Raw genomic sequence first — 56261 nt, 5'->3', positions numbered from 1 at the left:
GATCCGCTTTCATTTGTCGTATCATCTGTTCCTTGATATAGTTACTGATCACCGCAATATAAGAGTCATCTTTGAACAAGCTGGGCAGCGTAATTAAAATCTGCTTTTGCTTGTCGATCGTATCGAATTTTAATGTTGTTGAGGACGATCCTACCGTATTTACAACGTATCTGCTGATGGATAGTATTTTCTCATTATTTGTTTTCACTTGGTATCCGCTATCTATACCTAAATGACCGCCACCATTCTTTTCTAAACTGTCCATTTGAGCCTTGAAATCGGCATATAGCTTTTTATTTTCTTCAAGATATTTTTGATTCAAACCATTTTCTAATGATTTATTTTCCAAATTAGCAACAGCAGGTACTTTTAAATCTGCATGATAATTTTTATCCTCTATTTTAAATTCTCTAAAAGTAAACACCTTCACAATATTTGCGACAACGGGCACTTTTGAAAAAGCATTTGCTATCGTTGGACTACTATTAATCCCTATTACAAATACAATAGCCGCCGCTCCTGTTCCAGCAAGACATTTCAAAAGCCTCTTTCTTCTTTTTCTTTGATTTAATGCTTTTTTCACGACAAAATCTAGTTCATTAGGGATAGGTATATCCATATATTGCTTTTTTAATTGCTCCAACTTTTTATCCACCCTACTTTACCTCCTCAACGGATTCAGCATTCATTTTGACACGCAGTAGTCGAAGAGCCTGATATAACCTGGTTTTTATGGTGTTTACATTTTCATCCAACACATCTGCAACTTCTTCTATTTTCAAATCTTCAAAATATCTAAGCACGATGACACTTCGATATTTGATGGGTAAATCATCCAATGCTCTTTCTAAATCAATATTGTTATAAACATCATTTATTCCTGGGCTATAGGACTCCAGTGTTTCTTGGTCTACAATATAAACCTTCTTTTGTTTCCTCAAGAAATCTAAAGAAGTATTCACAACAATTCTATAAAACCAACTCTTAATCGCTTTAGGGTTTTTAATTGTTTGTATGGATGATATAGCCCTATGAATAGAGTCTTGAACGATATCCAGAGCATCCTCAGAATTTTTTACGTAGCTATAAGCTAATCGATAAATATTTTCCTTATTTTCTGTTATATACCGAATGAGTGAGTTTTCTATTTGTTTCATTAAACTAAAAACTCCTTTTTCATACGTATCCATTATTTATTGTCTTACATTGTATAGACGAATGAAACAGCCTAAAAAGTTTTTAAACAAAGCAACCATTTATATAGAAGCAGCGAGAAGTCTTCTTGATTCAGGAGTTGGCAGCGCTTACAAATGCAATGCTTACCACTTCAATTGGTGTCTTTTCTAACACATGAAGACGGATCGTTTCCCCGAGAATCCGTACCTGATATCCTGTTATGAGAATGAAATAGATAATCAGCGCGATACTGAGAATGGTACCGATAAATCTCCCAGCAATGATTTGATTGTACTGATAGAAAGTCTGTCCAGGAAACTGCTGGCTCAATTTGGCGGCAACATATCCGAAGAACAGGGAAAGAAAGCCACCCAGAAGTACCGAGATCCAGGCATCAGATGTTCCGCTCTTATCGACAACGATGCGTGGTAAAACAAGAATACTTACCCCAATAGTAAAATGAGCCACGGTTAAAGCTGTCTGCGTTGGTGTGATTCGATCTTTCGGGTGAAGAATCATGGCAGGGCTCCTTGTATTGCGTCTTCGTTCCTCTTGTTCTGAATTTACGCTTTTGCGTTAATATCTACAGGTCTTTTTCTAAAACGTTTATCCCAGTCTTTTTTATTTTTTCCTACATATGAGAGAAACATGTAAGACGTATAGAATTTTTAATTCCAGAAAGAATGTCCGGTAGTACGCAAAATGTAGACAAGCCAGGTTAATTAAGGCTGGCTTATTCATTTATTGAATCGGGAATTTCGATTCGGGGGATTTCCAATAATTAAACGACTTCTTTGAATTTAACTTTTTTCACGTTTACATGCGTGGCATTATCGGATATTTAGTTGACAAGTCGTTGTTTATTTGTAATTATTATAAAAAGATAATGATTGTGGAGGTGTTATATATGACGATTTATAATTTTACTGTAAAAGACATTACCGGAAAAGAGATTAAACTGGAACAATATAAAAATAAGGTAGTAATGATTGTGAATACAGCAAGCAAGTGTCGCTTTACCACCCAATATAATGATTTGCAGAAATTGTATGATCGTTATCATTATCGTGGATTTGAAATTTTAGGTTTTCCTTGCAATCAGTTCGCAGAGCAAGAACCGGGCACTAATGAGGAAATTCAAGCATTTTGTCAACTTAACTATGGTGTGAAATTTCCGCTGTTTGAGAAAATAAAGGTACGAGGGCCTCAAGCACACCCGCTGTTTACATATTTAACAGAGCAAGCACCGTTTATGGGATTTGACTTTACTCAGATAAGCGCAAAATTGCTTCATACGTTCTTGCAGGAAAAATTTCCTGAATTTTTAATTGGTGACTCTATCAAGTGGAACTTTACAAAATTCCTGATAGATAAAAATGGCTATGTCGTGAAAAGATTTGAACCAACTGTGGAATCGATAGATATAGAAAAGGAAATTGAAGCTTTATTATAAAGTTAATTTTATATACATTTGTTTTAGGTATTGAAATGACAAATATTGATGATGAAACGGACTGCGGACGCTAACGACCCAAGAATTCCACGCTTTCAAGCGTGTGGAGTGTCAGTTGTTAGAGATAAATTCCATGTTTTGGCCGTTTCTTATCCGGGTATAAAATAAGATAGGGAGTGAATTGTCCATATGAGCAAATACCCGGAAAAATGTAAAAAATTGTATGATAAGAAACGGCAGACAAGGCTTAACCGGACGCTCAGCGAATTGCGCAAGGAATTGGAGAAGCCGATTTGGAAAGATATTATTAAGAAAAGTGGCAAGTGAAAAAGCACCGGAACATCCGGTGCTTTTATTGTGCGTTCCAAAGCAGGCAACGCAAGCGCGTTATGACGCCGGGCGGCGTTCGCGGAACAGCAGGCTAATGCAGTACAGCCCTGCCAAACCAATGAGAGAATACACAATACGGCTTACAACAGAACCTTCACCGTTAAACAAACCTGCTACCAAGTCCCATTGGAAGAGACCTACAAGCAGCCAGTTGAGAGCTCCGATGATAACAAGAATAAGGGCCAAACGATCCATGATGCATTCATCTCCTTTCTAAGCCTGTACTTTCAGTATGTCCATTTTTTTCGTCGATAATCAGAAAGGAGAACATATCCATAAGACATTCTTATTTTTTGTTTAAGCGCGGAGCGATGACGCGATCGAAAAAGCGCGGAAACAGGTGAAAAAGAATAACGCCGATGCGCATATAACGCGGGATTATCGCTTCTGCTTTGCGGTTATGTATGGTGCGTAGAACGCTTTTTGCCACAGTTTCCGGGGGTAGCATAAACGCTTCTACACTGCGCCGGTATTCTCCGCTTTGGTCGGCGCGTTCAAAAAACGGGGTTTGCACCGGACCGGGGTTGACTAGCGAAATCGAAACACCGCTCCCCTTCAGCTCTTGGCGTAGGCTTTCCGTAAAGCCAACGACGGCGAATTTACTGGCAGTGTAGCCGCTTGACTTCGGCGTGGCTAATTTTCCGGCTACGGAAGCTACATTAATAATATGTCCCGATTTTTGTCCGAGCATATGGGGAAGCACCGCTTTTGTGCAGCGCACTGTTCCCAGATAATTCACGTCCATCATGTTTGCTATGTCTTCGAGCTTTGCCTCCGAAAATGGAGCAAAAATGCCGAAGCCTGCGTTGTTGACCCAGATGTCAATCTTTCCGTATCTGCATATGATTTTCTGAACAATATCGACAATCTGCCTATCCTTAGTTACATCAAGCCTATAATAGCCGACATCGGGCGCGCTATGCTGAAGGTTGTCTGCCAGGGCGCGCAACGTATCTACGGAGCGGGCCAGCAGCACGGGCGTCATTCCGGATTCAGCGGCCAGGATGGCGGTTGCTTTTCCGATGCCGCTGGAAGCTCCGGTAATGACGATTACTTTTTTGTTTTTTGTCGTCATTTTTCACATTACCTCCTGTTCATAGTTTTGACGGTAAAGTGCTAATTCCTGCTTGTCAGCTAAGTGAAAAAAGTCAGTACTGGAAATTTGACAATATGTGTCACATTTCGTTTATGGACGAATAGACTATAGAAGACTACCTTTGCGGGGAGGGCTTTTCATGGAATTTGCGAAGCAATCGGTGGTTATCACCGGGGGAGCTGGCGGTCTGGGCAAGAAAGCGGCACAGCTGTTCGGTGAGCAGGGAGCGTACGTTATTATCGCAGATATTAATAGCGAACAAGGTGAACAAGTCGCCGCGGAGTTGGGGAAAACGGGCATGAATATTGACTTTGTTCAGGTGAACGTCGCCGATGAGACATCAGTGCAAGCATTGATGGAAGCGGTTAAACAAAAAGCGGGCAGGCTCGATATTCTTATCAATAACGCGGGAATTACACAGGACAGCATGTTGCATACATTGACAAAAGAAAAATGGGAGCAAGTCATTGCCATTAACTTGACTGGAGTATATTTATGCACAAAAGCAGCGGTGCCGCTTATGCTTGAGAACGGCTACGGGCGCATTATTAATACTTCATCCGTGGTTGGCCTATATGGTAATATTGGGCAGACGAATTACGCGGCAACAAAAGCGGGTATCATCGGGTTAACCAAGACATGGGCGAAGGAGTTAGGCGGAAAAGGCATTACGGTAAATGCAGTAGCGCCTGGATTTATTAGAACGCCAATGACAGAAGCTGTGCCTGGGAAAATCTTAGAAATGATGCGGGCGAAAGTACCGGTGCAGCGCCTGGGCGAACCGGAAGATATCGCGCGTGCCTATATGTTTCTAGCGTCGCCTCACTCTTCCTATATTAACGGAGCTGTGCTTTCTGTGGACGGAGGAGTTGTTCTATAATTTTCTCTTTTCAAAATCTCCTCCATCTTCTACTATGTATATATTATTACAAAGTTAGATGGAGGGGAATTTATATGAACAGCAAATTGGCAAAAGGGTACGGCGCGAAGCAAGAAATGATTAACAAATTTGTGGATAAGCATGCGGCATGGACAGTAGAAGTGCGGCGCTACCTCCATCAATATCCGGAATTGTCGCATCAAGAATCAAAAACGGCGCGGTACATTCGCGAACAGCTTGAAAGCATGGGGTTAGCCGTGCGGTCTTATACAGGCAAAGATGTCGTCACCTACATAGAGGGAACAGCGCCTGGCAAAACGGTAGCATTGCGTGCTGATATTGATGCGCTCCCGATTCAGGAAGAGACGGGACTTCCATATGCATCGAAAAATCCGGGCATTATGCATGCGTGCGGGCATGACGGTCATACCGCGATTTTATTGGGAGCGGCGCGCGCATTAACGGAAGCGAAGCTATTGTTTGCTGGCCGGATTAAACTTATTTTTCAGCATGCTGAAGAAGTGGTACCTGGCGGAGCATCCGAATTGGTGGAAGCCGGCGTTTTGGAAGATGTAGATGCTATTTTTGGTTTGCATTTGTGGCAAAATTTAGAGGTTGGTCTTTTAGGTACCTGCTCTGGCCCGATCATGGCTGGTTCCGATTCCTTTACGATAAAAATTCAGGGGAAAGGCGGACATGGTTCGATGCCGCATCTGACGGTTGATCCGATTGTCATTGCGGCTCATCTTGTCACACAGATACAGACGGTAGTGAGCCGTTCTCTTGATCCATTATATCCAGCGGTCGTGAGTGTAGGGCAGATTCATGCCGGCGACACGTACAACATAATTCCGGACACTGCGCAACTGCAAGGAACGGTACGCTATTTCCACCCGGATGTACAGAAAGAAATTCCAGCGATCTTAGAGCGCTTGGCGAACGGCGTGTGTGCGTCATTTGGCGCGACGGCAACGTTTGAATATGTGGAAGGTGATCCTTCTGTTGTTAATGACTCGCGAATGAATAATATCGTAGAACAGGTGGGATGTACAGTGCTGGGGAAAGAAAATGTGCGACCAGCTGTTCCGAGCATGGCAGGAGAAGACTTCTCTTATTATCTGCGGCAGGTGCCTGGCGCGTATTTTTTCCTGGGTATCCAAGGAGACGAGGCGGCGTATGGCCACCATCACCCTCGCTTTACTATTGATGAGCGGATGCTTTCTGTCGGAAGCAAACTTTTGGCAGGTATCGCTCTTATGTATTTAGACCAGCAAGCGAAGTAGGCGCAGATAAGTTGGAAGAAACATGAACGCATGCGTGGAAGCGGAAGGGCACACCCTATGTAATAGGGAAGGGCTGTTCGCTTTCACGCGCCGGCTCTCCCTTGATTTAGCAAAAGGGGGGGTTTTTATGCCACAAGGTGTAAAATGCAGCGTTTCAAACTGTACGTACTGGGGACAGGGAAATAATTGTGTGGCTGAAGCCATTATGGTTGATATTGACCGTCACGCAGATACGAATTATAAGGAAGAAATTGGGGAAATTGGGATTTCTTCAGATCGACAAGAAGTAGCCCAATATTCCAGCGAGACGTGCTGTCATACGTTTAAGCCGAAACAAAAAGCATAATAAGCCCGAATATTCCAGCGAAAGAGATGAGAATGGGCATGAAAAGAACAAAACGCCGTGATAACATCATTTTGTTCCCGTTTCGGGAAGAAGTAGCCAGTGAATTTCATGTGCCGGCTCCGTCGCGCCGCATAATTAAACGGCGGAGAAGTCGGCAAGGAGATTTGGAAGCGGGCGAACGGAAGAAAGCAGGTGGAACAGGACTGGGCGTTCTGGGACTTATTATGAGTCTGCTTGCTTTTTTTATGATGCCAGTTGCGCTTGGGATATCCGGTTTTATCGTCGGATACATTGCCGCAATGCGTGGTTCTGGAATTGGAAGATGGGCGATGGGACTCGCTGTTGTTGCTGTCGTTTTGCCTTTGTTTTTGCGTGTATTTTACTAATGTATTGATCAGATCAGCCGGATTCTTAATCCGGCTTTTTGTCGCTTAAGAAATACGGCCGTTGCCTACCCGATGCCTACCATAAGGAAAAGAGGAAGTAAAGAATACGTCTCTTCCTTCTCCGCGCCTTTTGACTTTCCAATTATTATAATATTGAAACTTTATGCGTTTTCCTGCGTATGGACATAATAAGAAAAATTTCTTGACTTAACCGTAAGGAGGCAATCAATCATTGGCGGAGACAAAAAAGAAAAGGCGCGGATGGGGTGCGCTGGGGGGACTGATTGGATTTCTTGCGCTCTTAGGCAGCAAACTGAAATTTTTGCTTCCCTTATTAAAAATGGGCAAGTTCGGAACAACCATCTGGACAATGGCGCTGTCAGTCGGGGCTTATATGCTGATTTACCCGTGGACATTTGCGATCGGGCTTGTTATTATGCTGTTTATTCATGAAATGGGACATGTATGGGCGGCCAAACGCAAAAAACTACCCGTTTCCGTCCCTGCTTTTATTCCGTTTTTGGGGGCGTTGATTACGATGAAAAAGCAGCCAAAAGACGCGGAAACGGAAGCGTACGTGGCACTTGGTGGTCCGCTTCTGGGTACGATTGGTGCGGCAGCTGCGTTGTTTCTGGGGATTGTTACCGGTTATCCGGTGCTTTATGCTATTGCAATGATCGGTTTTTTTCTTAACTTAATTAATCTGCTTCCGATTCATCCGCTCGATGGAGGGAGAATTGTAACCGCGATTTCCCGTTGGCTTTGGGCGTTTGGGCTAATTGGCGGACTTATTATCATTTTGTATTTGAAAGCGATTATTTTCCTATTGTTCTGGGCACTATTCGCTTGGGAGTTGTACGATAAATATATACGTAAGAGGAAAAAGGAGCGAAACGGCTCCCGGTTGCGGAAAGAGTATGTATTTTTATGGATTCCGGTACAGCAATTTGATGAGAAAGGGTTATTTATTCCGGCAGCCGAGCATTGCCGTTCTCTGCCATTTACACATGTAGGAGATATGGCGGCAAAGCGGGATATGCTGAAGATTGACTATCCGGGAATTGAAGAAACGAAAACGTTTGAATATACGTCCGGGCTGGTGCATAATGCGCAGCTTGTGAAAACAGAAATCGCAAATGACCAGGTGAAGATGACAGTTGAGCTTACGGTGGAACCTTATAAAGAGGAGCAGGGCTTGATTCGGGATGACAAATATTATGAAGTGTCGCCGCGCACTCGCTGGATATACGGTCTCGCTTACTTTGGGCTGGCGATTGTGCTCGGTCTTTTGATGGTGTATACATCGGTAAAGATTCCGCAAATTCCGCTCGCAGGATAAATGCCAAAAAGGGCCGAAACTTTTCCGCTGCATGAGTTTCGGCCTTTTATTTATGCGTTAGCCGTTGTATACTTCGGTGAGAAATACATCGGTATCCAAGCGTTCGAATCCTTGAATGGGTTGTTCCTGAAGTGCTTTTAATTCACGTTGCAGTCGAGCGATTTCTGCTTCCATTTTTTTTAGTTTTTCTACTTTCACCATTACAGTCATATTAATCTCTCCTTTATTTAAATATTCAGAAAAAATATTGAATTTTTCTGCAATCTTTTGTTGAAAATTATGAAAAAGAAGACTATGAATTTTTAATTTATTGAAAAATATAATAGCAAGCAAGGTTTCATTTGTAAATAGGTTTTTTAAATGTAATCGTTTGCAAAAAAGAAAAATAAAGAATGCACAGGGAGAAGGGATAGATTCGTCAATAACTATATTTTCTAAACAAAAATAAATGTGCTATGATAAAATTCGAGCTTTTTTCTATATGTGCGGGTAATACTATGAGAAAAGGTAAGAAGGGGAAATTATGATCTATTTTGATAATAGCGCAACAACTCTTCCTCATCCGGACGTTGTAAAAGCGTTTGGCGATGTGGCAAGCCAATTTTTCGGCAATCCGTCTTCGCTCCATCATCTCGGCGGAAAGTCGGCGCAATTGCTCGATCAAGCGCGCAAAGTCGCTGCGGATTGTCTCGGTGTTCAGCCGGGGGAAATTGTATTTACATCCGGTGGTACTGAGAGCAATAATGCCGCGTTGAAAGGTGTAGCGATTCAGCATCGTTCGCGCGGTAAACATATTATTACAAGCAGCATAGAACACGCTTCGGTGTACGAAACATGTAAACAGTTAGAGGAATTAGGATATTCAGTAACATATTTGCCGACAGATGATAAAGGGCGTGTGCGGCCGGAGGATGTACAGCGCGCGCTCTCTGATGATACGATTCTTGTCTCGGTAATGTATGTGAACAGCGAACTAGGTACGGTGCAACCGATCGAGGAAATCGGTCGAATTTTGTCCGCGTATCCGAAAACATATTTTCATGTGGATGCGGTACAGGGGTTTGGTAAGTTGCCGCTTATGCCAGGAAAATGGGGCATTGACCTGTTGTCGCTGTCCGCGCACAAATTTCATGGGGTGCGCGGTTGCGGTCTTCTGTATGTTCGACGCGGCGTGATGCTGTCTCCGCTTATTATCGGAGGCGGACAGGAAGGAGGACTTCGTTCCGGCACAGAAAATGTACCAGGTATCGTCGCAATGGCTAAAGCGATGCGCATGCAACATGAGAGGCTCCAGGAAAACCATGAACATATGAAAAAGCTGCGTGCCCGCTTGATCGATGGCCTTCTGCCGCTTGAGTACTGCAAATTGAATGGCCCAGGCAAGGACGATGCTTATGCGGCACCGCATATTGTGAATGTCTCGTTTCCGGGCATAAAGGCGGAGGTTGTATTGCACGCACTTGAGAAGGAAGAAATTTATGTATCAACCCGTTCCGCTTGTTCTTCTAAGAACAGTAAACCGTCCCGAGTATTACTTGCGGCCGGGATTGACGAGGAGCGAGCACGCAGCGCATTGCGCATAAGCTTCTCGCCTGATAATACGGAAGCGGAAGTGGACGTGTTCATACGGGCGATCCAAAAAATTGTGCCAAATTTAGCAAAGATAATGAGGGTGTGAAGCATGCAGTATGAACATATTTTAATCCGTTATGGCGAGCTAGCGCTCAAAAAGCGTAACCGTGGCGATTTTGAAGCGCAGCTTGTCCGCAACATTAAAAAAAGCTTACAGGCTCACCCGAACGTACAGGTTGAGCGGGTGTACGGTCGGCTATATCTCGCATTAAACGGTGAACCGTATGAGCAGGTAGCAGAAAAGTTGAAGAAAGTATTTGGAATTTATTCGTTTAGCCCGACTCGCTTTCTTAAGACGTTCGAACTCGAAACGATCCAGCAAGCGGCACTGGAAGTGTTGAGAGACGTAGAACCAGTCCCGCGTACGTTTAAAGTAACGGTGAAGCGGCCAAACAAGCAGTTTCCGTATCGTTCCCAGGAGATGAACCATTTGGTGGGTAGTTACATCCTGCGCAATACGGAGAATATAAAAGTGGACGTGCACCATCCGGAAGTCGAACTCGTTGTGGAAATTCGTATCGAGGGGGTGTTTATTTCTTGTCGCACCATCCGCGGTATGGGTGGGCTGCCGACTGGAAGCAGTGGAAAAGCGATGTTGATGCTTTCTGGTGGTATTGATAGTCCAGTAGCGGGCTGGATGACCATGAAGCGCGGCGTACGCATTGAAGGCGTGCATTTTCACAGCTATCCATTCACTTCGGAACGGGCCAAGCAAAAGGTGATCGATCTGGCACGAATTTTATCGCAGTACAGCGGCGGAATGAAATTGCATATCGTGCCGTTTACGGAGATTCAAACCCAGATTCGTCAGCACTGCCCGGAGCATTATATGATTACGATTATGCGCCGCTTTATGATGCGCATTACGGAACGGTTGGCGCAGAAGCACGGAGCGCTGGCGATTGCGACTGGAGAAAGCCTGGGCCAAGTCGCTTCGCAGACGATGGAGAGTATGTATACGATTAATAGCGCGATCCATACGCCGGTTATTCGTCCGTTGATAGCGATGGATAAGGAAGAGATCATGGCAATTTCGAGACGAATTGGAACATATGAAACATCGATTTTGCCCTATGAAGATTGCTGTACGATTTTTGTGCCCAAATCTCCGGTGACGAAACCAAAACCGGAGCAGGCGGAAAAATTTGAGCGTGCGTTGGATGTGGAACGTCTCATTGAAGAAGCGGTTAACGGGGTAGAAACGATATGGATTGAATTTGGAGACGAAAAAGTAGAGCATCAAAATTTCTTCTAGAATTAGAATAACAGGGAAAATCATCTGAATTTCTTTGTCTCTTATATGCAAAAAAAGAGCAGAAATAACCTGCTCTTTTTTTGCGTTGCCTTTTTTATTTTGATCTTTGTTCCAGCCAGTCTCCGATCGTCGGATAAGTCTTGTTGATCGCCTGACGGCCGAAGCAAACGGAGACGTGACCGGTAGGCATTACCACATACGTTTTGTCTTTGCTTGAAATAACGGGCATTAAAGCTTCAATCTGGTGTGGAAGTGCGATATGATCGCGTTCGGCGGCAATGTTTAGCACGTTTGCCTTAATATTGCTCAAATCGACTCTGCGTCCCCGGATATACAATTCGCCTTTTAGCAGTTTATTATGTTGATAGAATTCACGAATCCATTGGCGGAACGCTTCACCAGGAAATGGTATTCCGTCATTTACCCATTTTTGCATTAATTTCCATCCGGTAACGAAATTATCATTTTCCGCCCGGTCAACGAGATTTACATATGGCCCATAGAAGTTTACGATTGGTTTCAACATTTTATTTCCAAAGTCGATCATCTCCGGTGGAATGATACCCAGTGTATCGACCATTTTATCCAGATTGAAATATTTTTCATCGAGCCAGTGCGTAAATAAGCCAGCGTCAGCGAAGTCAAACGGACTCGTCATAAAGATAATGTTGCGGATCGGCAGATCAGGGTGGAGTGAAGCGAAAATAGACGTCATCGTGCCGCCCATGCAGTAACCGAGTAAGGAAATTTCGTCAGCTCCAGATGTTTTCAGCACTTTACGGACAGCGCGCGGAATGTAGTCCATGATGTAGTCGTCCAGCTTCATGTTACGATCTTCCAGCGCGGGTGTGCCCCAATCGATAAGATAGATGTCGAAGCCGCGATTTACCAAGTATTCGATAAGGCTGTTACCAGGGGATAAATCAAGAATATATGGCTTATTGATCAGTGCATAAATCATCAGTAACGGCACGCGGTGTTTTTTGGGTATGGCCGGCTGATAGCGGTATAGCTTTGCTTTGTTTTTTGTCCAGATAATTTCCTTTGGAGTCAGACCTACTTCCGGTTCAGCTTCTGTCGTCAGTACTTCCGTCGCTTTTTTAAAGCGGCGGTACGTGCGCTTTATCTCCTGGGGCATGGAGTCCAGCAAATCTTCCCAACTTTTTTTTGTTACTGGAGTTGCCATGTTTCCTCTTCCCTCCAACCTTCGAAATATTGGTGAAATATTTTGTCTTTTTATGTAACTACATGTAAAGACCGCCGTTAATGTTTAATTGTTGTCCTGTGATATATTCCCCGTCTTGGCACAAGTAAATAACGCCGCGCGCGATTTCCTCTGGAAGACCGAAACGTCGCACAGGGATTTTAGCCACGATTTGTGCACGGATTTCGTCCGGAATGGCCTGCACCATTTCGGTGTCGATAAATCCGGGGCAGATGGCGTTCACGGTGGTACCTGTTTTTGCCAGCTCAAGCGCGAGCGATTTGGTAAAGCCAATCATGCCAGCTTTAGCCGCAGAGTAGTTTGTTTGACCAAATCCACCGGCCTGGCCAATGATAGAGGAGATGTTAATAATACGTCCCGCGTCAGATTCTAAGATGTGAGAGAGAGCAGCCGTTGTCATATTGTAGACGCTGTTAAGATTGACTTGAATGACTTTATTCCAATCTTCATCGGTGATTTTGCGGAAGGTACGATCACGGGTGATCCCGGCATTATTTATCAGAATATCGAGCTTTCCATATTTGGTGATGGTTTCTTCCACAAGAACACGTGCTTGCACCGTATCGGATACATCAGCTTGTGCGGCAAACGCTTTGCCACCGACTTGCTCGATTTCTTTTACGGTTGTGTCCGCAGCTTCCCTGTTGCTGCTGTAGTTAATCACAACTTTGACGCCATGCGCCGCCAATTCTTTGGCAATCGCTGCGCCGATCCCACGGGAGCCACCTGTCACAATCGCTACTCTACCGTTTAAGTTCACCATAAATGAAACACCCCTTAGCTGACGTCATATTTATTAAAGAAAATAATAGATTAAGCACATTCAAAGAGCAGTCCTATCAAGAAGAGGGCGGACAGAACGTTTACTCTTTTTTCTGCTCCGTTTTTTCTTTGGATGTTGTTTCTTTGCTCGCTTCGACTTTCGTAACAGAAAGGGATGGTGACTTTGCTTGTTTTTGCAGCAGATCCATTACCTGGTTTAGTTTTTTATCAAGGTTTTTCATTTCATTTTTTACCTGAGTAATTTCCCGAGCCATATTGAGACTATTAAGCTGGTGCGATAACTCTTCCTCAATGATTTCTTCTAGGTTGTCAATTTTTGCTTCGAGATTGACGATAAGGGAAGCAAGATTGGAAATGTCTTCCCGGGAAGGCATGTTAGCCTGCGCCAGGTATTTCTCTGTGGATTGTTTTACCATGTTTTGATATTGAAGGTACATGTTGAGAAACTGTCCCATAAATTCGGAGAAGTCTTCTTTGCGCATGGATTCATCAAAAATTTTGCTCCATTGTGATTCAGTTTTGTCATACAAGTCTTTCCACATCGCAAAAAGATCGAACGGGATTTGATTACTCACTTGCTCATCTCCTCTTTGGAATTAAATTTTTCCACCTCACTATATGTATGTAAAGGAGGAATTTTTATGTATGAAAAATACATTTCATGTAAAAGTATAGTAAAGGTGGTAATGAAACTCAAATGAAAACATTCGATAAATTATGATATTTTTTTAAAGATTTTATGAAGGTTTTATGAACTGAAAGGAAAAATTTCATTTTATAGTTTAGGTTCTATGACCTATTCTATTAGTCATGATAAAAACTTTATGAAAAAATTAACGGAAACGTTTGACAAAAATTTCTTATAGGTGTAAATTACATATAAGAGATATTTACAGATTTGTAGGTGATGCACATGTCTGCGAGTGATGAAAAAGCTCGTTCTGGAGCCCAAATCAAAGAAGAAAAGCCGATTAGTAGTGCGCCCAAGAATTTAATGGTTCCGTTCCTTCTGTTAAGCCTGCGCGGTTGGAACGTGCACGGCTATGAACTGATTCAGCAACTGATTAAATTTGGCTTTCCCTCCATTGATCAGGGAAACGTGTATCGGACGTTGCGGCAGCTGGAGAAAGAAAAAATGGTGAAATCCGAATGGGACACGTCAGCAGGAGGACCAGCTAAACGGGTATATTCGCTGACGGATGCTGGTGAACAGTATTTAAAATCGTGGGCCGCTTCGCTGGAGCAATACCAGACCATGCTGGATCGTTTCTTTGATATGTACACCCAATTCTTCATGTTGGCCCCTAAAGAGAAAAACAAGGCGGAAAAAGAAGAGAAAAAGTAATAACGGCGGTACTGCAGCATGCTGCACTTACCATATACACTTTTCTTTTACTCATTTCTTTAAGGAGGAATTGAGATGGCAGTCAACAAAAAAGCAGAAAAAGAGCCTGTTGCAGTGCAGGCGGCTAACCAGGGCGGCGCAAGCATGATTGATACGATGTGGGATGGCTGGATGAACGGCGTAAAGATGGTATATGCCTACCAGCGCGAGATGGAAAATTTGATGCTGCAGACGCTTGAGCGCCAAAAGGAAATTTGGGAGAAGACAACAGAGAACCTTGAAAAGGTGGAAGAGGAAATGAAGAAATTCCTCGAAGATGCAAAAGTAAGCTACCAGAATAACATGAAAAATGTTGGCGGTGAACAATTGGGCAAAACGTTTGAAGAATGGGCGCAGCGTCTTGATGAAATCGCAAAGCGTATTCAGCAGCTCACGTGGACACCGGGAAAAGCCAGTCTGAATGTCGTGAACAAATCGCAGGAGCAGTTGGAGGTTTCCTTCAAAAACTTGCTTGCTCAGCAACAAAAAACGCGTGATGAAGTGCAGGCATTAATGGATAATTTCTTGCAACAGGTAAAAATGACCCAAAAAGGCTTGCTAGAATCTTTAGAGGCAAACAAAAATAATACCATTAACATGTTTAAATAATATTTTCTCTTCCCCCCGTTGTTCGGGGGATTTTCCTTGTTTTTTTGTCGAAAGATGTCAAAATAAAAAGAAATACGTAAAGAAAGAGGAAAAGAAAATGGATGTATATGAAAAAGCAAAGCATGTAGTAGAAAGAGCATACGAGGATATTAACATTGGGGACAAGGCGGAAATAAGCAAAACAATTACGAACGAGGATATTGTGGCTTTTGCGGAGTTGACCGGCGATGTAAATCCGATTCATTTGGATGAGGAGTTTGCCAAGAAGACGTTTTTTAAGGAAAGAATTGCGCATGGAATGTTGACGGCTAGCTTTATTTCCACCATATTGGGCACGCAATTGCCGGGGACAAATACTATCTATTTATCACAGAATGTAAAATTTAAAGCGCCTGTCAAAATTGGTGATACCGTTCGTGTGATTGCTGAAGTGGTTGAGAAAAGGGATGACAAAAAGATTATCAAACTGCATACTACTTTGGTGAACCAAAACGGCATCACCGTTGTCGAAGGTGAAGCTGTTGTCATGAAAATGAAGTAGAACAATGAGAAAAAATGAAAGAACCCGGAACAAATAGCCGGGTTCTTTTGCTGGAACAAAAATTACTCTGTTTCACCGCGTGCTTGTGCAAGTAGCAAAGTGATTTCATAGACGCTAGGAAATTCCCAATCTTTCCAGTCAATCGCTTCCATTGCTTTCCTCTCCTTTCTTGCAGTTCGGGTTATATCAACGTATACTCAATGAGTGAACAATGAGAGATGAGTAGTAAAGACTTTTTTCAGGTAAGTGTAATTTTCACCTATTTTCTACTAGTCTACCCGAAATGGGTTGCGATTATTCCGCATTTCATATGTTGATTTTTTATACATAATATGACCTGTACTTGAGTAAAAGGAGGTGGAGAGCGTATGCCTCTTTTGTTATACCATCGGGGAGAGGCATGTTGCTCTTTATGATGAAGAAAGTAAAACTGGCCGAGGAAATGGTCGAGGTGGGACGCCGCTTGTACCAGAGTGGATTCGTGGCCGCTAATGATGGAAATATTAGTGTCCGGGTCAATGAGAAGCACGTGCTTATTACGCCAAGCGGTGTGAGCAAAGGGTTTATGAGCGCGAGTTCGATGCTTCTTGTAAACCTTGAAGGTGAGGTAATTGAAGGAGAAGGGCGTCCGTCTACGGAAAGCGCAATGCATTTTGATATTTACAAACATAGACCAGATGTGCAGGCGGTTGTACATGCTCATCCGCCGACGGCAACGGGATTTGCGGTAGCTGGCATTCCGCTTGACCAGTTGGCGATGCCTGAGCTGATTGTCACAATGGGGACAATTCCGCTTGCACCGTACGGCATGCCAGGTACAGATGAACTTCCGTCCACGCTTCGTCCATATTATCAGGAGCACGACGCCATTCTTTTATCCAACCATGGCGCTGTTACCATGGGACGAACGCTTACGGAAGCGCTTTTTAAAATGGAATCGGTGGAGATGTGTGCCAAGATTTTATTTACTGCGCGCATGCTTGGGCGCGTAAGGGAATTATCTGACGAACAGGTAGATAAGCTTGTAGATTCTCGTTCGTTTTATGGGTTAAAAGGCGCCCATCCGGGCAAAAAAATCATTGAACAACGCCGTAAGAAAGGGGAACAATCATGACAAAAACGTATCAACCTCTCCGGTCTGTACGCTGGGAAGATGATGAACTTGTACTTTTGGATCAAACAAAATTGCCGGAACAAACGGAGTTCCTGACGCTAAAAGATGTCAAGCAGGTTTGGGATGCTATCGAGCGCCTGAAAGTCCGCGGCGCCCCGGCTATCGGCATTACCGCCGCATATGGTGTGTACGTGGCCGTGCGCCATTTCCCGGCCGCGACAGCGGAAGAGTTGCTCGCTGAAGTAAAGAAACAGGCCGATTATCTAGCTACTTCGCGCCCGACTGCTGTTAACCTATTCTGGGCGCTAAATCGTATGGTCAAGATAGCGGAAATAGCGACAGCGCAGGGACAATCCCCGGAAGCAATGAAACGGATGCTGCTTGTGGAGGCGCAGGCGATTCAAGCGGAAGATGAAGCGGTGTGCCGCGCGATTGGCGAACATGCGTTGACATTGTTTTCAGATGGCATAGGCGTGTTAACACATTGCAACGCCGGAGGGCTGGCGACTGCCAAATACGGCACGGCTACAGCTCCGATGTATTTGGCACATGAAAAAGGCTGGAAGATAAAAGTTTTTGCCGACGAAACGCGGCCGGTGCTACAGGGAGCGCGTTTGACAGCGTACGAGCTACAGCAAGCCGGCATTGATGTGACGCTGATTTGTGACAATATGGCAGCTAAAGTTATGGCTAACGGATGGGTGCAGGCGGTTATCGTCGGTACGGATCGTGTAGCAGCTAACGGCGATGTAGCGAACAAAATTGGCACCTACGGACTTGCCGTTCTGGCGCGCGCTCACAATATTCCGTTCTATGTGGCTGCGCCGCTGTCATCGATTGATTTAAATACACCGACTGGAAAAGAGATACCGATTGAAGAGCGGGAAGCGGATGAGATTATCCGTGGTATGGGACGCCAAATCGCTCCGAATGATATTAAAGTATATAATCCGGCGTTTGATGTGACCCCGCATGAGCTTGTTACGGCTATTATTACGGAGAAAGGTATTGTACGCGCACCTTATAAAGAAAATTTACGAGCTTTGTTTGAAAAATAAGTAGCGAAAACATTAATAAAATATATCTGTTAAAGCGATACGCCTCTTCTAGTTTTGCAAGAATATAATAACGCATAGCAGAAGAGGCGTATTTGTTTGCAGAAGTTTAAAAAACTAGCGGCGTCAAGTGAAAATAACCGACAAATACCGAACGGTTAGCATAAACCATGGCTTTTGTGGTAGGCTTAGTGTAGAAAAAAAAGGAAAATATGGATATGAAGAAGCAGCGTCGCCACCAAACGTTGTTTATTTCTTTTGCCGCCGGCGGCCCGAATCAGTACACCGGCAAAAGTATGCGGAAAGCGCATAAAGGTATGAATATTAAACATGAGCATTTCATGGCGATCGTTAACCATTTGGCTGCTGCTTTGAAAGAGTTTAATGTGTCTGAAGAAGATATTCAAGCCATCGCTGAAAAATTAATGCTGATGGAAAAAGAAATTGTCGAAGCGTAGAAATTTTATCGTAAAAAGGCTCTTCACCATAAGTTAAGCGCACTTTGTGTGGTGAAGAGCCTTGTTTCTTATTTTCGCCTTCTTTTAGCGTTTATCCTTTTATAAGTTTGCCGAATGTCCCCGTTTTTTTCCTATCCGCTGATCGACAAACCCTTTGACGTTAGCGACAGCTAAATATAAACTCATTGCTAATAGTGCAAGTTCGAATTCATAACCGCTGTTTGTACCATCACCAAGCAGCCCGAATGGCAGTTTTGCTTTTATGATCGCTCCTGCCATAACAATCGTGAAAAGCATGCCAATATAAGGGACGCCTAAACCAATAATGAGAAATATTCCGCCTATCACTTCAATAAAAGCGACAATGTAAGCAAGCATCCCCGGTAGTCCAATGCTTGCGAACCATTGTGCGATTCCGTCTAACCCCGATTGGAATTTCATCATGCCATGAGCAAGAAAAATAATCCCTAAAATGACTTGAATCAATAAATTCGCAACTTGTTGCCGATTGCTCATATATAACTCCTTTCGTTTTTGGTTATATAAAAAAAAGTTTTCTTTTGATAAACTAATGATATAAATACGATAGGTTTTTGTCAAATAAAATTAAAATTAATATAAGTTACTAAAGTCTGTTAAGATAAAAGTATATAAATATAACTTGATACATGGATATCCTTTGGTGGTTTCAGGGAAGAATCAGGTAACCCCATCATAATAAATGTCAAAACATCAAAAGTAATGGATATAAGGAGTAATAGCAGATGAATATTGGTGCAACGATTCGTGAAATACGTCAAAGAAAAGGGATTACGATTGCACAATTATGCGAAGGAACCGGGCTATCAAAAGGGTTTATGAGCCAAGTCGAAAATAATAAAGCCTCCCCTTCCATTGAAACATTAGCCACCATTGCCAAGTTTTTAAATGTTCCGCTTCCTTACCTGCTACTTGAAAAGGAAAATCGGATGAAGGTGGTTCGGCACAACGAACGAGAACGTAGCATATACGGAAAAGACGGGTTAGTTATTGAACATGTTGCTGAGGAAGGAGGATTACGTTTGTCGCTTGTCGAGATTCCGGTCGGATTTCCAAAAGAGAATGAGCCGAATGCTCATGAAGGGGAAGAGTGCCATCTTGTATTGCGCGGAAAATTGGAAGTGCAGCATGGAGAAGATGTTGCCGTTGTAGAAGAAGGGGACTCTTTTTCTTGGTGTGCTTGTGTACCGCATATTGTTCGGAATATTGGGGATGAATCAGCATTGCTTCTTATTTCAAACTATATTGAAAATCGAAGAAGGATTTATTAAACGCTTTGATATGAAGGTAATCCTGTTTCCTATTTTCCTCCTCTTTTATTTGTGATGATCCTTTTCCTTCTTGATATAATCTGCCAGAAAGCGTGGAAAAGTATAAGTACCGAGATGTATAATTTCAGGGAGAAGAAGAAAGCAGGAGATTTGGTATGATTCATAATCGTTACTATCGTATTTTTGTTATTGTATCGATGACAGTGCGCTTTTTTCTTCAGGTGTGGTGGTTTCAACGCACACACCGGAACGGGGAGCGAGCGGATATTCAGGAGCGGTGGGAAGCGCTCGTTGCAAAGCAGGCTCGTGAGTATAAACGGACGGCGCTTCGCCTTGGCGGATTGCTAATTAAAATGGGGCAATTTTTAAGCACGCGCGCCGATATTATGCCACGCGCGTTTACCGTAGAACTGGCGGATTTGACAGACCGCGTGCCCCCGGTGCCGTGGGAGAAAAGCCGGGCGATTATTGAAAAGGAGCTCAATCAGCCGATTGATCACCTGTTTGCTAATCTGTCAGCAAAGCCGGTTGCTTCTGCTTCGATCGGTGAAGTGTACGAAGGGTATTTAAAAAATGGAAAGCGAGTGGCGATCAAAGTACAACGCGCTGGCATCGAAAAAATTATCGATGCCGATTTAGCGGCTGCCAGAGTCGTTGTTCGTCTGGCAAAGCGATTTACCCGCCTTGGAAAAACAATGGATTTGGACGCATTGTACCGCGAATTGGAGCGCACTGTTTCCCGCGAATTGGATTTTCGTAAAGAACACGCCTATGCCAAACGCTTTGCCCAAATGTATGAAAGGGACGATAAAGTGCAGGTGCCTCACTATTACGAAGAATGGATAACGAGGCGGATTCTTGTGATGGAATGGGTGGAAGGAGCGAAAGTTACCGATCACGCATTTTTGGAAGCGCATCGAATTGATCGTGATGATATCGTGCAGCGCTTGACAAACATGTTTTTGCAACAGGTGCTTATTCACGGCTTTTTTCATGCTGATTTGCATCCGGGAAACATTTTTATCCGACCTGACGGCACGATTGTATTGCTTGATTTCGGAATGGTAGGGGAAATTAGGCAGGAATCGCGCAAGCATATTCAAACTCTGATTCAGGCTGTGGTGCTTAAGGATTACGATTTGATGGTACAGGCGCTTGATGCTTTGCATTTTTTGGCACCACATGCTGACAAAGAACAGGTGAAGCTCGCCTTGCAACATGGACTTGAAATGTATTTTAACCGGGTGTTTGAGGTCTTGGATGACGAATTACTGGAAGAAATTCAGCTTAAGATTCAGGAATTTGTGCGGTTACAACCGGTTCAGCTTCCTGCGGAATATGCGTTTCTTGGACGAGCATTCAGCACAATTGTCGGCGTGCTCACGACGATTAAGCCGGATATTGACTTTATAGAAGTGGGGCGTCCGGTCGTTTCGGAATGGCTTAATCAACAGGAGATGTGGCTGGATAACCGTCGTCTGCTCGGCCAATTACTCCGGGATGTTGCCCGGGAAATGGTCGCTTTACCTCGTCAGATAAACCGTTGGATTGATTCGTCGATAGAAAAAGAGTATCGGGAACGAAAGCAGGCAGACATCGCGTGCTGGCTTGAACATTACAGAACGAAGCAGAGGGCGACACTTGTTTTTACGATCGTTGCGTGGGGAAGCGGCTTGACGTTATGGTTGGCCGCTCATACGCTGGAATCATATTTTTGCTTTGGAGTTACAGCATTGGCGCTGCAGCAGTGGATTTCAGCGTATCGTAAAGTCAGAAATTTATTGAAAGAGCATTCCGGAGAAGGATGGAATCGGAGAATAAATTAGGAAAAGCTTGGTTGACTTTTTCGCAAGGAAGCACACCGCCAGGAGGGGGGATTGGAAACGAATCTGTTTCGTAAGCAAAAAAGGCAACCAAGCTTATGGGAAGAAGATAGGGATTGGAGGAGTTTCAGGGTGAAAAATGGTACTCATCTTTAATTATTTTGTAAGTCACGTTTTAATACTGTTGCTTCGACTGTAGCGCCTTTCTCTTTAACCGCGCGTTCTCCCCATTTTTCATATAGTTTATCCACTATTTTTACCGTTCCCCAACCAAGTATCATGCCAGCAATTACATCGATGACCCAGTGAATTTCAAGGTACATGGTTGAAAAAATAATAAGCGAGCAATACGTTACCATAAGCCGGCGGAAGATTTTTCCCTTTTCCCTTAAGGCGAGAAGCAAGATGGCAAATGAAACGGACGTATGCATGCTTGGGAAACAATTCAGTGACCAGACGGCTGCTTGCTCCGGCGTGAAGTTGCGTGCCATTCCATCGGGATGACCGAGCACGTACCACACCTCTTGAAGAAGCACGGTTGTGTAAAATGGCACAATAATCGGAAGCTGGAACGTATGGCTGGAGAGCACATAGCGAAGCATTTTCCCTGTATCTCTTGTCAGAAAACTACGGATGACAGCTACCCATAATGCCAGCGAGAAACCGTATCCGTATACCCAACGCAGGAAGATGGTCAACCACTCCGGCTGGTAGATGCGGACGAAAGACGCATCATTAAAAGGAATGCTACGAAACAAGTGGTTCCAATTGAAAATATGTTTAATGTTTTTCATTTCCCATGAAGCGAGTTTATACCAGATATACGGTGCATAGCGATATATGTAATAAAGAATAAACAGCAGAAGAACGCCTTTGGGCAGGAAAGCGAGCCAGTTAATTGGCTTTTGGTCTTTCTTGAAATCGAGCAGTAACAATCCTAAGAAGATCCAGTTGAAAATAATCCAATTTTCTACAGTTGAGATATTCCAGACGATGATCCCTGCCAATACCAGCCAGATAACAAGCAAAATGCGCCGCGCAACAGGCATGCGCGTGATGCGGTGAAGCAACCCCTCTGTATGTTGTAGCATAGTTACACCTCTTAATTTTTAATATTCTATTTACAAAACGTTAATATTCAACTCATTATACTGAAAAAGATTGAAAGCTCGCTACTTGTTTTATTGGAAATGATAAAGTTGGAAAATAATAAATATGTAAAGTAAAATAACATTACTTTACATAAATATGCTTTCAAGCTATGAATTTATGAAAAAATACGAAAAAAAGAGAAAAAAGCTATGTAAACGGTAAGAATAAAAGATAATTAATGTTATATTTAATGACATAAGTTGCACAAGACAGGTGGTTTTGTATAATATTATGTAATAAAAACTAACATTAGGGGGCTGGGAACATGAATGCAGGAACACTGTTAAACTGGGTTGATGCATCATACGTATTTCTAGCGGCAATTTTAGTCATTTCCATGCAAATGGGGTTTGCGCTTTTAGAAGCAGGTTCTACCAGAATGAAAAATGCTGGTCATATTGCCGGGAAGCAAATTATTAGCTTTGCAATCGCGGGTTTATTCTTTTGGTTTGCTGGATTTGCTGTTACATTCGGGGAAGGCAATGGTTTTATCGGATGGAGTGGATGGATGCTTCAAACGGGAGCGAAAGGCGAGGACAAAGTGTTTGCCTCCCTTTCGTGGGCGGATATTCCGTTGGCGCTGAAGTTTTTATTCCAAATGGCATTTGCTGCGGTATCTCTGGCGATTGCCTGGGGCGGGTTTGCGGAACGGGCTAAATTTTCCGTTTATCTTGTATTTGGTATTTTGTTCACGACGATTATTTACCCGGTAATCGGTCACTGGGTATGGGGAGGCGGCTGGTTAAGCGAAATGGGCATGCAAGATTTCGCAGGGTCTACGGTTGTGCATTTGCAAGGCGCGCTGGCAGCGCTGGTAGCTACATTGTTGCTCGGTCCGCGAATTGGCAAATACACAAAAGATGGAAAACCGAATCTTCTTCCGGGACATAACCAGGTGTATTCCGTATTGGGTGTTATTATTCTCTGGATTGGCTGGTTCGGCTTTAATGCTGGCTCGACCATGTCGGTAAAAGACGGGTTCTTCGGGTATATTGCGCTGACAACTAACCTTGCGACAGCCGCGGGAGCCATTGCGGCCATGCTCATAGCGCGAGCGGTATTGGGGAAAGCGGATATTCCGAGCATGTTGAACGGTGTGTTAGCGGCGCTGGTGGCTATTACCGCGGCATGCGCGTTCGTGGAACCATGGGCGGCGGTCATTATCGGCGCGATAGCCAGCGTCCTGACGTTTTTTACATCTCTTTATTTCGAACGTAAAGGGGTGGATGATCCGGTATTTGCTTTTTCTGTGCATGGTGTGGCGGGCATCTGGGGCACGCTTTCCACCGGCTTCTTCGCGTCTCCTCGTCTTGTCGAGTACACCGGAATTGGTCAGGCTGGATTATTCTATGGCGGCAGCTTTCACCAATTTTATGTGCAAATAATCGGTGTGCTAGGCGCGGCTGTATACGTTGCGCTTATAAGCTTTATTATTCTTTATGCACTGAAAGCTACGATAGGATTGCGCGTAACGCCGGAAGAAGAGATAGTCGGTCTGGATTTGAGCGAACACGGTGCCTACGGATACCCGGAACATTTGGAATCAGCTGAAAAGCCAGCATATATCGCTGAAATAAATCCGAAAACCTTGTCACGTACGCTTGATATGAGATTACAGCAACGTGCGGAATGATATAAGAAAGGAAAAGCACACTACGATGACGCGGAGGCTAGACATTAGGAAGCAATGAATGAAAAAATAGAGACAGGGTGTGGAAACACAGAAAGTGTTTCCACACCCTGTTTTTACAATCAATAGTATAAAACGCGTGTTTTATTATGAACGGTATGTTGCAAACGCGATAATGCCTTCCTCATCATCCAATTCGAGTTCTAGGCTGGCTGCGAACGGATCGCGATTCAGTTCATGATGCAAATAGAAACGGATCGCTTCAATCATGTTTGCTTGAATCAGGATTTGTGTATGGCCGTTTTCAGTAGCGGAAGCAGAAAAACCATACTCATCATCCCACATGAGTTCAATGCTTACATCGTGCGGGCTGATCTGTTTCTTGTCCGCAATATAAAGGCAAAGCGCGTTTACGATCTCCTGCTCGGATAGCTTTAATTTCTCCATATATGAGCTTCCTTCTCTTTTTGTTTGTTTTTAAAGTGTACGTAGATTTTGCGGATCAGTACAATGACCATAACCACGAACAGCACGTTGATTAGCAGGCCGAGAATGGCGCCTAATCCGCCCAAGTTTCCGAGCAATCCGCCGAGCAGGAAGCCCGCCAAACCGCCAAACAGAAGCCCTTTCATAAATCCGCCGCTTTTTTGCGGAGTTGGCGCTTTTGTCGGTGCCGTATTTTTCGCCGGGCTGTTTACGTTATTAGAATTAGGTTTAGAAATATTGGAGTTTTGATCCTGTTTCGGCTGGAAGTTTTTCGTACCCGAGTTATACGATTTCTTTCCTTTTGCGCTGGCGTAATCAGCGTTTATAAAAGTGCCTGCACTAAAAACTAACGCGACAGCCATAAACAACATAAGAAACTTTTTCATTGTATTATCCCCCTCTCTAAAAGATCCATAATGATTACATATACTCTATACGGGATGGCCGCAAAAAGGTTTCAAAAATTTTTGCGCGGAAAATATTCGTTCCAGCGACGATTGACAAGCTGGGTAATATCTTCACGCGGCACGAGTTCGTCTGGATAGAATGGCTTCATGCGAGCATCGATAATAATAGGCCCTTCAAATTGCACTTTATTGTGGCTAAGCTTTGTTTTTGCGTATACGTCATGCGCCGGGTCAAAACGGGTAAATGTTGTCCATAGAAACGTCGTCTGGTCTATGATTTCATCCACATCGTCAACAAGGAAGACAAGCGGCCAGTCATGTAGTTTATGCTGCGCATGTTCTACCAGCTTGGCGGGCAGCTGTTCATCCGCGTCGAAGCTGGCACCTGATACGACAAGACACCCTCCGCAGTAAGCCTTGGCTTTGTTGATCCCGGGCAATGGCTCCCCACGGTATTCTCGCTGGAGTTCGCGGATAGGTTCGCCGATGCCGAGCATGATCGCCTTGCTGCCGTGATTGAATTTACGGCCTGTATAATCAAGCGTATCCATGGACGTGTCGTGTACAATTAACAGATCGCGCTGCGGATTGAAACGCGAGAGAATCGTCTCCAAGAATTGCGGGAAGTTTTGCAGATTACACGGTACGTCAGTCAGCATCAAAAACTTTGTCAGCGTCAACTGGCCTTCGCCCATGATGCGGAACGCGTGAGCCATCGCTTCCCGGTAGTAGCTTTCACGCACAATGGCCCCGGCTAGGGAGTGAAAGCCTGTTTCTCCGTATGTCCACAGATCTTTGACGCCTGGCATAACGACTGGAAAAATCGGTGACAGCAGACGCTGCAAATATTCGCCAATGAAGTAGTCTTCTTGGCGCGGTTTGCCGACTACTGTCGCCGGATAGATCGCGTCTTTGCGGCGGTACATTTTTTTTATATTGAACACAGGGAAATCATGTGTCCACGAGTAATAGCCATAGTGGTCGCCAAACGGCCCTTCCGGATGGCGCACGTGCGGCGGCACTTCACCGCAGAATGCGAACTCTGCTTGAGCGATTAGTTTATGCGCATGGTGGTCGATTTGTGTGACGTCCAGCTTGTCGCCCATCAGGAAGGAGGTGAAAATTAATTCCGGTAGCATTTCCGGCAGTGGCGCAATCGCCGTGACGATGAGCGCTGGTGGTCCACCGAGAAAAACAGTTACAGGTAAAGCCTGATTGCGGATTTCCGCTTCATGATGGTGAAACCCTCCGCCTTTATGGATTTGCCAGTGCATACCAGTTTGGTTTTTTTTCTGTACTTGCATGCGGTACATGCCGAGGTTGTGCTCTTTTGTTTCCGGGTGTTCGGTATAAACGAGCGGTAACGTAAAGAACGGCCCACCGTCGAGTTGCCAGCCTGTAAGCACGGGAAGTTTGTGTAGATCTACTTCTTTTTCTTCGACTTCCAGCACCGGGGCTTTGCTGTTGGGAACCGTGCGTAACCCGGTTTTGGCCACATCAAGCAACGGAGCCCGGTATTGCCAAAGCACACTCAGTTTCGGCGGAAATAGCTTATCCATTGCACCAATTAATTGTTTCACTAAATTTTCCGGACGTGGTCCGAATGCAAGTTCTACGCGTCGCTCCGTTCCGAACAGGTTCGTGATGACGGGAAATGAGCTGCCTTTCGGGTTGGTGAACAGCAACGCGGGTCCACCTTCAGCGATAATGCGCCGGTGAATTTCCGGAAGTTCCAGATACGGGTCAACCGGCGTGGAAATTTCCACGATGTCTTTTTCCCTTCGCAGCATTTCGATAAAACTTCGTAAATTGCTGTGCATATCATGCGTTCTCCTTGCCTTAAATTGTTCTTCTTTGCCTATTGTACATGGTTTACGTGTCTACTGCACATGAATTTATGCAAAAAGCGATTCTTTATGAAAATGCGTCGGAAAATCTATGATATGATGAGATAAAGAATAAAAGGGGAGGGAGCGGGAGCATTGATGAAACCGAAAATCGTTGTAACAAGGAAAATTCCGCAACAGGCATTGGAGCTTCTGGAGCGCACGGCGTCTTTGTATGTTTGGGAAAAAGAAGACAAGGTAATGCCGCGCGAATTGCTACTTAAAGAAATAAAAGATGCCCACGGCTTGTATTCTATGCTGGCCGATCGGATTGATACAGAAGTAATGGATGCCGCTCCGCATCTGCGGGTCATCAGCACGATGGCGGTGGGTTATGATAATATCGACATTGCCGAAGCGACGAAGCGCGGCATACGTGTTGGACATACGCCGGACGTGCTTACGGAAGCGACGGCGGATTTAGCTTTTGCCTTATTGATGGCTACCGCGCGCCGCTTGGGTGAAGGAATGGCTTGCATTAAAGAAGGGAAATGGAAGAATTGGTCGCCGATGTTTATGGCAGGGCAGGAGGTGTATGGTTCGACCCTTGGCATTATCGGAATGGGCCGCATTGGGGAAGGGGTCGCCCGTCGTGCCAAGGCGTTTGATATGCGTATTTTGTACCACAACCGGACACGGCGCCTGGAAGCAGAAGAAAAGCTCGGCGCCGTATATTGTTCGCTGGAGGAATTGCTGGATAAATCCGACCATGTGGTATTGCTAACGCCAGCCACAAAAGAAACGTACTATATGATGGGGGCAGCACAGTTTGCTCGCATGAAACGGACGGCTACATTTATTAACGTATCCCGCGGCACGAACGTGGACGAGGACGCGCTTTATCGGGCGCTGGTTAATAAAGAAATTTGGGCAGCAGGGCTTGATGTGTTTGAAAAAGAACCAATTCCTCCTTCGCATCCCTTACTTTCGCTCGATAATGTCGTAGCATTGCCTCATATTGGAAGTGCAACTGTACAGACACGTCTCCGCATGGCGATGGTAGCGGCGGAAAATGTGCTTCTAGGCGTAAAAGGCGAACGGTTAAGATATACGGCGAATCCCGATGTCTATGCATCATTATTATAAAGAAAAGATTCTGGATGGTGAAATATATGGCATACAAACTAGCTGCAATTGACATCGACGGAACGCTACTTACAGACGACTACCGGATTACAGAAAAAAACAAAAAGGCGTTGCGAGCAGCGGAAGAGGAAGGAGTACAAATTGTGCTTTGTTCCGGGCGCGCGCCTGTCAGCGTGCTTCCGATTCTTGAAGAAATCGGCATTCACGGTTATTTTATTTGTCATAACGGCGCGGTTACTACACACTCCAAAACGAAAGAAATTCTGCAGGAAAACGGTTTTTCTATGCAATCATTGAGAGGTGTGGTGGAGTACTGTCGCAGGGAAAATATTCACATGGACTTTTGCACCGCATTTGATATGTATACGGAAAGCATGGAGCGCGAAGACGTGCAACGGATGTACGCAAAATACCTCGCACAGCCAAAACTCATTCAGGATATGTTAACCGTGGAGGATAAGCTGGTTAAATTCACTTTATTTGGCACCGATGAACAGCTTAACAAAGCGTACGATGAATTTGCTGCGATGAATTTGCCGGTGCGGACGCTCCGCAGTGGTCCGTCTTATATCGATATTATTGATAAAGCGACTTCCAAAGGCGCGGCGCTAAGTAACCTTGCCGAATATTTAAATATTTCGCTGGCCGATACGATCGCTATCGGTAATTATTATAACGACCTTGATATGATTACTATGGCGGGAATCGGAGTAGCTGTGGCTAACGCACCGGAGGACGTAAAAGAAAAAGCCGACCTGATCGTCGCCTCTAATAATGAAAGCGGCGTGGCGGAAGCCTTGCAGCGTCTTGTGTTCGGGATGAAAAACTGCGTATAAAGACTTCCTTCGTATCGTTTCGCTGTTCATGTTGAGAAAATATGCATTCTATACAAATTTTTTCTTGAAATGTTAAAATATTATAGACAAAAAAGCGTCGAGACAGTATCATAAGAATAAAAATTGAATAAAGAGCGGGGAAAGGTGCAAATTGCCTGTGTGCTTTTTGCTTAAAAGGGAAGAACGGTGCAAATCCGACGCGGTCCCGCCACTGTAAATGGGGAGTGACTCCAGCAATATACGCCACTGTTTCTGTGATGAAATGGGAAGGTATGGAGAAGCGATGATCCATGAGCCAGGAGACCTGCCTTTCTCTAAGATGTTTCTGATTCTTCGGGGGGTGAGAATAAAGAAACGACAACAGTGTACAATACAGCTGGGCTTTTGTATGCTTTTTTTCTTGTATTGTTCCATTGTTTGTTATTGCAACATTTCATTGTATGTGAGGCCACCCTTGTATAAGGGTGGCTTTGTTTGTTATTGTGCATTGACATTTCTTTAAGAGCGAAGGGGGTAATGAGAAAATGGGTTTCAGAAATACATGGAAAAAGTATTTTGCTTTATTCACGATCTTCTTTCTTTTTATTTCTACAGTGTTAGGGTTTTCTTGGTTTCAACCGAAGCCGGCTTATGCTTCTATTGTACCAAAAATAAGAGGAGATTTGGGGAGCGATACTACAGTAACTCCTGATACAGTAACCGTACAAGAGCAGTCTACTGGCCATTCTGTTGGCATTGAAGAGGCGATTCAGACAGCGAGTCAGTATGCCCTGAGCCATAATCAACTATCTGAATGGGAAGCAATCGGGCTTGCGCGCGCTGGACAAGCGGTTCCGGCAAGCTATCTCGAAAGCATAGAACGGGAGGTCGCGGCCGCAAAAGGACAGTACCGTAAAGTAACCGACTATGAACGAATTGCTTTAGCGGTCAAAGCGGTAGGCGGTGATCCGACCGCAATCGCCGGCTATAACTTCATCGAAAAAATTTACAACAATTCTCGCATGACAAACCAAGGGCTCAACGGACCGATTTTTGCTTTAATCGCCCTTGACTGCGGAGATTACAAAACGCCTGAAGATGCGCAATGGAATCGCGAGAAGCTTATTGCTTACATTGTGCAACATCAATATGCGGACGGAAGTTGGCCGCTTTCGCCCGGAGCCGAAAGCAATCTCGATATAACGGCGATGGCGCTGACCTCTCTTGCGCCATACAAAAACCGTCCTGAAGTGCAAACGGTTGTTGATAAGGCGGTTGCTTATTTATCGGCTCAACAAAATGAAACGGGCGGATACACATTTCGTTTTTTGGGGGACGTAACGGAGCCGAGCGAGACTACAGCCCAGGTGATTATCGCTTTAACCGCGAATGGCATAGACCCGACTTCAGCCGCTTTCACAAAATCAGGAAAAAATTTGTTGCATCATTTACTTTCATACCGGCAGTCGGACGGAGGCTTTGTCCATGTAGCGGGCGGAAAAACGGATAGGATGGCTACGGAACAAGCGTTGCAGGCGCTGGTAGCATATGATTTATTTACGAAGGGGAAATCTCCGCTTTATCGCTTCGCGGCTCAGCCTTCACCACCAACATCGGAAAAACCTCCAACGGAACCAGGGTCGCCGCTTCCCGATGGATCAACACCGCCTGAAGGAGGAACGCCCCCGAATACACCTGTTCCTGTAAAAAAAACAATTACGCTATCCGTAATCGGGGATAGTCAGCGCGGCGTCATTTTGCCTGCTCAGTCGGTAGAGCTGAAGGAGGGGGACACAGCCTATACCGTTCTCCGGCGTATGTTAGGCAATAAAGTAGAATCTCGCGGTTCCGGGGCGACGCTGTACGTAGAAGCCATTGATGGGCTGGGGGAGTTTGATCGCGGTCCGCAGAGCGGTTGGATGTATTCGGTTAACGGCTGGTTTCCCAATTACAGTGCAGGCATTTATATGTTAGAAGATGGGGATGTTGTAGCCTGGCGCTATACGCTTGATCTCGGCAAGGATTTAGGTGCGTATTTTCTTGCGGATACGTACAAAGATGGAACATTTTCCATTCCGGCGCATGTTGAAAATGAACTTAACCGTATTGGTCTTACGCCGAATAATACACAGCCGATAAGCAAAGTGGCCACAACGACGGTTGTGCTAAATGCTGCCGAAAGAATGGATGCCAGGCAAGCGGAGCAGATAAAGCAATCGTTGGCTAATCATACGGTATCGTTACAACAGTCCGTTTCAGCCGCTGTCGAAAGCGTAATTAAAGATAATATGGATGAAGTACAACTCATCGTTCCAGCGCAAGCTTTATCCAAAACAACTTCGCTCACGATTACCGAACAGATGGTTCAACGTCCGGAGCTTGTCTCTGGGATATATGATTTCGGGCCGGATGGTACGAAGTTTAACAAATCGATATACATTATGATAAAAATTCCTATCGAAACGGAGCAATTACACGCTCTTGTATTGGCATGGCTGGACGAGCAGAAAAATGAGTGGATTCCGATCCCCGCAGTATTGGATGCGAAAACAGGTATTATTATCGGAAAAGTGGATCATTTCACAAAATTTGCGGTGATCGATCGCAGCAAAGTAGAGAAGACAGCACAGTCCATTCCATCGTTGGATGTGGAGATTGAATCTCTTTGTAAACGAATTCTCGCAAACGCAAGCGATGGTAATCTTACTGAATGGGGAGCGTTCGCGCTGGCCCGCGCTGGCCGCAAGCTCCCTCCGGGCTATCTTGCCTCCATCGAAAAAATGCTTAGAGAGAAAAATGGACAATTTCGCAAAGTAACCGATTATGAGCGCATTGCCCTAGCCGTGAAAGCAGCAGGAGGGAATCCAGCCAGCATCGGCGGTTACAATTTAATCGAGAAAATTTACAATCATGAGCATATGACCATTCAGGGAACAAATGGGCCGATTTTCGCGCTGTTAGCTTTTGATAGCGGTAAATACGAAATTCCTAATCATGCCAGATGGACAAGAAATACGTTGATCGACTGGTTGGTGCAGCAGCAGAATCCAAATGGTGGTTTTCCGCTTGTAAAAGGAGAGGAAAGCAACGTCGATATTACAGCGATGGCCATTACTGCCTTGTCTTCATATTTAGAGAAAAAAGACGTAAAACAGGCGGTTGACAAAGCGGTACAATGGCTTTCTGAGGTTCAGCTCAAAAATGGCGGCTATAAACTGTTCGGCGATGAAAATAGCGAAAGTGTCTCCCAGGTTATCATTGCCCTTGCTTCAGTTGGAATCGATCCGAAAGATGCAAGATTTGTGAAAGAGGAAGGAGATGTCGTGACCAGTTTATTCCGCTTTAAACAAGCGGATGGCGGATACGCCCATTTTATCGGCCAGCCGGCCGATAAAATGGCAACTGAGCAGGCGCTTATGGCGCTAGTAGCGTATGATCGGTTCCTAACAGGAAAAGAAAAGCTTTATCAAATAACGGAAACACAAGCCCAGGCTACCTTTGACACAGATACAACGCCAATGCGTTTTGTAGACGAGGGGGCGATCTCTGACTGGGCGATGGCGGCTGTGTATCAAGCGTATGAGAAGGGCCTGATGGAAAGCGTTAGCGAGGTGGAACAACGTTTTGCTCCGAAACAGGCCATGACACGGGCGCAGTTGACGGTGTTATTGATGAAATTGCGTAATGAAATGCCTGCGGTTGAGGCAAAACAAGTTTTTATGGATGTTACACCGGAAAATTGGTATTACGGTTATGTTATGAAAGCAAGAGAAAAAGGAATTGTTCAAGGGGTTACCCCTTCTTCTTTCCAACCTGAACAAATTGTTTCCCGTCAGGAAATGGCGGTTATGATTGCAAAAGCATTTGGGCTGTCTCCCGCTTTGAAACAGGCGAGCTTCCGGGACAATGACCGGGCGTTCAGGCAGACTTTGCCATATATACAGGCGGTTCGCGAGCAAAAGATTATGGTTGGAGCGGACGACGCTTTTTATCCGGACGTTCCCGTTACACGGGAAATGGCGGCTGTTGTTGCCATTAAATTATATGAAAAAATGAATAAATAAATGTTTCAAGGGAGGGCGCTTTATGCTTAAAAAAGGAAACACACAACTCTATTTTCTGGCTCGGGTTCTTATCGTGCTGAGCTTGCTTGTTGGTTGTAGCACAGCACCGGCCAATACGCCAGCCAATACCGGAAAGGCGGTGGAAACATCTGCGTTAACACAGCAGGCAGAGCAAAAACAGGCCGAGCAAATGCCGACCGCACAGGCGTCGGCTCCCGCTTTATCCGAATCCCAGGCCCAAACGGCCCAACCTGCGGCAATGAACCATCCATCACAATCCAAACCGATACCGCAAAAACAGGAAAAAGAAAAAAATAATGCTTCTTCTCAGAAACAGGAAAGAGAAACAACGAAAGCAGTCGCAGCGGCAGAACGGACAGTACCGGTTCAAGCGGCTGCGAAAGCGACGGTCGATCATGCGAAAACGAAAAAGGCACAACAGGCTAGCGAAACCTCCCCCGCTAAAAAAATGGTCTCCTTTTCTATTGTAGCGGATAAGGAACGGGGAACGATACTTTCGCCAACCGAAGTTGAAATTCAGGAAGGCGATACTGTACTTGACGTGCTCAAACGGGTTACGCGAGAGAAAAAGATTCAGATGGAATATCGGGGCGTGAAAGCGACCGCCTACGTAGAAGGAATTGACAATCTATACGAATTTGACAGGGGAAGCAAAAGCGGTTGGATGTACCGGGTAAACGGGGTTTTTCCGAATAAAAGCGCCGGTATTTTTCCGGTTAAAGCCGGCGACAAAATTGAGTGGCTATATACCGTTGATTTAGGACGGGATTTAGGGGCGAAACTGGAATGAACGGCGGCTTTGCCTCTTTCCACCCCGTTCCGTGTTTTTTTTATTATACAGGGGTCATTGTATTTGCCATGCTTTTCTTTCACCCCATTTTTTTACTCACCGCTCTGGTGTTGCTTCTTGTGTTGAACGTCTTGCATAAGCGGAGTCAACAATTACGCCGCTTGTTTTCGCTATATTTGGTGCTTGGCGGAGCTTTGATTGTATTAAATCCGCTTTTTTCACAACGTGGTGTGCACATTTTGTTTTATTTTCTTGAGCGACCGATTACATTGGAGGCGGTAGTATATGGATGTACGATGATGCTGTCGGTGTTGGTCATCTTATTAGCGTTTTTATCTTATCATTATGTTATTACGACAGATAAGCTCATGTATCTTTTCTCCCGTTTTGCTCCGAAAACGACTTTGTTAGCGATGATGGCGATTCGCTTCGTTCCGTTGCTTAGGCGCAGGCTGTATCAGATTGCCCTGGTTCAGCGGACAAAGGGAGTTTCTATCTACCATGGATCTCTGGCAAAACGGGCGCGCGATGGAATGAAGCTGCTGCACATACTATTAATCTGGTCGTTGGAAGAGGCATTGCAAACGGCCGATTCCATGAAGGGGCGCGGATATGGCACTGCAAAGCGCAGTTTTTATTTTCCTTATCGTATGGAACGCAGGGACTGGGCGGTTCTGCTTGCGCTTGGTGTCACTGGTATCGTTTGTATAGCAGGATGGGGAATAGGTTATGGTGTATTGCCCATTTATCCGCGACTTGGCCATCTTCTGTTGACCCCCGCAGAAACGGTCATCTATGTTGTTTTTTGCATATATTTGCTCATTCCGCTGTGGATAGAAGGAAAGGAGAGAAAAGTGTGGCAACGTTTGAAGTGAAAAACTTGACTTTTTGCTATCCAGATGAAGAGATAGCCGCTCTTTCCGATATTTCGTTTACCGTTGCGGAAGGGGAGTTTATTGTGCTGTGCGGGCCATCCGGTTGCGGGAAAACAACTTTACTGCGTCATTTTAAAAAGGAGCTAATGCCCGTAGGAACACGAACAGGAGAAATTTTATACAATGGAAAATCATTAGTGGAACAAGATGACATGACAGCTGCAGCTGAAATTGGAATGGTTTTGCAAAATCCAGAAAATCAAATGGTGATGGATACGGTTTGGCATGAGCTTGCCTTTTCGATGGAGAATTTAGGATATTCGGTTCCGGTAATGCGTAAGCGCCTTGCTGAAATCGTGCAGTTTTTTGGTTTGGAACGTTTATTATATATGCCGGTACATGAACTTTCCGGTGGACAACAGCAAATGATAAATCTGGCGTCCGTCCTTTTATTACAGCCGCGTGTTTTGTTGCTGGATGAGCCGACGGCCCAGCTTGATCCGGTTGCATCCCGCGAGTTTCTGCAAATGATTCGTCAAATAAACGATGAATTTTCGCTTACTGTCATTATGTGTGAACATCGGTTAGAAGAAGTATTGCCGCTTGCAGATCGGGTGTTGATGCTACAGCACGGGCGAATGAAATATCAGGGAACACCCGAAGAAATGAGCCGGGAAATCGCAGTGCGGCAGGATACTGCGTATTTTTCTTACTTGCCTTCTGTTGCCCGTTTGTATTTAAGCGCTCAAAGCAATGATTTATCCTCTTCGATCCCCTTAACGGTACGTGAGGGAAAACGGTGGTTGCAAGCGGTGATGAATGAAACGGAAAGGAGGCCAACTTTGTCTTCTTCCGCTTCACATGTTGCTGATTGTAACTCAAATATATTCCTGGAGTGTCACGATATTGCTTTTCAGTATAAACAGGAATTACCTCCGGTTTTGCAAAAGCTTACACTTACTGTATATGAAAAAGAGCTTCTTGCTATTTTGGGCGGGAATGGCACGGGAAAATCGACGCTGCTGCAAGTGATGGGCGGGATGCTTGTACCGCAGCGCGGTAGCATATGGCTAAGGGGCCGCTCAGTTCATAAGATAAAAGAAGCGGAGCGCTATCGCATGATTGGATATTTGGCGCAAAATCCTCTCCTGTATTTTCTTCATGATACTGTGGAAGAAGAGTTGTGGTATATGGCGGATTATGTGGGGAGCGAGAGACCTGAGGAAGAAATCTCTTATCTCTTATCGCTTTTAGAAATAGAAGATGTACTGAAAAAACATCCACATGATTTAAGCGGGGGACAGCAGCAAAAGGTTGCCCTTGCGTTGATACTGCTATCACGGCCACACATCCTGCTTGTAGATGAGCCGACGAAAGGAATGGACCCATTGGTCAAAGAGCGTTTTGCTGAGCTGCTTGATACGCTGCGTGCGCAGGGTATGACGGTCGTAATGGTTACGCACGATATCGAATTTGCGGCGCGCCATGCTTCCCGCTGCGCTCTGCTGTTTGATGGGGCGATTACGACAGAAGCTGAACCTTCTGTTTTTTTCAGTGAAAATTATTTTTATACGACCGCTATTAATCGCGTAGTGCGGCAGTATTGGCCGGAGGCGTTAACCTATGAGGATGTGATGGACAGATGGCGCGTTCTCATCGGTTAATTTTGGTTAGTCTCGTTCTCCTTTTGACCATTCTTGCGCTTTCGTCCGCGTTTACGGACGAACACTACTTATTGCTTAGTTTCGTATTCATTGGAGTCACTTTGCTTCCGTTTTTTGCTAAGTTTGAACGGAGGCATATTGAAGCGCGGGAATTGGTACTGCTTGCCGTATTAGCGGCTATCGCCGCCGTTGGGCGCGTCCCTTTTGCGCCTTTACCGAGCGTACAGCCGACTTCGTTTGTCATTATCGTATCTGCCCTCGTTTTCGGTGCGGAGGCCGGATTTGTCATTGGCGCGGTTGCCGCTCTTATTTCTAACGTTTTTCTTGGTCAGGGGCCGTGGACGCCATGGCAAATGTTTTGTTGGGGCATGATTGGTGTGACGGCAGGTTGGTTCAAAGATACGTGGTGGATGAAAAAGCGACTAGGGTTGCTGGCATTTGGTTTCGTATGGGGATTTTTGTTTGGGTGGATCATGAACATATGGTATTTGATTGCCCTGCCGGATGCATTCAGCTGGCAATTGGTTGTCGTCGCTTATGCGCAGAGTTTCTATTTCGATCTTGCACATGCTTTGTCCAATGTGTTTTTTCTTGCCGTGTTTGGGACAAGCTGGACGAAAATTTTGCTGCGTTTTCGACGAAAATATGCTTTGCTTTAATGGAAGGCGTGCCTTTGATAAGATGTACCTTTGCCTATCCCCATGTTGAAGGAGAACATTTTCAGCTTGCAATTCTTAGATGAATATTATACGGTGTTTCTATGAGAACAGACGCTGGCACTGCTCAATCTGTTCTATATATGAGTCAAGGAGATGAACGCCATGCGCGCAGAAGCAGTTAAGTCCAGTAGAACTTTCACAGATCCGATTGAAAAGCACTTTTATGATATTATCAGTTTGATTGGTGAAGATCCAGAACGGGAAGGATTGCAAGAGACACCGAAGCGCATTGCCAAAATGTATCGGGAGATTTTTAGCGGGCTTCACGAAGATCCGGCTGAAGTGCTTGGAAAGACATTTCCAGCTGAAGGAACAAATGATATTGTGATCGTGCAGGATATTCCGTTTTATAGTGTATGCGAACATCATTTTGTTCCTTTCTTCGGAAAGGTTCATATCGGTTATATCCCAAACGGTCGTATTGTCGGCTTGAGCAAATTTGCTCGTCTTGTTGAGATTTTGGCACGCCGTCCGCAGGTACAGGAGCGGATTACGAATCAAATTGTGGACACGCTTGAAAAAGTGATTGAACCGGTGGGCGCGATCGCTGTGGTGGAAGCCGAACATCTGTGCATGAGCATGCGCGGGGTGAAAAAGCCGGGCAGCAAGACAAGAACCATTGCCCGCCGCGGTATTTTTGAAAAAGACAATGGCGTACAGGAAGAACGGTTCTTCCGTTTGCTGGAGAAAGAATGAAAAGATTGGAAAGGGCGGGCCTCCGCCTTTTTTCTTTGCCTAGCTTTTGGAATGATGTATAATAGTCAGAAAATAAAATTCATACATAAGTGGTGGAGGATAAACAGAGATGGTAGCACAGAAAGTAAAAACGATGTTCCAGGAGAAGTACAGAGGAGTGGGCCGGATATTGATTTCGTGTCCGGATCGGCCGGGGATTGTTGCGGCGGTTTCTAAGTTTTTACATGAAAATGGCGCCAATATTTTACAATCGGATCAGTATACGCAGGATCCGGAAGGCGGCATGTTTTTTATGCGAATTGAATTTTTTAAGGAAGGTCTTGAAGAAACGGTTGACGAGTTGCGCCGCGCGTTTACGACGGTGGCGGATCAATTTAGCATGAATTGGAAAATTACGCTGGCCAATCGTCCTAAAAAAATGGTGATCTTTGTATCTAAAGAGGATCATTGCTTGCGTGAATTGCTTTGGAATTGGCAGGCAGGCGATCTGAACGCTGAGATTACAATGGTAATCAGCAACCATGAAGATTCGCGGGAACTTGTTGAGTCGCTGGGGATTCCATATCACTATTTGCCGGTAACGCCAGAGACGAAGCCGGAAGTGGAGAAAAAACAGCGCGAATTAATGGAAGGAAACGTTGATTTCATCGTGCTGGCACGCTATATGCAGATTTTGTCTTCGTATTTGGTGGAGCATTTCCGCAATCGAATTATTAATATTCACCATTCCTTCTTGCCGGCATTTATCGGTGGCAAGCCGTATGATCAAGCGTACAAGCGCGGGGTAAAAATTATCGGCGCGACCGCGCATTATGTAACAGAAGAACTTGATGCAGGACCGATTATCGAGCAGGATGTAAGCCGCGTCAGCCATCGCGACAATGTGAACGACTTGAAGAAAGAAGGCCGTCACATCGAACGCATCGTTCTTGCCCGTGCCGTAAAATGGCACATCGAAGACCGTATTCTTGTAGATAAGAACAAGACTGTTGTATTTACATAAAAAACGGAATTGCCCCCGCATAGGGGGTTTTTTTTCGCGAGGCGTCTGCCAGACGTTGCTTTTTCCGTGTGGAGCGTGTGGCACGGAGGAAGAGAAAGATAGGCAACGTTTGCGCATTTTTCTCATTTTTGTATGCAGAGGCAATAAAACGCTCATAATAAATTCAGCAATAGGACTGGATGATACGGAAGGTTCCCTTTACTATTTTTATGATTGCATACCTGTTAAGGGATACGTTCCTAGTATGTGGTAAATCGGACCTTGCGGTGTCAGCGTGGAATGAAACAATGCAATTTCTTGCACAGTCCAAGCAATAGCTTGTACACAAGGCAGTTTTTCCATGGGAAGAGGAAAGGAAGCAGCATCTGGTTCGCGTGCTAAAGTAATGTGCGGGCGATAGCGCTTTTCTTCCTTATAAAGGCCGAGATGAGCCAAACGCGCCGCCAATGTTTTTTGCAAATCATATAACCCGGGGGTCTGTTCCTGCACCCCGGCCCAAAGTACGCGGGGCCAGGTTAGATTAGGGAATGCTCCAATTTTGGCTAGGCGCAAAGAAAAGGCTGGAGATGTGGTGGCTACGGCTTCCATTTCCTGCTGCACAAGTTCGGACTGTTGTCTGGAAAGCTCGCCGAGAAAATGCAGGGTCAAATGCATATGATGCGGCGTTTGCCATTTTCGGCATTTGACATTTCGTTTTAGTTCGCGTTGTAGTCGCAAAAGTTCTTGGATGGTTTCTTCATTAAATTGAATCGCGGTAAATAGTCTCATACAACCTCCTCCTTTTGTTCTATTTTATGCTTTTTTAGTAATAAGCGGGGAGAGGGAAGGAATTCCGCGTGCAGCGTCGAATCAATAAAATTATCAGGTAAATAAGGCATTGGTTTTGGAAATGCCATAAATATGATTTGAGGTGATTGTATGAGCAAGCGTGTACTAATCGTAACAGGGGATGCCGTTGAGGCACTAGAGGTGTTTTATCCGTATTATCGTTGCCTGGAAGAAGGCTTTGAAGTGACGATTGCTTCGCCTTCTGTAAAGAGATTGCAAACGGTAAGCCATGATTTTGTGGAAGGGATGGAGACATACGTCGAAAAACCGGCATATGGCTTAGAATCTCATGTGGCATTTGCCGATGTGGACCCGGCCGCATACGATGGGTTGATTATTCCGGGCGGACGAGCACCTGAATATATTCGTCTAAATGAGCACTTACCGCGAATTGTGCGCCACTTCTTTGAGGCCAATAAACCGGTAGGTGCCATTTGTCATGCGGCTCAAGTGCTTTCGGTTGTACCCGATTTAATGAAAGGAAGGGAATATACAGCCTACTCAGCTTGCAAGCCTGATGTCGTTGCTTGCGGTGCAACTTATATTGAAGAAACGCTACATACGCAAGGAAACCTTGTGTCTGGTCATGCTTGGCCGGATTTGCCAGGGTTCATGCGCGAGTTTATTAATTTGTTGCGTTAGGAAAGCCGGTGCCGCTTTTGGGGAGGCACCTTATTTTTCCTTAAGGATAGAAAAGAGGGGAAAATAGTGAAGGCTCAAGCTTTGTGCGATTTTCTTGGCACAGTTCCCCTATTCGCTTCACTTACGGAGCAGGAGCGGAAAGAAATTGCTGGCTTGATGTTGCATAAGAGAGTAAAGAAGCGCGACATCCTGTTTTATGAAGGCAAGTCTTGTACCGCCATTTATCTGCTGAAACAAGGCACGGTCAAAGTCTATAAGATAACTGAAGATGGCAGGGAACAAATCGTGAATGTACTGCATACAGGCGATATGTTTCCACACGTTGGCGTGTTTGGGGGAGGAGTGTACCCAGCGACGGCGGAAGCGCTTGAAGATGCTTCTCTTTATTTTATTAATGTGAAAGAATTGACAGCACTTTTGACTAGCAATCCGTCTCTTTGTCTTCGTTTGTTGCAAGTGTTGGAGGCTAAGATTCTTGAGTTACAGCGGCGCCTTTCTGATGTTCTCAGCAGGGACATGAAGGAAAAAATTATAAATACCTTATTGTCACTGGCAAGGTCAAAGGGCAAGGAAGAAGCGGGTGGTTATTCGCTGGAGATGGAGCTAACCCACCAGGATTTGGCTGATATGGTGGGAACGACCCGGGAAACGGTTAGCCGTATTATTAGTCAATTGAAAAAAGACGGGTTCATCGAATTTAATGTGCACCGCATTTGGATTAGGCATTCTTAGGCAAAAGGAGCCGGATGCGGTGAGAAAAGGGCAAATAAAGAAAGCAAATCTTAAATAGGTTCTCCTTTCACATCATTACCTACTTTCGTGGCATAGCCTGTCTGTCTGCCGAATATATTGGGTGCTAGAAGGTGGTGGACAGGAGTTATGGATGTCTCGTTTTGGATAAGGTTTGTTAATATTATTATTATCGATATTGTACTGAGTGGAGACAATGCGGTTGTTATCGGTATGGCAAGCAGGAAACTGCCGCCCCCTCAACGGAAAAAAGCAGTTATTTTTGGGACGGCTGGCGCGGTGGGGCTGCGCATTGTTCTGACGGCTCTTGCCACCTGGGTGCTGCTGATTCCATATCTGAAGGCAATTGGGGGCGTTGTGCTCGCTTGGATTGCATTTAAATTGCTGATTGGTGATGGAGAAGAAACTTCCGATATCAAAGCAGGACATACATTATTTACCGCCGTGCAGACGATTATTATAGCCGATTTTGTTATGAGCCTGGACAACGTGCTGGCGGTTGGAGGGGCTGCACATGGTGACTTTATGCTGTTACTATTTGGTTTGGGGCTGAGCATTCCGTTACTCATGGTCGGTAGTAACGCTGTGGCTGCTTTGATGGATCAGGTTCCGTTATTGATTTATATCGGCGCCGGGATTCTTAGCTATACGGCGGGTACGATGATTATATCAGAAGAAGCGGTACAGCACCGTATCGCTCCTGTATATTATTATTTGGATTGGCTGTTTCCTTTGTTGTTGACTGCTGTCATACTCGGGTTAGGGATCTGGTGGCGGAAGCGGCTGTATCAGTCAATTATTTGATGTGTTGTGTGCTCCAACATTTACCTTTCTTTCAACTGTATGCAACCTCCTTTGTGGTGACATTCTATAGATACACCACACAAGGAGGTGAAACAACATGGCACAAAACAACAATCGTAGCTCTAACAATCTGGTTGTGCCTCAAGCTCAAAACGCTCTGGACCAAATGAAGTATGAAATCGCTTCTGAGTTCGGCGTAACGCTTGGACCGGATACAACCGCTCGTCAAAACGGTTCTGTAGGTGGCGAGATTACGAAGCGTCTTGTTCAAATGGCTGAACAACAGCTTGGCGGCCGTGCATAACTTTCATAATTGGCTTAAAGGGTCGGCGAAAATTCGCCGACCTTCTTTATTTCTGGAAGAAGGACGGGTGGGGAGTGCCTGGGGGCTTTCTTTATTTTTTGGATGCGAACTTATATCTAAATTTTGAATACCACATTTTTTCTAATAATTTAGGAAAATAAAGAAGGAAAATAACAAAAAAGATAGAATAATTAACTTACGGTAAACGTTTTCAAAGGAAGTAAGAATGTTTACCACTCTTACAAAAGTAAACAAAATTTGGAGGAGATGGAGAATGGCCGAATTACAGTTGCATGCACCCGAGTACTATAACATGGTGAATGACATCGAGCGGCATGCGAAAGACCCGAGTAAGCTGGCATTGCTGTGGGAGAATGAAGAAGGGAAGACAAAACAATTTACGTATTCTGAATTATGTCGACTTTCCAATCGGTTGGCGAATGGATTGGTAGAGTTAGGCATTAGTAAGGGCGATAAAGTCATGATTATTCTTCCACGTATTGAGCATGCGTATATTAGCTATATGGCGGTGCTAAAAATTGGCGCTATCGTGCTTCCGAGCTCGGAAATGCTAATGCCGAAAGACATTCTCTACCGTGCGACGCACGCTGGCGTTAAAGCGGTAATCGCCTATCACGAACTTACGGAACGCATTGATGAAGTGCGTTCAGATTGCCGCACGATGGATACGTTTATTGTGTGCGGTGGCGAGAGAGAAGGATGGATTTCTTTTGATAAAGTGATTGAGGGTCAGAGCGAAGAATTCAAGGTTGAAAATACGCGTGCGGACGATATTGCATTTTTAAACTATACCTCAGGCACCACCGGTAATCCGAAAGGAGTTATTCACACTCATAGCTGGGCGTATGCCCATCAAGCGATTGCGGCTAAGCTATGGCTTGATGTTCAGGAAAACGATGTTGTCTGGGCAACAGCCAGTCCTGGTTGGGCAAAGTGGAATTGGAGTCCGTTTATTTCCGTACTCGGTTCCGGTGCGGCAGGGTTTGTGTATATGGGCAGGTTTGAACCGAAGAAATATCTCTCCTTGCTTGAGAAATACAAAGTAAACGTATTGTGCTGCACGCCGACTGAGTATCGCATTATGGCAAAGGAAGAAGGACTTGAAAAGTATAACTTAGAGCATCTTCGCAGCACGGTCAGCGCGGGTGAACCGCTAAACCGCGAAGTGATTGACACATTTAAAAAATATTTTAATGTTACGGTGCGTGACGGCTACGGTCAAACCGAAAACACGTTGCTTATTGGGACGCTGAAGGGAATGGAAGTCAAACCTGGCTCCATGGGTAAGCCAACTCCTGGAAACCGGATTGCGATTATTGATGAGGAAGGTAACCCAGTGCCGTGCGGACAGGTGGGCGATATTGCAGTGCATCGCAGTGTGCCGGCATTGTTCAAAGGCTATCTCAATGATCCGGAGCGTACGGCGGCCGCATTTCGTGGCGAATGGTACCTGACAGGCGACCAGGCAAGAGAAGATGAAGACGGTTACTACTGGTTTGAAGGTCGTTCCGATGATATTATTATTAGCTCCGGTTATACGATTGGACCATTTGAGGTGGAAGACGCGCTGGTGAAACATTCGGCCGTAAAAGAGTGCGCGGTTGTCGCAAGCCCGGATCCGGTGCGCGGCAGCATCGTAAAAGCATTCGTGATTTTGCGTGACCCGAACGCCGCTTCTGATGCTCTTGTGAAAGAGTTGCAAGAGCATGTGAAGAGCGTGACTGCCCCGTACAAATATCCACGGGAAATCGAGTTTGTATCCGACCTGCCGAAGACAACATCCGGCAAAATCCGCCGTGTTGAACTGCGTCAGGCGGAGAAAGCACGCAAAGCTGCTCAGACGCAATAATAACAACAATCTTCGGGCTAAGGCTCGAAGATTGTTTGTGTTAAAAGGAGGCAAGCGTTCGTTCATAAAGATAAATAGTTGACGAAAAAACAAAAACATGCATCATAGACATTTTTCTGAATTTATTTAAAAATAATAATTGAAAACATATAAATAAATAGGAGTGAAGGAGGAGCCAAACATGGTGGATAAGCGCTGTTCTTTACAGGAAGCGATACAAATGATTAATGACAACGATATGATTACTTTTAGTGGCTTCGTTATCTGGCGTCGTCCCATGGCTGCCGTTTATGAGATGTTGCGTCAGGAAAAAAAGGGCCTACACCTTGTGGAAGTTAATTCTGGCACCCACGCGGAAGTACTTGTGGGGGCAGGAGCGGTTTCTATCTGGGAGTCGTGCTGGATTGGACATGAACTATACGGAAAAATCCCATATTGTCTTGACCGAAAACTGAAAGAGCGCTCAGTCATAGTGGAAGATTATAGTCACCAGCATATGCTGTACCGGATGACTGCGGGTGCGATGGGCATTCCTTATCTGCCGACCTGGGCGTCGCGTGGTACCGATATTTTAAATCCGGAATACGATATGCTGGAAAAAGCGGGCTTACGCGATGGTTCTAACGAAAAAATTCCAGCGAAAAAATTCGATTTTGCGCAGGATCCATTTTACAACGAGGGAGAACTTATCCATGTGCCTGCTGTACAGCCGCACGTTTGCATTGTGCATGCTCAACAGGTGGGAGAAGAAGGAACCATTAGGATTTCCGGGCAGACGTACTCGGACGAGCAGGCCATTAAAGCGTCCGATTTAGTGATTGTACTGGCGGAAGAAATCGTGCCTGAATCATATTTGCGCGAAGAGCCGGAACGCAATTTGATTCCAGGTTATTTAGTGGATGCGATTGTAGAACTTCCATGGAGCGCGCATCCGACAGGAGCGTACGGTTATTATGACGCAGACGGCGCTTTTATTCGCGAATTCGCAGCCGCTTCAAAAACGGATGAAGGATTCAAAGCATGGGCTGACGAATGGGTGTTTGGTGTAAGAAGCCATGCAGAATATCTGAATAAGTTAGGGGTATCACGTCTGGAAAAGCTGCGGGCGAATTCGTACCGGAAATATAGCACAAAAGTGAAACGGGGGGAACGGTAAGATGACGCACAAAACGTACGCAAAACTTGGCGAATATTCAATCATAGACATGTTGGCGGTAGCGGCGGCTCGCGAGGTAAAGGACGAAGAAGTTGTATTCGCTGGTACTGGGCTGCCAATGTTAGCGATTATGCTGGCCCAACGGCTAAATGCGCCAAATTGCAAGCTTATTTATGAAGCGGGTACGATAGATTCCAGAAGTGATTCACTGCCGTCATCCGTAGGTGATCCGCGTTGTGTGACGAAGGCTGCAGTCGCCTCCGGTCTATTTGATGTATTTAACCAATTGCAAAGAGGAAAAATCGATCTTGCGTATCTCGGCGGAGCGGAAATTGACAAATATGGCAATGTAAATACTACGGTTGTTGGCGATTATACAAATCCTACTATGCGTTTTCCTGGCAGTGGGGGCAACCCGGATATCAACTCGCTCGCCAAACGTACCGTATTTATTATGGTACAGGAAAAACGCCGTTTTAAAGAACGAGTAGACTATATCACATCCCCAGGTTGGATGGTGAAGAAATGGCCGGAAGGAACGCTGGTACCCCGTAGGCAGGTATATGGCAAAAAGTTTTTGGGCGGTCCGAGCGCAGTGATTACCAATATGGCGGTATTTCGTTTTAACGAGGAAACGGGAATGATGTATGTGGATACGATCCACCCGGGCGTTTCACAGGAGCAATTGCAGGAGAACACAGGTTTTGAATTGGACTTTTCTCGTTGCAAAGGGGAAACGGAACCACCGACGTATGAAGAGTTACGCATTCTTTACGAAGCTGTGGATCCGGAAGGCATTTTTCTTACGCCACAAAGGAAAAAATAAATAAGCAGTTTAACCAAAAACGGAGCGGGAGTAATGTGTCACGCTCCGTTTTGGCGTTATACGTTGAACCTTGTTATTTCTCGTCCGTTAACACGGACAATGATAGTTTTGATATTGCTTTCTTTTACCACGATGGTACGGGTCTGTTTAAATCCGGAGACAGAAGAGCTATCGTCCAGTTTTACTTGATCTACATCAATATTAATTTGCTGCCCGGAACGGGTTACGACAATAATTTGTCCGTTATATCCTGCACTGGGCAGATCGTATGTAAATGTAATGTATAGATTGCCGTTTTTATAGTACGCGTCCTGAATGGTGGTCAACCGAGAGCCTGAACGTACGCCGACGTCTTCGTACGGAACAATTTGACCGAAACGGTAAATGACGTAAGCGGCTTCACCCCGGGTAAGGGTGGCGCGTGGAGCGAATTTACCGTTATCGCGCCCGGAGATGAGGTTAATTTTATCGGCGATGACGACATCGGCTCTATATCCCGGAGCAATATCCTTTGCATCTTTGAAAGGAATACGACTTGTATTAATGTGGGAAGATAAGTCTTGTTTGTAGAGATAGCGGTATGCATTTACGAGATAGTGCGCCATTTCCTGGCGTGTAATGTTTCGCCCGCCGCGAAAACTTCCCCTGTTGTCTATGATGTTGGCTTTGCACAGGCGAACCAATTCGTCCGCGTAATAATCGGAAGCCTTCACATCTGTAAAATAGTTTTTTACTTCGTGTCTGTATCCTGTTGTTTTCAGATCGTTTTTAAGAATTTTTGCCAGCATGACTACAAATTGTCCGCGGGTCAAAGGGCGATCCGGGGCAAATGTGTGATTGTTTATGCCGCTAATGACCCCTTGACTGGTGAGGGAAAGAATTTGCGCTTCGGCCCAGTGTCCATTTACGTCCGAAAACGGAGCAGCGGCTGCCGCAGAACCCCCTCCCGCAAGCAGACTACCTACAGCAACAGCTGCGCTGGCAGCAAGTATGATCCAGTTTTTCTTCATTATTTCGTCACCGTCTTCTGTAATCTCTTCTATTGTTTTGACTCATTTTTTGTGCAAAAGTTGCTAAAAAATAATACAAGCACAAGCACCGATAGTTGTATGAGGAAAGGAAAATCAGCCCATACTACCTGTGGAAAGGTGGAGCGGACTATGGGCTGGCTTGTTTTTTTAAGCGGTATAGCAATTTTTATATTGTTGATTTGGTTTATGTCTGTCCGAATTAAAATCGTATATGAACGTACAAACGAGAATGACCGAATTGATATTGAAATATCGGTGCTTAAAAGGTTGTTGAAATATCGCTTTACAGTGAATCAGCTTCAGATCCGAAGCATTTCTGAAGGGATCAAAGTTTCGGAAAGAGTGGAGGTCGGGCAGCAAGCTCCGAAACGGGCAAAGAAAACATGGATTACACCGCGTACCATTCAGGTGTGGCAGTGGAAATTTGCGCGTTTGCTGCGGAATGTATACGATTTGAACCAGATTTTGCGCCGAACGTTAGAGAATGTTCGGGGCGAGGAATTAATATGGAAAACAAATATTGGGCTCGGAGAAGCGTCGGCTACCGGTGCGGTTGTTGGTGTGGTTTGGACGGTAAAAAGTGCGCTGATAGCGCTTCTTTCCCATTATATTTCTTTGCGCGCCAGACCGCGGTTGTACGTCATTCCAGATTTTCAGCGCGAAATGTTGGATATTTACTTGCTTTGCATACTCCGGTTGCGAATCGGACATGCTATCATTGCGGTTATCCGAATTATGATAAATTATATCCGGAAAGGACGTGAACGTGTATGGGAGAACATCCGATTCAAGGCTTGATGAAAACGGCGATGGAAAATATTAAAGAAATGGTAGATGTTAATACCATTATTGGAGATCCGGTGGAAACACCGGATGGAAGTGTAATTATTCCTGTCTCTAAGGTGGGATTCGGATTTGCGGCTGGAGGTAGCGAGTTTGAGACACAACAGGAAACCAGTGAAAGTGGACGTCGAAGTTATGAGAGCGATGTGACGCGTCAGCATGGAAACAGTGGAAAAAAAGGAGAGCTTCCATTCGGGGGAGGAAGCGGTGGTGGAATTTCCATTACTCCTGTAGCATTTCTGGTTGTCGGAAAACAAGGGATTCGTTCTATCACGCTGCAAGGACAGGCCCATCTTTATGAGCGAATGATGGATTTGGCGCCAGCTGTTGTGGAAAAAATTCAAGGAATGATTCGGAATAAGGATTCGGAAAAAAAGTGCAATAGCGGTGATAAAAGCGGCAATGAAATTATGGAGGAATTGCATTAAAGAAAAAAGAGCAAAAAGAGCACGTGACAGTGCTCTTTTTTGTAGGAGAAAACTTTTTTATTTTTTAACAATGACGAGCAGCAAATCGCCCGTTTCGATCGAATCGCCTTCTTTAACATGGATCTCTTTGACTACGCCATCGAACGGTGCCTGCATGGTCGTTTCCATCTTCATTGCTTCGGTGACGATGACATGTTCACCTTTTTTCACTTTGTCGCCTTGCTCCACCATGATTTTCAGCACTTTGCCTGGCATGGAAGCGCCGATTTGTCCTAGTTCGGACGGATCAGCCTTGGCACGCTGGACTGTGGTCACTTTTGCCGATGCGTCGCGCACATTAATTTCGCGCGGCTGGCCGTTTAACTCGTAGTAGATGGTACGCATACCGTCCGGTCTGACTTCTCCGATGGATACAAGCTTCACTATCAGCGTTTTTCCTTGTTCAATGTCGACGGCGATTTCTTCACCCAGGCGTAGACCATAGAAGAAGGTTGGTGTATCCAGCACAGACACGTCACCGAATTCTTGCTGGCGTTTTTGCATATCAAGGAAGACTTGCGGATACATCACGTACGACATTAAATCATAGTCGGTTACCGAGCGCTCCAGCTTTTCTTCCAGCATCGCTCTAATCTCGTCAAAATCAGCGGATGGCAGCAATTCGCCTGGACGGGTGGTGAAAGCTTCGCGGCCTTTCAGGATGATGCGCTGCAACTCCTCGGGAAATCCGCCGTACGGCTGGCCGAGATAACCCTGGAAGAACGTAATGACTGATTCAGGAAAGTCAATGGTTTCGCCTTTTTCGTATACATTCTGTTCGTTCAGGTTGTTTTGCACCATGAACAATGCCATATCGCCCACTACTTTGGAAGACGGCGTTACCTTGACGATATCCCCGAACATACGGTTGACCGTGGCGTACATCTCTTTCACTTCGCCCCAGCGGTCGCCAAGCCCGACGGCTTTCGCCTGTTGTTCCAGATTGGTGTACTGACCGCCCGGCATTTCATGCTTGTATACTTCGGCGTTGCTTGCTTTCATCTCCGTTTCAAATCCAACATAGTACTTGCGTACATCTTCCCAGTAATCGGCGAGCTTCTGATAGTTTTCGTGACAAAGACCAGGCGTCCGCTCATGGTGTTCGAGCGCGTATGCAATGGCGTTCAGGCTCGGCTGTGAGGTTAGACCGGACATGGAACTTAGCGCCACATCGACAATGTCGACACCGGCTTCGGAGGCTTTCAGCAGCATCGCGCCCGCGTTGCCGCTAGTATCATGCGTATGCAGGTGAATCGGAATGCCGATTTCTTGTTTCAACGCTTTGATCAATTCGTACGCGGCATATGGTTTCAGAAGACCAGCCATATCTTTAATTGCCAGGATGTGAGCCCCGGCTTTTTCCAGTTCTTTTGCTAGATTCACGTAGTACTTCAGATTATATTTATCACGTTTCGGGTTCAAAATATCGCCGGTATAGCAAATGGCCGCTTCCGCGATTTTGCCTGTTTCGCGCACCGTTTCGATCGCCAGGCGCATCCCTTCCACCCAGTTGAGACTGTCGAAAATGCGGAACACGTCAATGCCGGCACGTGCCGCAGTTTCAATAAACTTCTGGATAACGTTGTCCGGATAGTTCGTGTAGCCAACAGCGTTGGCACCGCGGAACAGCATCTGGAACAGAAGATTCGGGATTTTTTCACGCAGTTTGAGTAAACGTTCCCATGGATCCTCATTCAAAAAGCGCATGCTCGTATCAAACGTCGCGCCACCCCACATTTCCAGCGAGAACAAATCGGGCGCAAGCTTGCCGGTCGCTTCGGCGATTTGTAGCAAGTCGTATGTGCGGACACGGGTTGCGAGCAGCGACTGGTGCGCATCACGAAACGTCGTATCAGTGAGCAGCAGTTTTTTCTGTTGCTGAATCCATTTCACTACGCCTTCCGGTCCGTGCTCGTCCAGAATTTGTTTGGTGCCTACTGGGTATTCCTGCCAATATGAAGTTTCCGGGATACGCGCTTTCGGAAATGTTGGTTTTTTGTCCATCTTCGCCAAGCCTGGGTGCCCGTTGACAATCGTCTGGCCGATATAGGTAAGCAGCTTGGTGCCGCGGTCTTTTCGTTTTGGAAACTCGAACAATTCCGGCTTCGTATCAATAAAAGAGGTGTCGTATGTGCCGCGCAGGAAATCCGGGTGTTGCATGACGTTTTCTAAGAACGGGATGTTAGTCTTTACCCCGCGAATCCGGAATTCCTTGAGCGTGCGCAGCATTTTTCGCGCAGCGCGTTCAAATGTGAGCGCATGTGTCGACACTTTCACGAGCAGAGAATCGTAGTATGGTGTGATGGTGGCGCCAGGCGCGCCGATTCCTGCGTCCAGACGAACGCCGAACCCGCTGGCCGAACGGTATGCGAGCAGGCGGCCAGTATCCGGTAGAAAGTTGTTTTCCGGATCTTCTGTTGTCACACGCGATTGAATGGCGTACCCACGCATTTGTACGCTCGACTGAGATGGAATGCCGACTTCCGGATCTTCTAACGCATATCCTTCCGCGATGCGGATTTGCGATTGCACGATATCAATTCCGGTGATCATCTCTGTAATCGTGTGCTCGACTTGAATGCGCGGATTCACTTCGATAAAATAGAAATTCCCATCGGGTGTGACCAGAAATTCGACCGTACCGGCATTGATGTAACGGGACGTCTTGGCCAAGCGCAGGGCTGCATTGCAGATGTCTTCCCGCTGTCGCTCAGTCAAGGACAGGCTTGGGGCGACTTCGACCACCTTTTGGTGCCGGCGCTGGATGGAACAGTCGCGCTCGAACAGGTGGACGGCGTGCCCATACCGGTCAGCCAAGATCTGTACTTCGATATGTTTCGGGTGTTCAAGATATTTTTCAAGATAAACAGCCGGGTTGCCGAACGCGGACTTCGCTTCGGAACGGGCGCGGTCGAGGGCGCTTTGCAGTTCATCCTGCTTGCGAACGATGCGCATGCCGCGACCGCCGCCCCCGGACGACGCTTTGATGATAATGGGATAGCCATGCTCTTTGACGAAACGAAGCGCTTCTTCGAGCGTGCGTACTGGTTCCGGGGTGCCGGGGATGACCGGAATGCCAGCTTCGATCGCCATTTGGCGGGCGGTCACTTTATCGCCGAACATGCGGATGTGTTCAGATGTCGGACCAATGAACGTGATGCCTTCTTCTTCACAACGTCGGGCGAATTGTTCGTTTTCCGACAGGAAGCCGTAACCGGGATGAATGGCATCGACGTCATGGCGTTTGGCGATTTCGATGATGCCCTCAATGTCCAGATAGGCTTCGATTGGGCCTTTGCCTTCTCCGATGACATACGCTTCGTCAGCTTTAAAACGATGCAGAGCAATATTGTCTTGCTCGGAATACACGGCAACTGTGCGAATGCCAAGCTCCGTGCAGGCTCGGAAAATTCGGATGGCAATCTCGCCGCGGTTGGCCACCAGTACTTTTTTGAACGTTTTGATCTGAGCCATTCAATCTCCCTCTCCTACATTGAAATTTTTATTTTTCTTAAAGTAAAAAGCTATGTTAAATTTGATAACTATAATTAATAATAACACATGAATGAATATTCAAACACATGAAAACACCAAAATGGATAATTTTCTTGCAAAGCAGAAAAAGCGGAAACGATTATGAGGTGAGGCTTGGAGGATGAAAGAAATGAATGAGAACCATGACATACAACAAGTGATTCGGTTTACTGTACCGTGGAAAGCAGATAGAGGAGAACAGGAAAAAAGAAACGTGCGCAGCTTTTTGCGCGAAGAACACGGCATCTCCCGCAGTTTGCTCGTCGAACTGAAGCGCGCCAAAGGGATTCGCTTGAACGGTGTTCCAACCTATCTAGATCATCCGCTTGCTCCGGGGGACACGGTAGAACTATATTTACCTGAAGAAAAATCTGAAAATGTTGAGCCTGAGCCGATCCCATTTTTCATTATTTATGAAGACGATTATATTCTTGTGGTGGATAAAGCGCCGAATCTTTGCGTACATCCAACGATGCTTCATCCGAATGGCACGTTGGCGAATGGTGTAGTCTACCATTGGCAGCGGCAGGGAATTTCACGTAAATTCCGCCCGGTTAATCGTCTTGATAAAGACACATCAGGTCTTGTGCTAATCGCGAAAAATCAATATTCACACCAGCAGCTAGCTGCCGTGCAGCGCGCGGGAGGCATTATCCGCTACTATGAAGCTTTCGTGCATGGACAAGTGAGGGAGGATACAGGGACAATTGACGCTCCAATCCGGCGCAAAGCAGATTCGCTGATGGAGCGAATCGTGCATGAGGATGGACAGTGGGCGCGTACCCATTATACAGTGCTAGGAAGGTACGCAACATTTACTCACTTACGTTTGAAATTGGATACGGGTCGCACGCATCAAATTCGTGTTCATATGAGTTATATGGGACATCCATTGCTTGGTGATGATTTATACGGTGGAGAAAGGATGCTAATTGGTCGCCAGGCGCTGCATGCTCGCATGTTGTCCTTTCCGCATCCGCGCGATAAAAGGATGCTATCGTTTGAGGCTCCGTTGCCGGACGATATGGCAACGTTGCTTGTTGCCGCCCACAACAAGCTATCGTTTCGTTAAGTCTATGAGCGGATATTGTTTTTATCCTTCATTAATATGATGAATAGGATAAAGAAAGGAGCTATTATTGGTTTGTTTATCAAGTAATAGCTCTTTTTTTGCTTTTTTCATTAGACGCGTTAAAGCAGAAAATTCAAGTAATTTAATCTGATTCTTTTAAAAAAAAAGAATATTTCGCTTAATTTTTTGCTTTAAAGTAAAATAGATCGTGTTATAATGAATATATTAAATTTTTATAATAAAGAAAAAAATTAAAGATGTAGGGGGAATGTGTATGGTGAGAAAAAGGCGATGGCTGGCATTGCTTTTTGTGACGATGCTAGTGTTGCTGAGCGCTTGCGGAGGACAAAGCGTTAACCAGCAAGCAGAAGAAACAGAGAAGAAAGCCGGGACGGAAGCTGGAGCGAGCGCCGATAAGAAATTCAAAATAGGTGTTTCACAGTATGTTGAGCATCCGGCATTGGATGCGGCGCGGGAAGGTTTCATTAAAGCGTTGAAAGATAACGGTTTAGAAGAAGGAAAGAACCTGGAAATTGATTATCAAAACGCGCAGGCTGATCAGACAAATGTCAATACGATCGCACAAACATTTGCCGCTGATAAAAAAGATTTGATTCTTGCCATCGCGACGCCGAATGCGCAGGCGATGTTGCAAAACATAAAAGATACGCCGATTCTTTTTACAGCTGTTTCCGATCCGTTAAGCGCCAAGCTGGTGGATAATCTCGAGAAGCCGGGCAAAAATATCACCGGTTTTTCTGACACGCCGCCGGATGTAATTCCGAACACAATGAAAGCCATTAAAGATTTCTTCCCGCAGGCGAAAAAAGTTGGCATTATCTATAATAGCGGAGAAGCGAATTCCGTGGCGAACGTGAAAGTGGCAAAGGAAGAGTTGGGCAAACTTCAGCTTACCCCGGTGGAAGCTACCGCGACCAATACGAGTGAAATAAAGCAGGCAGCAGAGTCGCTTGTGGGTAAGGTGGATGCCATATATGTACCGCAGGATAACACCGCGGTGGCGGCACTGAAATCAATCGTGAGCGTTGCGAATAAAAACGACATTCCCCTATTTGTGGGAGAACTTGAATCCGTGCGCAATGGGGGTTTTGCTGGCGTCGGATTTGAGTATTCCGATATCGGATACGAAACCGGCTTGATGGCGGTTAAAATCTTGAAAGAAGGAGCAAAGCCGGGAGATTTGCCTGTTGGCTACCCAAGCAAGTTGAATCTTGTGTTTAACAAAGAAGCGGCAAAAGAACAGGGAATCGATTTTGAGAAACTGCCGAAAGAAGCAATGGATAAGTGGAAGCCAGAAATGCTTGAAAAAACAGAAGCAAAATAATGCGACCGCATGAAAGCAGGTCCTCCGGTGAAAGGAATCGATGAGCCGGTTCCTTTCCGGAAACCGCATCCCGTGCGTAACGATAATAAAGAATGATAAAAGAGGAGCAGGTGTGAAAGGAGGACGTCATGAACGTAGCAGCGTTATTAGGATCGATTGAGTCAGGCTTTATTTTTGCTATTATGGCGCTTGGCGTATACTTGACGTTTCGGATTTTGGATTTTCCTGATCTGACGGTGGATGGGAGTTTCGCCACCGGGGGCGCAATCGGCGCGACGATGATAACGGCGGGATTTGCCCCGTTTTTGTCCACGGTATCTGCCGTGGCTGCTGGTTTGCTTGTTGGCGCAATGACTGGAATTTTACATACGAAGGGAAAAATCAACGCCCTTCTGTCAGGAATTCTTTCGATGATTGCGTTGTACTCTATCAATTTGCGTATTATGGGCAAAACGAATGTGCCTTTGCTCGGCGAAGAAACGCTGTTGACCCAAATCAAGGACGCGCTCTCTATACTGGGAGATTATGGACAACTGTTTGCTGTTGCAGTGATCGCTCTCATTATTAAGTTTATTAACGATTGGTTTCTGCATACGGAAGTAGGTCTTGCCATCCGCGCGACAGGCAACAACCAGCGCATGATTCGAAGCTTTTCTGCGAACACGGATAGCATGATCATCATCGGATTAAGTCTCTCCAATGGGATGGTGGCGCTCGCCGGAGCGCTGTACGCCCAGTATCAGGGATTCGCCGACGTATCGATGGGAATCGGGATGATTATTATTGGCCTTGCGTCCGTTATTATTGGAGAAGCGATTTTTGGTAACCGCACCATTGTCTGGGCTACATTTGCGGTTATTGGGGGAGCGATTATTTACCGGATGGTTGTGGCGCTGGCGATGCAAATTGGTCTCGACCCGTCTGATATGAAGTTGATGATGTCTTTAATCGTTATTATTGCACTTATCATGCCGCGCATATCTGCAAATTATAAGGAACGTAAGCGCCGTGCTGCGCGTGCGAAAAACCATGGCCAGCGGCCGGCAGTGCTTGAAGGAGGCGAGGTGAAGAAGCATGCTTAAGTTAAAGGATCTCTATGTTGTGTTTAATGAAGGGACCGTTGATGAAAAAGTGGCGCTGAACTATGTCAATCTTCACCTAAAGCCAGGTGACTTTGTGACGATTATTGGCAGTAATGGTGCGGGAAAATCCACGCTAATGAACATTATCTCAGGCGTGTTAAAACCGGATTACGGCACGGTAGAGATCGATGCAGTAGATGTTACTCATCTTCCGGAATATAAACGGGCGCCGATGATTGGCCGCGTATTCCAAGACCCGATGGCCGGTACAGCCCCTTCGATGACGATCGAAGAGAATCTAGCACTGGCGTATGCGCGTGACAAACGCCGCACGTTGCGCAAAGGGGTGACAGCCAAACGGCGCGATGAGTTCCGGACTTACCTGGAGACGCTTCATCTTGGACTTGAAAACCGGTTGAGTGCGAAAGTCGGGCTATTGTCTGGTGGGGAGCGTCAGGCGCTGAGCTTGCTCATGGCAACGTTTACAAAGCCGAAAGTGCTTTTGCTTGACGAGCATACGGCGGCGCTTGATCCCGCTCGTGCGCAGCGAATTACCGAATTAACAGAAGAAATTGTGACCAGGCAGAAGCTAACAACACTAATGGTTACGCATAATATGCAGCAGGCGCTCGATTTGGGAAATCGGCTGATTATGATGGACAAAGGCTCCATTATTCTTGATGTTCCGTCAGAGGAGAAGAAAAATTTGACAGTCGAACGATTGCTGGCTGAATTTCAGCGTTTGTGCGGCGAAAAGTTTGCCAGTGATAGGGCGATACTTGCTTAGTGGTTCGCATAACGTAATAAAAAATCCCCGATAAATCCGGGGATTTTTTATTTGACGTCTTTTTCAAGTTGCAGAGCAAGGCGCCGAC

Annotated in this window: 58 protein-coding genes and 1 riboswitch (2 of these 59 only partly in view); of the genes, 40 read left to right on the top strand and 18 right to left on the bottom strand. The window is 45.5% G+C overall.

Translation table 11 applies throughout. From position 1 onward, the window contains the following. From ACH33_RS13695 to ACH33_RS13685, 3 genes are all read right to left on the bottom strand, one after another. Positions 1-655, bottom strand: partial view of an anti-sigma-V factor RsiV gene (locus tag ACH33_RS13695; protein ID WP_204244839.1) — the 5' portion only. It extends 227 nt beyond the left edge of the window; the window shows 655 of its 882 coding nt (coding positions 1-655); its start codon is at positions 653-655; its stop codon lies off the left edge, out of view. A gap of 1 nt (position 656) precedes the next feature. Then, positions 657-1157, bottom strand: a complete 501-nt coding sequence (locus ACH33_RS13690; RefSeq protein WP_057899534.1) for an RNA polymerase sigma factor SigV — start codon at positions 1155-1157, stop codon at positions 657-659. 130 nt (positions 1158-1287) lie between these two features. Then, a complete protein-coding gene (locus ACH33_RS13685; RefSeq protein ID WP_057899533.1) occupies positions 1288-1695 on the bottom strand; it encodes a GerAB/ArcD/ProY family transporter in 408 nt (135 codons plus the stop codon). A 388-nt stretch (positions 1696-2083) separates the two neighbouring features. Between ACH33_RS13685 and ACH33_RS13680 the strand changes: the two genes are divergently transcribed. Then, on the top strand, positions 2084-2629 hold the full coding sequence (locus ACH33_RS13680; RefSeq protein ID WP_057899532.1) for a glutathione peroxidase: 546 nt from the start codon (positions 2084-2086) through the stop codon (positions 2627-2629). 189 nt (positions 2630-2818) lie between these two features. Continuing rightward, on the top strand, positions 2819-2956 hold the full coding sequence (locus ACH33_RS19440; protein ID WP_156424080.1) for a hypothetical protein: 138 nt from the start codon (positions 2819-2821) through the stop codon (positions 2954-2956). A gap of 60 nt (positions 2957-3016) precedes the next feature. On the opposite strand, the gene ACH33_RS13675 is transcribed toward ACH33_RS19440, so the two are convergent. Together ACH33_RS13675 and ACH33_RS13670 are read right to left on the bottom strand one after the other, a co-directional pair. Continuing rightward, positions 3017-3214: a DUF378 domain-containing protein gene (locus tag ACH33_RS13675; RefSeq protein ID WP_057899531.1), complete on the bottom strand. Its 198-nt coding sequence runs from the start codon at positions 3212-3214 to the stop codon at positions 3017-3019. Positions 3215-3305: 91 nt separating this feature from the next. Further along, complete coding sequence (locus ACH33_RS13670) at positions 3306-4094, bottom strand: SDR family oxidoreductase (RefSeq protein WP_057899530.1); 789 nt, start codon at positions 4092-4094, stop codon at positions 3306-3308. A 160-nt stretch (positions 4095-4254) separates the two neighbouring features. On the opposite strand from ACH33_RS13670, the gene fabG reads away from it, so the two are divergent. From fabG to ACH33_RS13645, 5 genes are all read left to right on the top strand, one after another. Continuing rightward, on the top strand, positions 4255-4995 hold the full coding sequence (gene fabG / locus ACH33_RS13665; RefSeq protein ID WP_057899529.1) for a 3-oxoacyl-ACP reductase FabG: 741 nt from the start codon (positions 4255-4257) through the stop codon (positions 4993-4995). 74 nt (positions 4996-5069) lie between these two features. After that, positions 5070-6278, top strand: coding sequence for a M20 metallopeptidase family protein (locus ACH33_RS13660; RefSeq protein ID WP_236781891.1), 1209 nt, complete (start codon positions 5070-5072; stop codon positions 6276-6278). Between the two features lie 127 nt (positions 6279-6405). Further along, complete coding sequence (locus tag ACH33_RS13655) at positions 6406-6624, top strand: DUF1540 domain-containing protein (protein WP_057899528.1); 219 nt, start codon at positions 6406-6408, stop codon at positions 6622-6624. A 38-nt stretch (positions 6625-6662) separates the two neighbouring features. Beyond that, positions 6663-7010 (top strand): DUF4190 domain-containing protein, encoded by a 348-nt coding sequence (locus ACH33_RS13650; protein WP_139184921.1) that lies wholly within the window; start codon positions 6663-6665, stop codon positions 7008-7010. 232 nt (positions 7011-7242) lie between these two features. After that, positions 7243-8349 (top strand): site-2 protease family protein, encoded by a 1107-nt coding sequence (locus ACH33_RS13645; protein WP_057899526.1) that lies wholly within the window; start codon positions 7243-7245, stop codon positions 8347-8349. Between the two features lie 57 nt (positions 8350-8406). Here ACH33_RS13645 and ACH33_RS19435 read toward each other — a convergent pair whose 3' ends face one another. Next, positions 8407-8559 (bottom strand): hypothetical protein, encoded by a 153-nt coding sequence (locus tag ACH33_RS19435; protein ID WP_156424079.1) that lies wholly within the window; start codon positions 8557-8559, stop codon positions 8407-8409. Between the two features lie 313 nt (positions 8560-8872). Here ACH33_RS19435 and ACH33_RS13640 point away from each other — a divergent pair, with 313 nt between their 5' ends. Both ACH33_RS13640 and thiI read left to right on the top strand, forming a co-directional pair. After that, positions 8873-10027 (top strand): cysteine desulfurase family protein, encoded by a 1155-nt coding sequence (locus tag ACH33_RS13640; protein ID WP_057899525.1) that lies wholly within the window; start codon positions 8873-8875, stop codon positions 10025-10027. A 3-nt stretch (positions 10028-10030) separates the two neighbouring features. Beyond that, a complete protein-coding gene (gene thiI, locus ACH33_RS13635) occupies positions 10031-11236 on the top strand; it encodes a tRNA uracil 4-sulfurtransferase ThiI (protein ID WP_057899524.1) in 1206 nt (401 codons plus the stop codon). 94 nt (positions 11237-11330) lie between these two features. Here the strand turns inward: thiI and phaC are convergent, their stop codons facing one another. The 3 genes from phaC to ACH33_RS13620 all read right to left on the bottom strand — a co-directional run bounded on the left by phaC (position 11331) and on the right by ACH33_RS13620 (position 13819). After that, entirely contained in the window at positions 11331-12422 is a 1092-nt protein-coding gene (gene phaC, locus ACH33_RS13630) for a class III poly(R)-hydroxyalkanoic acid synthase subunit PhaC (protein WP_057899523.1), read from the bottom strand. Between the two features lie 58 nt (positions 12423-12480). Then, entirely contained in the window at positions 12481-13224 is a 744-nt protein-coding gene (gene phbB, locus ACH33_RS13625; RefSeq protein ID WP_057899522.1) for an acetoacetyl-CoA reductase, read from the bottom strand. 100 nt (positions 13225-13324) lie between these two features. Continuing rightward, entirely contained in the window at positions 13325-13819 is a 495-nt protein-coding gene (locus ACH33_RS13620) for a poly(R)-hydroxyalkanoic acid synthase subunit PhaE (RefSeq protein ID WP_057899521.1), read from the bottom strand. Between the two features lie 338 nt (positions 13820-14157). Between ACH33_RS13620 and phaQ the strand changes: the two genes are divergently transcribed. From phaQ to ACH33_RS13590, 6 genes are all read left to right on the top strand, one after another. Continuing rightward, a complete protein-coding gene (gene phaQ / locus ACH33_RS13615; RefSeq protein WP_057899520.1) occupies positions 14158-14589 on the top strand; it encodes a poly-beta-hydroxybutyrate-responsive repressor in 432 nt (143 codons plus the stop codon). A gap of 75 nt (positions 14590-14664) precedes the next feature. After that, complete coding sequence (gene phaP, locus ACH33_RS13610; RefSeq protein ID WP_057899519.1) at positions 14665-15237, top strand: polyhydroxyalkanoic acid inclusion protein PhaP; 573 nt, start codon at positions 14665-14667, stop codon at positions 15235-15237. A 97-nt stretch (positions 15238-15334) separates the two neighbouring features. Then, entirely contained in the window at positions 15335-15778 is a 444-nt protein-coding gene (locus ACH33_RS13605; protein WP_057899518.1) for a MaoC family dehydratase, read from the top strand. Positions 15779-16190: 412 nt separating this feature from the next. Further along, the gene (locus tag ACH33_RS13600) at positions 16191-16892 is read left to right on the top strand and encodes a class II aldolase/adducin family protein (protein ID WP_204244838.1); all 702 of its coding nucleotides are present in this window, start codon (positions 16191-16193) and stop codon (positions 16890-16892) included. Further along, entirely contained in the window at positions 16889-17950 is a 1062-nt protein-coding gene (gene mtnA / locus ACH33_RS13595) for an S-methyl-5-thioribose-1-phosphate isomerase (protein ID WP_057899517.1), read from the top strand. Before ACH33_RS13600 ends, mtnA begins: the two co-directional genes overlap by 4 nt. Before the next feature lie 215 nt (positions 17951-18165). After that, entirely contained in the window at positions 18166-18405 is a 240-nt protein-coding gene (locus ACH33_RS13590) for a group I truncated hemoglobin (RefSeq protein WP_057899516.1), read from the top strand. A 99-nt stretch (positions 18406-18504) separates the two neighbouring features. Here ACH33_RS13590 and ACH33_RS13585 read toward each other — a convergent pair whose 3' ends face one another. Beyond that, positions 18505-18921 carry a DoxX family protein gene (locus tag ACH33_RS13585; RefSeq protein WP_057899515.1) on the bottom strand — a complete coding sequence of 139 codons (417 nt, stop codon included), beginning with the start codon at positions 18919-18921 and terminating at the stop codon, positions 18505-18507. 248 nt (positions 18922-19169) lie between these two features. On the opposite strand from ACH33_RS13585, the gene ACH33_RS13580 reads away from it, so the two are divergent. Beyond that, entirely contained in the window at positions 19170-19715 is a 546-nt protein-coding gene (locus ACH33_RS13580) for a helix-turn-helix domain-containing protein (protein WP_057899514.1), read from the top strand. A 155-nt stretch (positions 19716-19870) separates the two neighbouring features. Then, positions 19871-21541: an ABC1 kinase family protein gene (locus ACH33_RS13575; RefSeq protein ID WP_057899513.1), complete on the top strand. Its 1671-nt coding sequence runs from the start codon at positions 19871-19873 to the stop codon at positions 21539-21541. A 149-nt stretch (positions 21542-21690) separates the two neighbouring features. Here the strand turns inward: ACH33_RS13575 and ACH33_RS13570 are convergent, their stop codons facing one another. Continuing rightward, complete coding sequence (locus ACH33_RS13570) at positions 21691-22629, bottom strand: phosphatase PAP2 family protein (protein ID WP_057899512.1); 939 nt, start codon at positions 22627-22629, stop codon at positions 21691-21693. A gap of 326 nt (positions 22630-22955) precedes the next feature. On the opposite strand from ACH33_RS13570, the gene ACH33_RS13565 reads away from it, so the two are divergent. Beyond that, the gene (locus ACH33_RS13565; protein WP_057899511.1) at positions 22956-24323 is read left to right on the top strand and encodes an ammonium transporter; all 1368 of its coding nucleotides are present in this window, start codon (positions 22956-22958) and stop codon (positions 24321-24323) included. A 144-nt stretch (positions 24324-24467) separates the two neighbouring features. Here ACH33_RS13565 and ACH33_RS13560 read toward each other — a convergent pair whose 3' ends face one another. From ACH33_RS13560 to ACH33_RS13550, 3 genes are all read right to left on the bottom strand, one after another. Beyond that, positions 24468-24767 carry a YxcD family protein gene (locus tag ACH33_RS13560; protein WP_057899510.1) on the bottom strand — a complete coding sequence of 100 codons (300 nt, stop codon included), beginning with the start codon at positions 24765-24767 and terminating at the stop codon, positions 24468-24470. Next, positions 24755-25192: a hypothetical protein gene (locus tag ACH33_RS13555; protein WP_057899509.1), complete on the bottom strand. Its 438-nt coding sequence runs from the start codon at positions 25190-25192 to the stop codon at positions 24755-24757. The genes ACH33_RS13560 and ACH33_RS13555 overlap by 13 nt, the downstream gene beginning before the upstream one ends. Positions 25193-25263: 71 nt before the next feature. Next, entirely contained in the window at positions 25264-27033 is a 1770-nt protein-coding gene (locus ACH33_RS13550) for a UbiD family decarboxylase (protein ID WP_057899508.1), read from the bottom strand. A 165-nt stretch (positions 27034-27198) separates the two neighbouring features. On the opposite strand from ACH33_RS13550, the gene ACH33_RS13545 reads away from it, so the two are divergent. The 9 genes from ACH33_RS13545 (at position 27199) to purU (ending at position 38832) form a co-directional block, all read left to right on the top strand. Continuing rightward, positions 27199-28185, top strand: coding sequence for a 2-hydroxyacid dehydrogenase (locus ACH33_RS13545; RefSeq protein WP_057899507.1), 987 nt, complete (start codon positions 27199-27201; stop codon positions 28183-28185). 26 nt (positions 28186-28211) lie between these two features. Then, positions 28212-29021 carry a Cof-type HAD-IIB family hydrolase gene (locus tag ACH33_RS13540; RefSeq protein ID WP_057899506.1) on the top strand — a complete coding sequence of 270 codons (810 nt, stop codon included), beginning with the start codon at positions 28212-28214 and terminating at the stop codon, positions 29019-29021. Between the two features lie 125 nt (positions 29022-29146). After that, positions 29147-29347: riboswitch (cobalamin riboswitch) on the top strand. 198 nt (positions 29348-29545) lie between these two features. After that, positions 29546-33064 carry an S-layer homology domain-containing protein gene (locus ACH33_RS13535; RefSeq protein ID WP_057899505.1) on the top strand — a complete coding sequence of 1173 codons (3519 nt, stop codon included), beginning with the start codon at positions 29546-29548 and terminating at the stop codon, positions 33062-33064. A 22-nt stretch (positions 33065-33086) separates the two neighbouring features. Continuing rightward, positions 33087-33875 (top strand): DUF4430 domain-containing protein, encoded by a 789-nt coding sequence (locus ACH33_RS13530; RefSeq protein ID WP_057899504.1) that lies wholly within the window; start codon positions 33087-33089, stop codon positions 33873-33875. Next, the gene (locus ACH33_RS13525; RefSeq protein WP_057899503.1) at positions 33872-34750 is read left to right on the top strand and encodes an energy-coupling factor transporter transmembrane component T; all 879 of its coding nucleotides are present in this window, start codon (positions 33872-33874) and stop codon (positions 34748-34750) included. Before ACH33_RS13530 ends, ACH33_RS13525 begins: the two co-directional genes overlap by 4 nt. Further along, entirely contained in the window at positions 34732-36414 is a 1683-nt protein-coding gene (locus tag ACH33_RS13520) for an ABC transporter ATP-binding protein (RefSeq protein WP_057899502.1), read from the top strand. Before ACH33_RS13525 ends, ACH33_RS13520 begins: the two co-directional genes overlap by 19 nt. Then, positions 36393-37073 carry an ECF transporter S component gene (locus ACH33_RS13515; protein ID WP_057899501.1) on the top strand — a complete coding sequence of 227 codons (681 nt, stop codon included), beginning with the start codon at positions 36393-36395 and terminating at the stop codon, positions 37071-37073. The genes ACH33_RS13520 and ACH33_RS13515 overlap by 22 nt, the downstream gene beginning before the upstream one ends. A 162-nt stretch (positions 37074-37235) precedes the next feature. Then, a complete protein-coding gene (gene folE / locus ACH33_RS13510; RefSeq protein ID WP_082706064.1) occupies positions 37236-37829 on the top strand; it encodes a GTP cyclohydrolase I FolE in 594 nt (197 codons plus the stop codon). A gap of 109 nt (positions 37830-37938) precedes the next feature. After that, on the top strand, positions 37939-38832 hold the full coding sequence (gene purU, locus ACH33_RS13505) for a formyltetrahydrofolate deformylase (RefSeq protein ID WP_057899499.1): 894 nt from the start codon (positions 37939-37941) through the stop codon (positions 38830-38832). 207 nt (positions 38833-39039) lie between these two features. Here purU and thpR read toward each other — a convergent pair whose 3' ends face one another. After that, positions 39040-39600, bottom strand: a complete 561-nt coding sequence (gene thpR, locus ACH33_RS13500) for an RNA 2',3'-cyclic phosphodiesterase (RefSeq protein WP_057899498.1) — start codon at positions 39598-39600, stop codon at positions 39040-39042. A 150-nt stretch (positions 39601-39750) separates the two neighbouring features. Between thpR and ACH33_RS13495 the strand changes: the two genes are divergently transcribed. From ACH33_RS13495 to ACH33_RS13465, 7 genes are all read left to right on the top strand, one after another. Beyond that, positions 39751-40302: a DJ-1/PfpI family protein gene (locus ACH33_RS13495; RefSeq protein ID WP_057899497.1), complete on the top strand. Its 552-nt coding sequence runs from the start codon at positions 39751-39753 to the stop codon at positions 40300-40302. Positions 40303-40368: 66 nt separating this feature from the next. Next, positions 40369-41034 carry a Crp/Fnr family transcriptional regulator gene (locus ACH33_RS13490; RefSeq protein ID WP_057899496.1) on the top strand — a complete coding sequence of 222 codons (666 nt, stop codon included), beginning with the start codon at positions 40369-40371 and terminating at the stop codon, positions 41032-41034. Positions 41035-41181: 147 nt separating this feature from the next. Next, a complete protein-coding gene (locus ACH33_RS13485; protein ID WP_057899495.1) occupies positions 41182-41856 on the top strand; it encodes a TerC family protein in 675 nt (224 codons plus the stop codon). 97 nt (positions 41857-41953) lie between these two features. Further along, positions 41954-42160, top strand: coding sequence for an alpha/beta-type small acid-soluble spore protein (locus ACH33_RS13480; protein WP_057899494.1), 207 nt, complete (start codon positions 41954-41956; stop codon positions 42158-42160). A 274-nt stretch (positions 42161-42434) separates the two neighbouring features. Further along, positions 42435-44030 carry an acyl-CoA synthetase MbcS gene (gene mbcS, locus ACH33_RS13475; RefSeq protein WP_057899493.1) on the top strand — a complete coding sequence of 532 codons (1596 nt, stop codon included), beginning with the start codon at positions 42435-42437 and terminating at the stop codon, positions 44028-44030. A 181-nt stretch (positions 44031-44211) separates the two neighbouring features. Next, a complete protein-coding gene (locus tag ACH33_RS13470) occupies positions 44212-45186 on the top strand; it encodes a CoA transferase subunit A (RefSeq protein ID WP_057899492.1) in 975 nt (324 codons plus the stop codon). 1 nt (position 45187) lies between these two features. Beyond that, positions 45188-46012, top strand: coding sequence for a CoA-transferase subunit beta (locus tag ACH33_RS13465; RefSeq protein WP_057899491.1), 825 nt, complete (start codon positions 45188-45190; stop codon positions 46010-46012). 56 nt (positions 46013-46068) lie between these two features. Here the strand turns inward: ACH33_RS13465 and ACH33_RS13460 are convergent, their stop codons facing one another. Beyond that, positions 46069-47022: an S-layer homology domain-containing protein gene (locus tag ACH33_RS13460; protein ID WP_057899490.1), complete on the bottom strand. Its 954-nt coding sequence runs from the start codon at positions 47020-47022 to the stop codon at positions 46069-46071. 150 nt (positions 47023-47172) lie between these two features. On the opposite strand from ACH33_RS13460, the gene ACH33_RS13455 reads away from it, so the two are divergent. Both ACH33_RS13455 and ytfJ read left to right on the top strand, forming a co-directional pair. Continuing rightward, on the top strand, positions 47173-47841 hold the full coding sequence (locus ACH33_RS13455; protein ID WP_057899489.1) for a DUF2953 domain-containing protein: 669 nt from the start codon (positions 47173-47175) through the stop codon (positions 47839-47841). Then, on the top strand, positions 47814-48314 hold the full coding sequence (gene ytfJ, locus ACH33_RS13450; protein ID WP_057899488.1) for a GerW family sporulation protein: 501 nt from the start codon (positions 47814-47816) through the stop codon (positions 48312-48314). Before ACH33_RS13455 ends, ytfJ begins: the two co-directional genes overlap by 28 nt. A 57-nt stretch (positions 48315-48371) precedes the next feature. On the opposite strand, the gene pyc is transcribed toward ytfJ, so the two are convergent. Further along, positions 48372-51827, bottom strand: a complete 3456-nt coding sequence (gene pyc, locus ACH33_RS13445) for a pyruvate carboxylase (RefSeq protein WP_057899487.1) — start codon at positions 51825-51827, stop codon at positions 48372-48374. Positions 51828-52017: 190 nt separating this feature from the next. Here pyc and ACH33_RS13440 point away from each other — a divergent pair, with 190 nt between their 5' ends. The 4 genes from ACH33_RS13440 to ACH33_RS13425 all read left to right on the top strand — a co-directional run bounded on the left by ACH33_RS13440 (position 52018) and on the right by ACH33_RS13425 (position 56173). Next, entirely contained in the window at positions 52018-52959 is a 942-nt protein-coding gene (locus ACH33_RS13440) for an RluA family pseudouridine synthase (RefSeq protein WP_082706199.1), read from the top strand. 274 nt (positions 52960-53233) lie between these two features. After that, positions 53234-54304 (top strand): ABC transporter substrate-binding protein, encoded by a 1071-nt coding sequence (locus ACH33_RS13435; protein ID WP_057899486.1) that lies wholly within the window; start codon positions 53234-53236, stop codon positions 54302-54304. A 128-nt stretch (positions 54305-54432) separates the two neighbouring features. Beyond that, positions 54433-55386, top strand: a complete 954-nt coding sequence (locus tag ACH33_RS13430; protein ID WP_057899485.1) for an ABC transporter permease — start codon at positions 54433-54435, stop codon at positions 55384-55386. After that, complete coding sequence (locus ACH33_RS13425; protein WP_057899484.1) at positions 55379-56173, top strand: ABC transporter ATP-binding protein; 795 nt, start codon at positions 55379-55381, stop codon at positions 56171-56173. The genes ACH33_RS13430 and ACH33_RS13425 overlap by 8 nt, the downstream gene beginning before the upstream one ends. A gap of 47 nt (positions 56174-56220) precedes the next feature. Here the strand turns inward: ACH33_RS13425 and ACH33_RS13420 are convergent, their stop codons facing one another. Further along, positions 56221-56261: the final stretch of a DUF2062 domain-containing protein gene (locus ACH33_RS13420; protein WP_236781890.1), read on the bottom strand. It continues 436 nt past the right edge of the window; only the last 41 of its 477 coding nucleotides appear in the window; its start codon lies beyond the right edge, outside the window — the gene reads right to left on this strand; it ends in the stop codon at positions 56221-56223.

It is taken from the genome of Aneurinibacillus sp. XH2 (assembly GCF_001439585.2).
Classification (GTDB): domain Bacteria; phylum Bacillota; class Bacilli; order Aneurinibacillales; family Aneurinibacillaceae; genus Aneurinibacillus; species Aneurinibacillus thermoaerophilus.
This window is presented reverse-complemented; position numbering and strand designations above follow the sequence as displayed.

What these genes read in the sequence shown, in the direction of transcription:
- ACH33_RS13690 (WP_057899534.1), bottom strand. Translation starts at nt 1,157, where the DNA reads ATGAAACAAATAGAAAACTCACTCATTCGGTATATAACAGAAAATAAG.
- ACH33_RS13685 (WP_057899533.1), bottom strand. Translation starts at nt 1,695, where the DNA reads ATGATTCTTCACCCGAAAGATCGAATCACACCAACGCAGACAGCTTTA.
- ACH33_RS13680 (WP_057899532.1), top strand. Translation starts at nt 2,084, where the DNA reads ATGACGATTTATAATTTTACTGTAAAAGACATTACCGGAAAAGAGATT.
- ACH33_RS19440 (WP_156424080.1), top strand. Translation starts at nt 2,819, where the DNA reads ATGAGCAAATACCCGGAAAAATGTAAAAAATTGTATGATAAGAAACGG.
- ACH33_RS13675 (WP_057899531.1), bottom strand. Translation starts at nt 3,214, where the DNA reads ATGGATCGTTTGGCCCTTATTCTTGTTATCATCGGAGCTCTCAACTGG.
- ACH33_RS13670 (WP_057899530.1), bottom strand. Translation starts at nt 4,094, where the DNA reads ATGACGACAAAAAACAAAAAAGTAATCGTCATTACCGGAGCTTCCAGC.
- fabG (WP_057899529.1), top strand. Translation starts at nt 4,255, where the DNA reads ATGGAATTTGCGAAGCAATCGGTGGTTATCACCGGGGGAGCTGGCGGT.
- ACH33_RS13660 (WP_236781891.1), top strand. Translation starts at nt 5,070, where the DNA reads ATGAACAGCAAATTGGCAAAAGGGTACGGCGCGAAGCAAGAAATGATT.
- ACH33_RS13655 (WP_057899528.1), top strand. Translation starts at nt 6,406, where the DNA reads ATGCCACAAGGTGTAAAATGCAGCGTTTCAAACTGTACGTACTGGGGA.
- ACH33_RS13650 (WP_139184921.1), top strand. Translation starts at nt 6,663, where the DNA reads ATGAAAAGAACAAAACGCCGTGATAACATCATTTTGTTCCCGTTTCGG.
- ACH33_RS19435 (WP_156424079.1), bottom strand. Translation starts at nt 8,559, where the DNA reads ATGACTGTAATGGTGAAAGTAGAAAAACTAAAAAAAATGGAAGCAGAA.
- ACH33_RS13640 (WP_057899525.1), top strand. Translation starts at nt 8,873, where the DNA reads ATGATCTATTTTGATAATAGCGCAACAACTCTTCCTCATCCGGACGTT.
- thiI (WP_057899524.1), top strand. Translation starts at nt 10,031, where the DNA reads ATGCAGTATGAACATATTTTAATCCGTTATGGCGAGCTAGCGCTCAAA.
- phaC (WP_057899523.1), bottom strand. Translation starts at nt 12,422, where the DNA reads ATGGCAACTCCAGTAACAAAAAAAAGTTGGGAAGATTTGCTGGACTCC.
- phbB (WP_057899522.1), bottom strand. Translation starts at nt 13,224, where the DNA reads ATGGTGAACTTAAACGGTAGAGTAGCGATTGTGACAGGTGGCTCCCGT.
- phaQ (WP_057899520.1), top strand. Translation starts at nt 14,158, where the DNA reads ATGTCTGCGAGTGATGAAAAAGCTCGTTCTGGAGCCCAAATCAAAGAA.
- phaP (WP_057899519.1), top strand. Translation starts at nt 14,665, where the DNA reads ATGGCAGTCAACAAAAAAGCAGAAAAAGAGCCTGTTGCAGTGCAGGCG.
- ACH33_RS13605 (WP_057899518.1), top strand. Translation starts at nt 15,335, where the DNA reads ATGGATGTATATGAAAAAGCAAAGCATGTAGTAGAAAGAGCATACGAG.
- ACH33_RS13600 (WP_204244838.1), top strand. Translation starts at nt 16,191, where the DNA reads ATGATGAAGAAAGTAAAACTGGCCGAGGAAATGGTCGAGGTGGGACGC.
- mtnA (WP_057899517.1), top strand. Translation starts at nt 16,889, where the DNA reads ATGACAAAAACGTATCAACCTCTCCGGTCTGTACGCTGGGAAGATGAT.
- ACH33_RS13590 (WP_057899516.1), top strand. Translation starts at nt 18,166, where the DNA reads ATGAAGAAGCAGCGTCGCCACCAAACGTTGTTTATTTCTTTTGCCGCC.
- ACH33_RS13585 (WP_057899515.1), bottom strand. Translation starts at nt 18,921, where the DNA reads ATGAGCAATCGGCAACAAGTTGCGAATTTATTGATTCAAGTCATTTTA.
- ACH33_RS13580 (WP_057899514.1), top strand. Translation starts at nt 19,170, where the DNA reads ATGAATATTGGTGCAACGATTCGTGAAATACGTCAAAGAAAAGGGATT.
- ACH33_RS13575 (WP_057899513.1), top strand. Translation starts at nt 19,871, where the DNA reads ATGATTCATAATCGTTACTATCGTATTTTTGTTATTGTATCGATGACA.
- ACH33_RS13570 (WP_057899512.1), bottom strand. Translation starts at nt 22,629, where the DNA reads ATGCTACAACATACAGAGGGGTTGCTTCACCGCATCACGCGCATGCCT.
- ACH33_RS13565 (WP_057899511.1), top strand. Translation starts at nt 22,956, where the DNA reads ATGAATGCAGGAACACTGTTAAACTGGGTTGATGCATCATACGTATTT.
- ACH33_RS13560 (WP_057899510.1), bottom strand. Translation starts at nt 24,767, where the DNA reads ATGGAGAAATTAAAGCTATCCGAGCAGGAGATCGTAAACGCGCTTTGC.
- ACH33_RS13555 (WP_057899509.1), bottom strand. Translation starts at nt 25,192, where the DNA reads ATGAAAAAGTTTCTTATGTTGTTTATGGCTGTCGCGTTAGTTTTTAGT.
- ACH33_RS13550 (WP_057899508.1), bottom strand. Translation starts at nt 27,033, where the DNA reads ATGCACAGCAATTTACGAAGTTTTATCGAAATGCTGCGAAGGGAAAAA.
- ACH33_RS13545 (WP_057899507.1), top strand. Translation starts at nt 27,199, where the DNA reads ATGAAACCGAAAATCGTTGTAACAAGGAAAATTCCGCAACAGGCATTG.
- ACH33_RS13540 (WP_057899506.1), top strand. Translation starts at nt 28,212, where the DNA reads ATGGCATACAAACTAGCTGCAATTGACATCGACGGAACGCTACTTACA.
- ACH33_RS13535 (WP_057899505.1), top strand. Translation starts at nt 29,546, where the DNA reads ATGGGTTTCAGAAATACATGGAAAAAGTATTTTGCTTTATTCACGATC.
- ACH33_RS13530 (WP_057899504.1), top strand. Translation starts at nt 33,087, where the DNA reads ATGCTTAAAAAAGGAAACACACAACTCTATTTTCTGGCTCGGGTTCTT.
- ACH33_RS13525 (WP_057899503.1), top strand. Translation starts at nt 33,872, where the DNA reads ATGAACGGCGGCTTTGCCTCTTTCCACCCCGTTCCGTGTTTTTTTTAT.
- ACH33_RS13515 (WP_057899501.1), top strand. Translation starts at nt 36,393, where the DNA reads ATGGCGCGTTCTCATCGGTTAATTTTGGTTAGTCTCGTTCTCCTTTTG.
- folE (WP_082706064.1), top strand. Translation starts at nt 37,236, where the DNA reads ATGCGCGCAGAAGCAGTTAAGTCCAGTAGAACTTTCACAGATCCGATT.
- purU (WP_057899499.1), top strand. Translation starts at nt 37,939, where the DNA reads ATGGTAGCACAGAAAGTAAAAACGATGTTCCAGGAGAAGTACAGAGGA.
- thpR (WP_057899498.1), bottom strand. Translation starts at nt 39,600, where the DNA reads ATGAGACTATTTACCGCGATTCAATTTAATGAAGAAACCATCCAAGAA.
- ACH33_RS13495 (WP_057899497.1), top strand. Translation starts at nt 39,751, where the DNA reads ATGAGCAAGCGTGTACTAATCGTAACAGGGGATGCCGTTGAGGCACTA.
- ACH33_RS13485 (WP_057899495.1), top strand. Translation starts at nt 41,182, where the DNA reads ATGGATGTCTCGTTTTGGATAAGGTTTGTTAATATTATTATTATCGAT.
- ACH33_RS13480 (WP_057899494.1), top strand. Translation starts at nt 41,954, where the DNA reads ATGGCACAAAACAACAATCGTAGCTCTAACAATCTGGTTGTGCCTCAA.
- mbcS (WP_057899493.1), top strand. Translation starts at nt 42,435, where the DNA reads ATGGCCGAATTACAGTTGCATGCACCCGAGTACTATAACATGGTGAAT.
- ACH33_RS13470 (WP_057899492.1), top strand. Translation starts at nt 44,212, where the DNA reads ATGGTGGATAAGCGCTGTTCTTTACAGGAAGCGATACAAATGATTAAT.
- ACH33_RS13465 (WP_057899491.1), top strand. Translation starts at nt 45,188, where the DNA reads ATGACGCACAAAACGTACGCAAAACTTGGCGAATATTCAATCATAGAC.
- ACH33_RS13460 (WP_057899490.1), bottom strand. Translation starts at nt 47,022, where the DNA reads ATGAAGAAAAACTGGATCATACTTGCTGCCAGCGCAGCTGTTGCTGTA.
- ACH33_RS13455 (WP_057899489.1), top strand. Translation starts at nt 47,173, where the DNA reads ATGGGCTGGCTTGTTTTTTTAAGCGGTATAGCAATTTTTATATTGTTG.
- ytfJ (WP_057899488.1), top strand. Translation starts at nt 47,814, where the DNA reads ATGGGAGAACATCCGATTCAAGGCTTGATGAAAACGGCGATGGAAAAT.
- pyc (WP_057899487.1), bottom strand. Translation starts at nt 51,827, where the DNA reads ATGGCTCAGATCAAAACGTTCAAAAAAGTACTGGTGGCCAACCGCGGC.
- ACH33_RS13440 (WP_082706199.1), top strand. Translation starts at nt 52,018, where the DNA reads ATGAATGAGAACCATGACATACAACAAGTGATTCGGTTTACTGTACCG.
- ACH33_RS13435 (WP_057899486.1), top strand. Translation starts at nt 53,234, where the DNA reads ATGGTGAGAAAAAGGCGATGGCTGGCATTGCTTTTTGTGACGATGCTA.
- ACH33_RS13430 (WP_057899485.1), top strand. Translation starts at nt 54,433, where the DNA reads ATGAACGTAGCAGCGTTATTAGGATCGATTGAGTCAGGCTTTATTTTT.
- ACH33_RS13425 (WP_057899484.1), top strand. Translation starts at nt 55,379, where the DNA reads ATGCTTAAGTTAAAGGATCTCTATGTTGTGTTTAATGAAGGGACCGTT.